General features: G+C 46.4%; 37 protein-coding genes. 20 read left to right on the top strand and 17 right to left on the bottom strand.

Annotation, left to right across the window (positions count from 1 at the left end):
- Window positions 1-116 precede the first annotated feature (116 nt).
- Window positions 117-1,217, bottom strand: a complete 1,101-nt coding sequence (locus tag HMPREF1536_RS22780; protein WP_081693369.1) for a T9SS type A sorting domain-containing protein — start codon at window positions 1,215-1,217, stop codon at window positions 117-119.
- Between the two features lie 172 nt (window positions 1,218-1,389).
- On the opposite strand from HMPREF1536_RS22780, the gene HMPREF1536_RS22785 reads away from it, so the two are divergent.
- The 6 genes from HMPREF1536_RS22785 to HMPREF1536_RS22810 all read left to right on the top strand — a co-directional run bounded on the left by HMPREF1536_RS22785 (window position 1,390) and on the right by HMPREF1536_RS22810 (window position 7,899).
- Window positions 1,390-3,387 (top strand): OPT family oligopeptide transporter, encoded by a 1,998-nt coding sequence (locus HMPREF1536_RS22785; RefSeq protein WP_028728795.1) that lies wholly within the window; start codon window positions 1,390-1,392, stop codon window positions 3,385-3,387.
- Window positions 3,388-3,395: 8 nt separating this feature from the next.
- Window positions 3,396-4,709 (top strand): SpoIID/LytB domain-containing protein, encoded by a 1,314-nt coding sequence (locus HMPREF1536_RS22790; protein ID WP_028728796.1) that lies wholly within the window; start codon window positions 3,396-3,398, stop codon window positions 4,707-4,709.
- 302 nt (window positions 4,710-5,011) lie between these two features.
- Window positions 5,012-6,472, top strand: coding sequence for a sodium:solute symporter (locus HMPREF1536_RS22795; RefSeq protein WP_028728797.1), 1,461 nt, complete (start codon window positions 5,012-5,014; stop codon window positions 6,470-6,472).
- Between the two features lie 5 nt (window positions 6,473-6,477).
- Complete coding sequence (gene yihA / locus HMPREF1536_RS22800) at window positions 6,478-7,080, top strand: ribosome biogenesis GTP-binding protein YihA/YsxC (protein ID WP_028728798.1); 603 nt, start codon at window positions 6,478-6,480, stop codon at window positions 7,078-7,080.
- 205 nt (window positions 7,081-7,285) lie between these two features.
- Window positions 7,286-7,588, top strand: coding sequence for a hypothetical protein (locus tag HMPREF1536_RS22805; RefSeq protein ID WP_225608045.1), 303 nt, complete (start codon window positions 7,286-7,288; stop codon window positions 7,586-7,588).
- A complete protein-coding gene (locus HMPREF1536_RS22810; protein ID WP_028728800.1) occupies window positions 7,573-7,899 on the top strand; it encodes a type II toxin-antitoxin system RelE/ParE family toxin in 327 nt (108 codons plus the stop codon). Before HMPREF1536_RS22805 ends, HMPREF1536_RS22810 begins: the two co-directional genes overlap by 16 nt.
- Before the next feature lie 54 nt (window positions 7,900-7,953).
- On the opposite strand, the gene HMPREF1536_RS22815 is transcribed toward HMPREF1536_RS22810, so the two are convergent.
- Window positions 7,954-10,254, bottom strand: coding sequence for a TonB-dependent receptor (locus tag HMPREF1536_RS22815; RefSeq protein ID WP_028728801.1), 2,301 nt, complete (start codon window positions 10,252-10,254; stop codon window positions 7,954-7,956).
- Window positions 10,255-10,486: 232 nt separating this feature from the next.
- Complete coding sequence (locus tag HMPREF1536_RS22820) at window positions 10,487-10,885, bottom strand: hypothetical protein (protein ID WP_081693370.1); 399 nt, start codon at window positions 10,883-10,885, stop codon at window positions 10,487-10,489.
- Between the two features lie 45 nt (window positions 10,886-10,930).
- Between HMPREF1536_RS22820 and HMPREF1536_RS22825 the strand changes: the two genes are divergently transcribed.
- The 10 genes from HMPREF1536_RS22825 (at window position 10,931) to HMPREF1536_RS22870 (ending at window position 25,869) form a co-directional block, all read left to right on the top strand.
- A complete protein-coding gene (locus HMPREF1536_RS22825; RefSeq protein ID WP_028728803.1) occupies window positions 10,931-14,167 on the top strand; it encodes a DUF4132 domain-containing protein in 3,237 nt (1,078 codons plus the stop codon).
- Window positions 14,168-14,172: 5 nt separating this feature from the next.
- The gene (locus HMPREF1536_RS22830; RefSeq protein WP_044192843.1) at window positions 14,173-16,098 is read left to right on the top strand and encodes a DUF4132 domain-containing protein; all 1,926 of its coding nucleotides are present in this window, start codon (window positions 14,173-14,175) and stop codon (window positions 16,096-16,098) included.
- Window positions 16,099-16,142: 44 nt separating this feature from the next.
- A complete protein-coding gene (locus HMPREF1536_RS22835; RefSeq protein WP_028728805.1) occupies window positions 16,143-17,255 on the top strand; it encodes an ATP-binding protein in 1,113 nt (370 codons plus the stop codon).
- Window positions 17,216-19,609, top strand: a complete 2,394-nt coding sequence (locus HMPREF1536_RS22840) for a DUF5682 family protein (RefSeq protein ID WP_028728806.1) — start codon at window positions 17,216-17,218, stop codon at window positions 19,607-19,609. Before HMPREF1536_RS22835 ends, HMPREF1536_RS22840 begins: the two co-directional genes overlap by 40 nt.
- Window positions 19,594-20,730 carry a VWA domain-containing protein gene (locus HMPREF1536_RS22845; protein WP_028728807.1) on the top strand — a complete coding sequence of 379 codons (1,137 nt, stop codon included), beginning with the start codon at window positions 19,594-19,596 and terminating at the stop codon, window positions 20,728-20,730. The genes HMPREF1536_RS22840 and HMPREF1536_RS22845 overlap by 16 nt, the downstream gene beginning before the upstream one ends.
- Window positions 20,706-22,445, top strand: coding sequence for an SWIM zinc finger family protein (locus HMPREF1536_RS22850; protein ID WP_028728808.1), 1,740 nt, complete (start codon window positions 20,706-20,708; stop codon window positions 22,443-22,445). The genes HMPREF1536_RS22845 and HMPREF1536_RS22850 overlap by 25 nt, the downstream gene beginning before the upstream one ends.
- A gap of 19 nt (window positions 22,446-22,464) precedes the next feature.
- On the top strand, window positions 22,465-22,734 hold the full coding sequence (locus HMPREF1536_RS22855) for a hypothetical protein (RefSeq protein ID WP_028728809.1): 270 nt from the start codon (window positions 22,465-22,467) through the stop codon (window positions 22,732-22,734).
- 96 nt (window positions 22,735-22,830) lie between these two features.
- A complete protein-coding gene (locus tag HMPREF1536_RS22860; protein WP_028728810.1) occupies window positions 22,831-23,079 on the top strand; it encodes a hypothetical protein in 249 nt (82 codons plus the stop codon).
- Window positions 23,080-23,081: 2 nt separating this feature from the next.
- Window positions 23,082-23,414 (top strand): type II toxin-antitoxin system RelE/ParE family toxin, encoded by a 333-nt coding sequence (locus HMPREF1536_RS22865; RefSeq protein WP_028728811.1) that lies wholly within the window; start codon window positions 23,082-23,084, stop codon window positions 23,412-23,414.
- 169 nt (window positions 23,415-23,583) lie between these two features.
- Window positions 23,584-25,869, top strand: coding sequence for an NADP-dependent malic enzyme (locus tag HMPREF1536_RS22870; RefSeq protein WP_028728812.1), 2,286 nt, complete (start codon window positions 23,584-23,586; stop codon window positions 25,867-25,869).
- 82 nt (window positions 25,870-25,951) lie between these two features.
- Here HMPREF1536_RS22870 and HMPREF1536_RS22875 read toward each other — a convergent pair whose 3' ends face one another.
- On the bottom strand, window positions 25,952-26,359 hold the full coding sequence (locus HMPREF1536_RS22875; protein ID WP_028728813.1) for a BamJ family beta-barrel-assembly machinery protein: 408 nt from the start codon (window positions 26,357-26,359) through the stop codon (window positions 25,952-25,954).
- Window positions 26,360-26,464: 105 nt separating this feature from the next.
- Between HMPREF1536_RS22875 and HMPREF1536_RS22880 the strand changes: the two genes are divergently transcribed.
- The 4 genes from HMPREF1536_RS22880 (at window position 26,465) to HMPREF1536_RS22895 (ending at window position 33,956) form a co-directional block, all read left to right on the top strand.
- Window positions 26,465-27,865: an efflux transporter outer membrane subunit gene (locus HMPREF1536_RS22880; protein ID WP_028728814.1), complete on the top strand. Its 1,401-nt coding sequence runs from the start codon at window positions 26,465-26,467 to the stop codon at window positions 27,863-27,865.
- A gap of 121 nt (window positions 27,866-27,986) precedes the next feature.
- Window positions 27,987-29,102 (top strand): efflux RND transporter periplasmic adaptor subunit, encoded by a 1,116-nt coding sequence (locus tag HMPREF1536_RS22885; RefSeq protein ID WP_028728815.1) that lies wholly within the window; start codon window positions 27,987-27,989, stop codon window positions 29,100-29,102.
- A 7-nt stretch (window positions 29,103-29,109) separates the two neighbouring features.
- Entirely contained in the window at window positions 29,110-32,244 is a 3,135-nt protein-coding gene (locus HMPREF1536_RS22890) for an efflux RND transporter permease subunit (RefSeq protein ID WP_028728816.1), read from the top strand.
- Between the two features lie 245 nt (window positions 32,245-32,489).
- A complete protein-coding gene (locus HMPREF1536_RS22895) occupies window positions 32,490-33,956 on the top strand; it encodes a catalase (RefSeq protein ID WP_028728817.1) in 1,467 nt (488 codons plus the stop codon).
- A 69-nt stretch (window positions 33,957-34,025) separates the two neighbouring features.
- Here the strand turns inward: HMPREF1536_RS22895 and HMPREF1536_RS22900 are convergent, their stop codons facing one another.
- Genes HMPREF1536_RS22900 through HMPREF1536_RS28290 form a run of 13 tightly spaced genes read right to left on the bottom strand, consistent with a single transcriptional unit; the run spans window position 34,026 to window position 48,149 of the window.
- Window positions 34,026-34,934, bottom strand: a complete 909-nt coding sequence (locus HMPREF1536_RS22900; protein WP_028728818.1) for a glycosyltransferase family 2 protein — start codon at window positions 34,932-34,934, stop codon at window positions 34,026-34,028.
- 14 nt (window positions 34,935-34,948) lie between these two features.
- Window positions 34,949-36,172 carry a glycosyltransferase family 4 protein gene (locus tag HMPREF1536_RS27740; protein WP_028728819.1) on the bottom strand — a complete coding sequence of 408 codons (1,224 nt, stop codon included), beginning with the start codon at window positions 36,170-36,172 and terminating at the stop codon, window positions 34,949-34,951.
- Window positions 36,165-37,139 (bottom strand): glycosyltransferase family 2 protein, encoded by a 975-nt coding sequence (locus tag HMPREF1536_RS26770; protein ID WP_052349871.1) that lies wholly within the window; start codon window positions 37,137-37,139, stop codon window positions 36,165-36,167. Before HMPREF1536_RS26770 ends, HMPREF1536_RS27740 begins: the two co-directional genes overlap by 8 nt.
- A 12-nt stretch (window positions 37,140-37,151) precedes the next feature.
- The gene (locus HMPREF1536_RS22915) at window positions 37,152-38,345 is read right to left on the bottom strand and encodes a glycosyltransferase (protein ID WP_028728820.1); all 1,194 of its coding nucleotides are present in this window, start codon (window positions 38,343-38,345) and stop codon (window positions 37,152-37,154) included.
- A gap of 9 nt (window positions 38,346-38,354) precedes the next feature.
- On the bottom strand, window positions 38,355-38,930 hold the full coding sequence (locus HMPREF1536_RS22920) for an LbetaH domain-containing protein (protein WP_028728821.1): 576 nt from the start codon (window positions 38,928-38,930) through the stop codon (window positions 38,355-38,357).
- Between the two features lie 17 nt (window positions 38,931-38,947).
- On the bottom strand, window positions 38,948-40,165 hold the full coding sequence (locus tag HMPREF1536_RS22925) for a glycosyltransferase family protein (protein ID WP_028728822.1): 1,218 nt from the start codon (window positions 40,163-40,165) through the stop codon (window positions 38,948-38,950).
- Window positions 40,166-40,183: 18 nt separating this feature from the next.
- The gene (locus tag HMPREF1536_RS22930; RefSeq protein WP_028728823.1) at window positions 40,184-42,817 is read right to left on the bottom strand and encodes an InlB B-repeat-containing protein; all 2,634 of its coding nucleotides are present in this window, start codon (window positions 42,815-42,817) and stop codon (window positions 40,184-40,186) included.
- A gap of 51 nt (window positions 42,818-42,868) precedes the next feature.
- The gene (locus HMPREF1536_RS22935; protein ID WP_028728824.1) at window positions 42,869-43,645 is read right to left on the bottom strand and encodes a glycosyltransferase family 25 protein; all 777 of its coding nucleotides are present in this window, start codon (window positions 43,643-43,645) and stop codon (window positions 42,869-42,871) included.
- 4 nt (window positions 43,646-43,649) lie between these two features.
- Window positions 43,650-44,318: a hypothetical protein gene (locus HMPREF1536_RS22940; protein ID WP_028728825.1), complete on the bottom strand. Its 669-nt coding sequence runs from the start codon at window positions 44,316-44,318 to the stop codon at window positions 43,650-43,652.
- A 29-nt stretch (window positions 44,319-44,347) separates the two neighbouring features.
- Window positions 44,348-46,684 (bottom strand): GumC family protein, encoded by a 2,337-nt coding sequence (locus tag HMPREF1536_RS22945; RefSeq protein WP_044192853.1) that lies wholly within the window; start codon window positions 46,682-46,684, stop codon window positions 44,348-44,350.
- Between the two features lie 6 nt (window positions 46,685-46,690).
- Entirely contained in the window at window positions 46,691-47,503 is an 813-nt protein-coding gene (locus tag HMPREF1536_RS22950) for a polysaccharide biosynthesis/export family protein (RefSeq protein WP_044192854.1), read from the bottom strand.
- Between the two features lie 15 nt (window positions 47,504-47,518).
- On the bottom strand, window positions 47,519-47,797 hold the full coding sequence (locus tag HMPREF1536_RS22955; protein WP_028728828.1) for an HU family DNA-binding protein: 279 nt from the start codon (window positions 47,795-47,797) through the stop codon (window positions 47,519-47,521).
- Between the two features lie 31 nt (window positions 47,798-47,828).
- Window positions 47,829-48,149 carry an acyltransferase gene (locus tag HMPREF1536_RS28290; protein ID WP_052349872.1) on the bottom strand — a complete coding sequence of 107 codons (321 nt, stop codon included), beginning with the start codon at window positions 48,147-48,149 and terminating at the stop codon, window positions 47,829-47,831.
- Window positions 48,150-48,494 lie beyond the last annotated feature (345 nt).

A 48,494-nucleotide genomic window follows, 5' to 3' on the forward strand; every position in this document is an offset into this window, starting at 1 on the left:
ATTTGAAACTTTCTTCATAATGACATTTCTTACGATTTTGCATTTTTTTACACTTTATGGTTACACTGGGTGTAAACCCTATTCAGTATAAGACACTCTGTAGACAGAATTCTATATTATCGAATAATTACCCGACGGGACTGTTCTCCCTGAGAGGTATAAACATGAATAATATAAAAACCGGAAGCAAGAGTATTTAGGGGAATACTATGCTGACTGTTGCGAACTGTTTCCCGACGGACAATAGCACCGGATGCATTTATAATGCTTACCTTTCCTTCCTCAATATCTCCTAAATCAAATTCCAGGGTGCGAGAAGAAGAATTCACTGCAATCTTATAATCACGATCAACTCGTATAGTTTCATTATGTGTAATCGTATTGTCGGAATAGAAATTCTGGAACCGAATATAGAGAGTAAAGCCATCGTTTTCCTTATCCGTTTCACGTATCATATTCCGATGCTCATCATATTGATACGTATATTCAAAACCAAAGATCCACTCACCATCTTCCATAAATTCAGTATATTGACTGATTACATTACCCTGATCGTCATAGGTTAGTTGTGCCTTTTGTGAAGGGATCCAATCCTTCAGTTCTTCACTCCAGTCGTAATTAGTTCCGCCTAAAACAAGACCGCCATCACTATAAACTGCATCCATTTTATAAATTTCGAGACTTCCATCCGCATGGAAAGTAGTATCCATCACAACCAGAGGATTTCCTTTATCGTCAGACTCAGCAGTCTCCCAAACCCAGTCTTTCACCCATTCGCCATTTTCATTCCGGTAACTTCTCATTGCTGTTTGGGTAGCAGAAGCATTATAAGTATTGAAAGTTTTATAAACCGGCATCCACTCCCCGTCTTTATAGGAATAAGCTCTTTCTTCCGTTTCATAAGAAGTATTTTCAATGTTTTCAGGATAAATATATTCTGTTTTCGAAGAAAGACTCAGGTCACCGTCAGAACTATAAACAGACTTCGTTTCCATCTTTATTTGTCTGCCGGATTCATCATAAGTATAATAGGCGATATCCGTCAACTTATTATCACTCCCCTGATAAGTATACGTCGAATCCAAGGTTGTATTCGCCATCCTTAACGATGAAACGGTTTGTGTTGTCCGGTTAAACACTTTCAAAAAATGCCCCGACGTTTGCTGGGCAAAACTAATAACTGGTAATAAACAAATACAAAGTACTAATTTTTTCATTATCTTTTATTTTATGATTATATCGATAAGACACGAATAAATTCAAAACCCCTATCGCAACGAAAGAAATTTATCAGAAGTAAATTTCTTTTGTGCATTAAAAGAAATAACCTAGCTTTGTAATCTTGTAAGTACTAACAACGGATTAAATCTAACTAAATAAGTAATCACCGTGAAGAAGGAAGATGAAGAAAAGGTAAGCGGACTACCCGAAAATGCCTACAGAGAACTCAAGGAAGGAGAAGTGTATAACCCTATCATGTCGCCAGGCAAGCAATACAAGGAAGTGACCCCGTGGTCTGTTTTCTGGGGGCTGGTTATGGCCGTGATATTCAGTGCGGCAGCAGCCTATCTGGGATTGAAGGTCGGACAGGTATTTGAAGCCGCCATCCCTATCGCCATTATCGCCGTCGGGCTGTCGAGCGGTTTCAAACGAAAGAACGCGCTGGGGGAAAATGTGATTATCCAGTCTATCGGAGCTTGTAGCGGCGTGATCGTGGCCGGAGCTATCTTTACGCTTCCCGCCCTTTATATCCTGCAGGATAAATATCCGGAGATCACGATCAACTTCTTTGAAGTGTTTATGAGTTCGTTGCTGGGCGGTATCCTCGGCATACTGCTGTTGATCCCGTTCCGGAAATACTTTGTTTCGGACATGCACGGTAAATATCCGTTCCCGGAAGCAACGGCTACTACACAGGTACTGGTTTCCGGAGAGAAAGGCGGCAGCCAGGCAAAACCGCTTATCCTGGCCGGTCTGATCGGAGGTCTGTACGATTTTATTATTGCTACCTTCGGATGGTGGAGCGAAACGATAAGCACCCGTATCGTAGGGGTCGGTGAAATGCTGGCCGATAAGGCGAAAGTCGTGCTGAAAGTAAACACCGGAGCTGCCGTGCTGGGACTCGGTTATATCATCGGACTGAAATACTCGATGATCATCTGTGCCGGATCATTCCTTGTCTGGTTGGTCATCATCCCGTTGATGTCCGCCTTCTTCGGGCCAGATGTACTGACTTTGGGGAATGACGCGATCACAGCCACCGTAGGCAGCATGAGCGCAGAACAGATATTTACGACTTACGCCCGTCATATCGGTATCGGTGGTATTGCTACAGCCGGTGTGATCGGTATTATCAAATCATGGGGAATAATCCGTGGCGCGGTCGGTCTGGCAGCCAAAGAACTGAAAGGTAAAAATACGGAGGTTGATACCGAAGCGGTTCGTACGCAGAAAGATTTATCGATGAAGATCATTACGATCGGCATCTTCGCAACACTGATCGTGACGTACCTGTTCTTCCATTTCGGTGTGCTCGACAACTGGTATTATGCACTGATCGGCCTACTGATCGTTGGAATCATCGCGTTTCTGTTTACGACAGTTGCGGCGAATGCCATTGCTATCGTAGGGACAAATCCGGTGTCAGGTATGACATTGATGACGCTCATCCTGTCGTCTATCATCCTGGTTGCTGCCGGGCTGAAGGGAACAGCCGGTATGGTATCGGCACTGATTATCGGAGGTGTTGTCTGTACGGCATTGTCTATGGCAGGCGGTTTCATCACCGACCTGAAGATCGGTTACTGGCTGGGAAGCACACCGGCCAGGCAACAAACATGGAAATTCCTCGGAACGCTGGTATCCGCTGCTACTGTTGGCGGTGTGATCCTGATCCTGAACCAGACGTACGGTTTTACCACCGGACAACTGGCTGCACCGCAGGCAAACGCTATGGCAGCAGTTATCGAGCCACTGATGAGTGGCTCGGGAGCACCCTGGGTGCTGTACGGTATCGGAGCCGTGCTGGCTATCGTCCTGAACTTCTGTAAGATCCCGGCACTGGCTTTCGCACTGGGTATGTTCATCCCGATGGAACTGAACACACCGCTGCTGATCGGCGGAGCTATCAGCTGGTATGTCGGAAGCCGCAGTAAAGATCAGGCACTCAACACAGCCCGTCTGGAAAAAGGAACCCTGCTTGCTTCCGGTTTTATTGCCGGAGGAGCCCTGATGGGCGTTATCAGCGCTGCCCTACGTTTCGGTGGCGTGAACCTTGTCAATGAGAAATGGCTGGAAGGGAACTTTGCCGAGCCGCTGGCTGTTGTAATGTATATAGCCTTGATGGCTTACCTGGCAATAAGTTCAATGAAAGCGAAAAAAGAATAAGATAAATAATGGATGCACCGCTAGTTAATGTTGGGATTATGACGCAGAAGGCTGTCTCTTTCGTGTTCAACGGAGAGTATATCCACACGGAGAGCAGTACCTTCCTGACCGGTGAACAACGGGCGTTGTTCGTAAACGGAAATATTGTGTACAACGGCAAGCTGTACAAAGAACTTTTCTTTGAACCGGCTTCGCCTGCCTCCTCATTCGACCTGAAGGCCGTTACGATCGGAATTGATTTCCATTGGCAACGGCAGGAAGATCAGCGTTTTAAAGGCTCACTTAACCTGGTGGCGGGAAACGAAGGCATTGTTGTTATCAACAGTATCGATGTGGAAGAATACCTGATCAGCGTGATCTCGTCAGAGATGAGTGCCAGAGCCTCGAAAGAGCTACTGAAAGCACATGCCGTGATTTCACGCAGTTGGTTGCTGGCACAGATAGAGAAGACATACCGTTTAGGCGGTGCTCCGGAGAAATACCAGAGCTGCCACCGCGAACAAGATCTGCTGATCCGCTGGTACGACCGCGAAGATCATACGATGTTCGATGTCTGTGCCGACGATCATTGCCAGCGCTATCAGGGTATCACCCGTGCTTCGACACCGATTGTACGGGAAGCGATCGAGGAAACGCGCGGTGAAGTACTGACAGACGGCGAATCGATTTGCGATGCCCGCTTCTCCAAATGTTGCGGAGGCGTAACCGAGCAGTTCGAACATTGCTGGGAGCCTGTGCCCCACACTTATCTGACTGCTGTACGCGACAGCAAAGAGACTTCTTATCCCGACCTGACCGATCCGACGGAAGCTGAAATGTGGATACGCAACTCTCCCAAAGCCTTTTGCAACACGACCGACAACAGGATATTATTGCAGGTACTGAACAACTATGATCAGGAGACAATGCATTTCTATCGCTGGACAGTATCATATACGCAACAGGAGTTGGCCGAGCTGATCCACCGTAAAAGCGGTATCGACTTCGGCGAGATACTGGATCTTATCCCGCTCGAAAGGGGAACTTCCGGCCGTATCGAAAAGTTACAGATCGTAGGGACACGGCGGGTGTACACGATCGGCAAGGAACTGGAAATACGGCGTACATTGTCGGAGACACATCTTTACAGTTCGGCCTTCGTAGTAGACAGAGAAGATATCCGTGTCAATATCCCCCAACGTTTCGTTCTTACAGGTGCCGGTTGGGGACATGGCGTAGGACTTTGCCAGATCGGAGCCGCGGTAATGGGTGCAAAAGGATATCCTTACACAAGGATACTGGCACATTATTTCCGGGGGACACAGATAGAGAAAAGATATTGAATCACTTGATAACCATCAACTAAAAAGGCTGCTAATCTCACGATAGCAGCCTTTTTCTTGTGTTTACCTATCTTATCAGCTACAAGTCGTAGCTGGTTTGTCTTGACTCTCACGAGCTCTAACGGTTACAAAGGAACAAACAAAGCCGGAAGGTGACAAACAAAATAGATTAACGGGTGTATTTTCCCCACGAAAGGGGGAATTATGCCGATTAAATTATTTTTCAGTTTTTATCCTTATCTTTGTAACCGAACATTTGACAGGGAGTCCGCTCCCTTGCTCTACTTAATAAGTATCGGTGAATGAATAGCTATATAATCCTTTCCATCATTGCAATTTATTTTGGTATCCTGCTACTCATTGCATGGATCACGGGAAGAAAAAGCAGCAGCAATGACGCTTTCTTTCTGGGTAACCGTAAGTCACCGTGGTATATCGTCTCTATCGGAATGATCGGGACATCACTTTCAGGGGTGACCTTCGTATCCGTTCCGGGAATGGTGCGCAGTATCGATATGACCTATATGCAAACGGTCTTAGGTTTCTTCTTCGGATACATACTGATCGCCAAAGTCCTTCTACCGCTCTATTATAAGCTGGAACTGACCTCTATCTATTCCTACCTGGGCGACCGTATCGGGCGGCGAAGTTATAAAACAGGAGCCTCTTTCTTCCTTCTATCCAAGATCGTGGGAGCGGCCGCACGACTTTATCTGGTGGTACTGATCCTCCAACATTATGTATTCAGTACCTGGAATATACCTTTCTGGGTAACTGTCGTTATCAGCATTTTCCTTGTCTGGCTGTATACGTATCGCAGCGGCATCAAAACGATTATCTGGACGGATACGCTTCAGGCGCTTTGCCTGGTTGCCATGCTGGTCGTTATCATCTGGAAGGTTAAAGACAGTATGGAACTGGATATGGGCGGCATGATACAGACCCTTGCAGACAGCCCGCACTTCCGTATCTTTGAGTTCGACGACTGGCATAGTACACAGCATTTCGTCAAACAGTTTTTCAGCGGTATCTTCATCACTATCGTAATGACCGGACTCGATCAGGATATGATGCAGAAGAACCTGTCCTGCAAAAGCCTGAAGGATGCGCAAAAGAATATGTACACCTACGGTTTTGCCTTTACGCCGGTCAACTTCCTGTTTCTTTCGCTGGGCGTTCTGTTACTATCGCTGGCGGCACAAAAGAATATTGCATTGCCTGCGCTGAATGACGATATCCTGCCGATGTTCTGTACTTCTGGTATACTGGGACATTCAATCCTGATCTTCTTTACGATCGGTATCATTGCGGCAGCCTTCAGCAGCGCAGACTCGGCATTGACGGCGCTTACCACTTCCTTCTGTGTTGATATTCTGGGAGTGGAGAAAGAAGAAGCCCGGAAGGCCAAACGTACCCGCCTGATGACTCATTTCCTTATTTCGATCCTGTTTGCGATAATAATCCTTATCTTTAAGGCCGTAAACAGCCGCAGCGTGATCGATGCGATCTACATGATTGCGTCTTATACGTACGGCCCTTTGCTCGGATTATTTGTCTTTGGATTGTTCACAAAGAAACATCCACGCGACAAATATGTTCCTTATATATGCATACTCTCACCATTGATCTGTTTTGCTACGGATTATCTGGTGAAACAATATACAGGCTATGCTTTCGGTTACGAAATGCTGATGGTAAACGGTGCCATCACCTTCTTCGGACTATGGGCTGCCTCGATAAAATATAAATCAATAAAAGATTAACTAAGATGGAAATTAAAAGTGCAGAATTTGTTATCAGTAACACTGACGTAAAGAAGTGCCCCGCAGGAAACTTTCCGGAGTATGCCTTTATCGGGCGAAGTAATGTCGGCAAATCCTCCCTTATCAATATGCTGACCGGAAAGAAAGGGTTGGCCATGACTTCACAAAAGCCGGGCAAAACGTTACTTATCAATCATTTCATGATCAACAACAACTGGTTCCTGGTCGACCTTCCCGGTTACGGTTTCGCCCAACGTGGAAAAGAAGGACGGGAAAACATTCAACGGATCATCGAAGATTATATTCTGGAACGCGAACAGTTGACCAACCTTTTCGTGCTGCTTGACTGTCGCCACGAAGCACAAAAGATCGACCTTGAATTTATGGAATGGTTGGGAGAGAATGGCGTACCCTTCTCAATCATCTTTACCAAGATAGACAAGATAAGCAAAGGACGTCTGAAAGAAAACCTGAAAGCCTATCAGGACAAGTTACTGGAGAGCTGGGAAGAACTGCCTCCTATCCTAATCTCCTCCTCCGAGAAAAAGGAAGGACGCGAAGAGATTCTCAGTTATATTGAAGATATAAATAAAAGTTTAAAAGGATAGAACGATCCGGGAGCGACATGGTATCAGGTTGCACGGAATCGCCACAATTATGCCGGAGCGGACATTCTGCCGCTCCGTAAGGTTGCGCTTCACCAAGTATAGTTGCCGTGCGACCTAAGCCTCCTGAATAAAAGTGCTATTTTATAGCTTCTTTCCGAAAAAATAAATACATTTGTACTTCATCAAAACCGAAAGGAGTAAAAATATGAAAGCAATGGAATTACAGGGTGAACGTTTGGAACTGTTCAACGAAATCGTCAACCTTGACACAGAGAGTCTCGAGAAGGTAAAAAAGTACATTAAACGTATCGCATCCAACAGATACAAAATATCACGTGCCAGTAAAGTGGATGACATCGACATCGTCACTGACGAAGAGATTGAAAATGCTATGCGCCCATTTACTGACGAGGAGAAAATAGAAAGATTAATGGTGGCAGAGACCGATCCGGTTTATTATACACAGGAAGAAATGCGAAAAGCCGCTGCTTCATGGAGAAACCTTTAATCATTAAATGGAAACGTACAGCAAGAAAGAAAGCTCGTGTAACTTATGCCTGGTATAAAAAAGAAATGGGTGTCAGAGCAGCCGACAAATTCATAAATGATATTTTAGAGGCTACCGACTTGCTGGCATTAAATCCCAATATGGGACAGCCTATTGAACTGAAAACCGAAACATGTAAAAGAAATTATCGTTCCTTCGTGGAACATAAGAACCATAAAATCATTTACTATGTAGAAAAAGAGACTATCCATATTGCTGACATTTGGTCCAACAGTCAGGATCCGAAAGAGTTTAGCAAACGATTAAAATAACAAGAAAGGCCGACAGAAACTTCCATCGGCCTTTTCTTTTATCTGCCAACCAACTTAGTAACTGATCTTACAGCCTATGAAATAACTGCGCGGAATACCCGGGCCGTAAATATAACCGGCATCACGCTCCGGCCCCTTATCAAAGTCCTTCTGATACGAGTTGAAGATGTTCTGCACACCGGCATTCACCTGCAAAGTAACAGACTTGTAAAGAGGGAAATCGTATGCCACCTTCACGTTCAGGTCAAAGAAGTCTTTTGTCTTTTCTTCCTTGTCTTCGGGAATATAACCGGCCAGATGCTGAACCAGCATGCTTCCGGTATAAGTACCCGTCAAAGAGGCGGTAAAGCGTTTCACCGGAGTGAAGGAAGAGGTGAAGTAACCGTATACATCCGGCGAACGGAACATCTTCTTCTGAGGAGCTATATTTTCATTCTCACTCCATGTTTCCGGTTCTTTATAACGACTGCGCTGGATCGTTGCACCCGCCTGTAGCTGCATCCACGAATAAACCGCCTTTGCTTCTAGGTTGATACCCATCACGCGGGCACCTTTTCCGTTACGGCGTTCCATCAACAGGTTGTTATCATCATCGCGCCCTATCTCTTCCAGGATGAACACATTACGCAGATCGGTATAGAAACCTTCGATCAGAAAGTTTGTCTGCACCGGGCCGAAGCGACGGTAAAAGTCAGCCGAAGCACTGATACTCTGTGAATTTTCCTCCTTCAGGTCAGGAGAAATGCTGATGATCGCCACATCGCCACCCACAGCCGTGATATGCAAATCCTCATCAAATGCCTGAGGAGCACGGAAACCACTGGAATAAGACATACGCAGATTGATATCGCTGGTCGGGTTAAAACGTACATTGGCACGCGGACTGAATATCGCATGATCGATCAGGTTATGCTTATCCATACGCGCACCGACCAGGAAACTCCATTTCTCATTCTTCCATTCGTTCTGCAGAAAGACGCTACCGATATGCACCGTCTGCTCGATCGTACGGTGATAACCCAACATCTTATCCTGCAAATCATCATAATTGTATTCGGCTCCCCCGGTGAATTCGGCAGGCATAAACAGACACTTCTCCCATTCATACGAATACTGTGCACCGCCAACGAAAGTCATATCCGTCGTACTGCCATAGGCATTCGGGTTCTTTCCGGCACCGTAATAACTGTTTCTTTTGGTATGTTGCGCTGAAGTATAGACATTCAGACGGTGTTTGTAATCTTTCGAAAACAGGTCGAACTTCAATCCGCCACCGTTGATATTATGTTCGGTCTGCTCGGCAATATTCGCTTCGTGGGGCGGCAAGTCCAGCAGGTCGCCACCACGACGGTACTCATTGATATTGTGATACTCGAAAGTCAGCTTGGAGTAAGTACTCGTTTTCAGATAAGAACGGAAACCGAGCGTGCGGGCATTCAGCTTGCCGAGCTCCGTGTACCCGTCGCCATCATGGTCGTAAGCACCGCGATAACGGTTCTGGCCGAACATATAAATACCGGCCTTATGGTCGTCCGTCACCAGTGAAGCATTGACAGTCGTATTGTTATCCGCCCGTTCGCCGCCAACCATTGTCAATGAATGGGCGATCTGTGCCGAGTTACGCAACGGTTCTTTAGTGATAATATTGATCGTCCCGGCAATTGCGGAAGAACCGAACAAGGCCGATCCTCCCCCACGCATAATTTCTACACGCTCGATCATATTGGCCGGAATCTGTTCCAGTCCGTACACACCTGTCAGGGCACTGAAGATAGGACGGCTGTCTACCAGTATCTGCGTATAAGGGCCTTCCAGACCATTGATACGCACCTGCTGAAAACCGCAATTCTGGCAATTGTTCTCCACACGTACACCGGGCTGGAAGTTCAGACCGTCGGCCAGAGAAGTAGCATGCGTCGTTTCAAACGTCTTCGAGTCGAGCACATTCACCAGTGAAGGAGCCAACCGGCGGGTTGTCTCGTTACGGTTGGCCGACACCACGACACCGTCCAGTGTCACCAGATCTTCTTCCGCATCGAAGTTCACTTCCAGGGTTTTCCCTTTCTTCAGCGTAACCGGCTTTTCTATCGTCTTAAATCCCAGCGTCTTCATCACCAGGGTAAACTTCCCTTCCGGCAGGTTCTTCAGATAATAATGGCCGGTAGCATCGGTAGACGTACCGATCGTTGTCCCTTTCAGGAATACGTTGATAAAAGAAAGATGCTCACCGGTTTTCTTATCCAGTATATGTCCTACGATATTGGCATCCGAAGGGTTCAAATTGGGGGCATCATCCGCCCATGCTGACGTAACGGCACAGCACAGGCAAAGTATAAGTGTAATAATCTTATTCATTGCGATTTGTTCTGATAAATATATAGTATACTAATCCAAAGCCAGGCACTTTCTAATTGAAAGCACCGGACGTTTTATATTTTTGACCCAGGTCAAAAAGGTTTACCACCTAGGTCGAAAACGTTTACCACCTGGGTCAAAAACGTTTGTTACCCAGGTCGAAAAATTAAAAGTACGGGACGTTTGCATTAGCAGCAAGCACCCTTACGATTAGAAATAACGGATATTTTTATCAGAAGACAGGCGGGGCACGAAGAGAAAGCTTCCCTCTGACGGGAACCAGATAATCCGGATAGACCGGGATCTCTACTATTTCTGCGATTTGTTTTGCCTGGAAATCAAGTTGGTAAGCATGAACCGCACCATCTTCCACACTGATAGAGGTCAGTATATGGAACAGTTGAATTTCGGATAAAGAAGCATGATGGTGGCAAGCGCCGCCCGACTTAGCTCCGAAAGGGTGGGAATGGACAATCGTCGTGCCGTGTTCGATGTGCACATGGATAAATAGAGTAATACTGCTATAATACGCGATGAAGATCACCGGTAGCAGCCACTTTAAATATTTAACCATCTTTTCTCTCACACCCATATTCCTTTGAGAACGCGCAAAGTTACAAATAATTTTCATACTTTTGCTTTTACGTTAAATCAAAGCAAACTTTAGAAAGACACCATGACAAAAGAACAAATGCTCGAACAGTGGACTAGGATCTATGAGCAAGGATACTATAAATGCGCCTTCACCCCAAAAGTATATGAATATCTGGATGAGAAGATCGACCAAGCTCCCGAGGTGGTCATGTCGGGCCCGAAGATATATGCCGATTATGACGGTTGGCTTCTACATGAATTAAACGGGGAAAATGCGGAACTGGCACGCCGCATGCTGGTTATTATCTCGAAGATACGTCGCGACGGCCCTATCCATAAATGGGGAATGAAAGATGAATTGGAGATCTGCCTGCGCATCGGTTACGGCCACGATTTCAGGAACCTGATCAAAGAGTCGGTAAGCCGTCACAAAGCACAAGGCCCCGAGCTGTACGAGATAGCACAGATATTACTGAAATATTGTCCGGCCGACTCGGAAGCTTTTGCCGACCTGCTTCTCTCCGACAAACTAAAAGAACTGGAAGAACAGCGGAACAACACGCACGAGTTCTATCTGGCTTTATACCTGGCTATCCTGTTGCTGGAACAGGATGCGGAGAAATATGCCCGCTATCTGCCGGTACTGACCGTTTTAACGAACAGGTATTCCGGCCCGAGCTTCGTATATATCCTGTATTTCAGCTATAAGTTCTCCCCCGAACTGAAAGAACGTCTGCTTCAATTGCTTAAAGATCCGATATCGGCCCGGGCACTGTTCTTCCATCTCAATCCGCATAAGATGCTGGCATTCCTGCAATCGATCGGGGCGCCACTGGCTGTTTATTATCAACTGATCCTGACCGAAGATAACGATCTAGACGCACCTTCCATGTTTCACGCACTGTACAAAGAGAACAAAGAGCTGTTCATGGAAGTCTACCGGATGCTGGCTGCAACGAAAACGATCCAGCAAGCGGCAAACAGCCTTTATCTGCTGGCAATCCTTTTGGAGAATGGCGAGGGAACGGAAGAGCTGGCAGCAAGCAAAGAACTACAGGCTCGTTGCATGCTGAATCTCCTGGGAAATCCACTAGGTAATACCGATAACCTAATCTCGGCAGCAATGAATGAATCCACCCCGCAAGCAACCTGGGAGAACCGCCTGAAGAATTGTGAAGACTTCGTTTGGGGATATGGAAGAAACAAACCGGTCTTACTGACCGGGGCTTTGGCGCTGTTGTACGAATGGTCGGAACTGTCCAAACGGTTTATCGATATCTTACTTATTCAGGTTCGCACAAGCAATACCATCAATAATCCGAGATATATAACCTATTTCTTCTTTGAGACACGTAAAAAATGGTTAGGTTATTCTCCCCAAAAGAGTATCCGGTTGCTATTGGATACTGCCAGCCAGTTCACCTATAGCTTGGTATTTAAAACCTATGCCTATAATCCCAACCGGATGCAAGGTATTCTGGAGAAAGAAGATATCACCAACAACCAGCCGCTCGCCCTGGCACTCCTTAGCAGCGGCGAACTCTCGATCGAAGAGACACAGAACTGGCTCGACATGATCTACGGCACCTGCAAAATGAGCGACGTCAGCCCGTTGCTCGGACTACTCTCCAATAAGTCGAAGATACTCCGCAAGACAGCCGAAGAACTGATCAGCCTCAACGAAGAAACCATCCGCCCGTTACTGGAAGCGGAACGGCCTAAGATGAAAGGCGACGCATTGTCGGCCGCCAAACGGATCATCAAACGCTGGGACAACGAACGGAAGTTCGGTGCCGACTTTACCTTCACCAAAGAAACGGTGGTAGAGTTCTGTAACGATAATTACGATAAAGACAATGAGAAGTACATTGCCTGGATACCGGAAGATATGCTTCCCGACGTCCGCTTCGCCGATATGACGGAGAAAGCGCCTGTCGTAGTCATCCGTTATATCCTTTCCGAGTACCTCTGCCTGGAAGAGCCTTACAAGGTAAAGGCCTGCGATAAGATTATAGAGCAGTTGCATGCTCCCGACTTCCAGCAAATGATGGAAAACATTTATCTCTTCTGGAAAGAGAACGGAGCAGAAGCCAAGAAGAAAATGATTATGGTACCGTATTGCATTTACGGTTCCGACACACAGATACTCCGGCTGAAAACGCAGTTGAAAGACTGGGCGGAAGCTTCTCGCGGAGCCATTGCCGCTTTCGTTGTCAACGCGATCGCGATGAACGGGGGAAGTGTAGCACTGGTGATGATAGACGGTATCTCCGTCAAATTTCCCAACAACCAGGTAAAGAACGCAGCGAAGGCCGCCTTTACCTTCGCCGCCAAAGCCCTGGAAATACCGGAAGACGAGTTATCGGATAAGATCGTCCCCACCCTGGGTTTCAACCAGGCAGGAGAGAAAGTGCTCGACTATGGCCCGCGTAACTTCACGGTTACCCTGATGCCAGACTTCTCGCTTTCCATCTTCGACAACGAGAAACAGAAAACGATCAAGTCGATGCCCTCCCCCGGAGCCAACGACGACGAGGTGAAAGCGACAGCCGCCAAGAAAGAGTTCTCCGAACTAAAGAAACAGATCAAAGCGACCGTGCAGTCGCAAACCAACCGGCTGGAAAAGGTTTTGATGAACGGACGCCGCTGGACAGTAGCATCTTGGAACAAGCTCTTTGTAGAAAACCCGATCATGCACCGTTTTGCAACCGGACTGATATGGGGCGTGTACGATGGCGACAAGCTGACCGGCACGTTCCGTTATATGGAAGACGGCACGTTCAACACCGTAGATGAGGAAGAATATACCTTGCCCGAACAGGCCAGTATCACCCTCGTCCACCCTATCGAACTGCCGGAAGATGTCCTTTCGGGATGGAAAGAACAACTCGACGATTACGAAATTGTACAACCGATCCCGCAACTAACCGCCCCTATAATTGTTTTAGAAGAAAAAGATACAAACGGCAACAAGATCACCCGTTACAACGGCTCGATCGTCAAATCGGGAAAGATCAGCGGTATGGCGAAGAAACATAACATGGTTCGCGGGGAAGTATGGGATGCCGGCAGCTACACTTGTTTCCACCTGGTGGACAAGTACCTGAACATGGCCGCCCAGCTCAACTTCGAATATATGTATATGGGACAGGAGTACAACGATGACGTAACGCTGGGTGATGTCGTTCTGTATCGTATGGGAGAAGATCAAACGACCGACGACGAACCGAAAAGTAACGTGATCCTCTCCCCTGAAAGTGTTCCCGCCCGCTTCCTTTGCAGCGTGCTGGGTATTTTTGAAGTATTGAAAGAAGAATAATATATATGATGAAGCAACAACCGGAATTAACAGCATTGTTCGACACCTATTGCGAAGCACATACCGCATCCGACTGGCAACTACTTAAATCGATAGAGGCAGTACCGATCGACGAACTGATCAGCGAAAACAAACAGGCGGCGTATGATTACCTGTACAGCGACATACCGCTTAAAAAGAAACTGTTCTGGCTGAATAAGCTGTTTTTCGATTGCGGCTTCGATGACTACAAGCAATTGCTGGGACTGCTGAAGGAAGAATCCAAGTGGATACGCAGGGTGATCGAAAAGATCATACTCGACAAGGAAAAGAAAACCCGTAAGATATTGGAGAAACTGCTTCCGGAACTGGACGAAGATACGCAGAACTGGGCACGGCAGATGTTCAGTTACTGGGACGACACACGTCCCTCGGCCAAAAGGATCAAAATTAAGGACAAGAAAGCAGCCCTCGACTATTCGAGCAAGCATATCGAACTGTACCGTACCCAGCAGATAGCCTGGGTGCCACCCAGGCCTTACACAATGATCCACTGGGCCAACGAGACGAACGCCGACGAATACGTACCACGTCATGTGATCCGGTTCATTCTCAGTGAATACATGACGGCCATTCAACCGATACGTCTCTATGCCTGCGACGCGATTGCCGCTCATTTGGAAGAGAAAGAGTGGCAGGCCGCCCTGGAAACGCTTCTCCAGTTCTGGCTGTCCGATGGTGCGGAAGCAAATAAAAGGGCGATCCTGATGCCCTATTGCATGTACGCATCGGAACATCAGATCCACCAGCTTCATACTACATTGAAATCATGGGTGAATGCCAACCGTAAACTCCTTGCAGGATATACGTTGAGCGTTCTTGGAATAAAGGCCACTCCGGCCGCCCTTCAACTGATCAACTACTGGATGGTGTTGGGGACTAATACGATGTACAGACGCGAAGCCTGGAAAGCATTCAAACAAATTGCCACGGAAAGAGGACTATCCACCGAAGAGTTAGCCGACCAGTCCATTCCGTCTTTCGGCTTTAACCGGCAGTCGGAAAAGGTAGTAGACTATGATACCCGTACTTTCCACGTAACGCTGTTGCCGGACTTCAGCCTGTCAGTTGTAGAAAGTGAAACGAAGAAAATAAGCAAATCGCTTCCCGCCCCCTCTAAGTCCAAAGGTGATAACCGGGAGAAAGCGGAAGCGGCCCGCGAGGAAATGGCCGACATGAAGAAAATAGTGAAACGGCAAACCCGTGTCCAGAGGAAACGGATGGAGATGGCTTTGAGGAACGGACGCACCTGGACGAAAGAGGCTTGGATAGCTACCTTTATCGATAATCCGTTCATGCGCTACCTGTCGCCCGGTCTTATCTGGGGAGTATATAAGGACGGGCAGTTGCAGGAGTCGTTCCGTTACCTGGAAGACGGTTCCTTCACAACGGCAAACGATGAGGTATTTACGCTTCCCGAAGAAGCCGTTATCTCGCTGGTACATCCTATGGAACTGACCGACGAAGTATTGGCTAAATGGAAACAGCAACTGGACGATTACGAGATCGTTCCTTTCATACCTCAACTGAGTACGCCCATACGCCGCATAGACAGTATTCAAATGCAGGAAGATGCCATCACCCATTATTCCGGCCGGAATGTTTCTATCAGTAATATATATGATACGACAAACCCCGATATTAATTATTGGACAGACAGCCAGACCATTTATATCATCGACAGGTCTATGAACGTTCTGGTACAGCTTTCTTATACACTGGAAGAAAGCAACTGCTTCCTGCAGGAGTTGTATTTCTCTCCGCTGGAAGAAGGGGAAGACTCCAGTACCGTACAATTGCCCAAGACGGAACGGTTGCCGATATCTTCTGTCCCGGAACGGTTCATCAGCTATATCCTGGATTTACTGGTCACGGCCTTTAACCTGGAATAACATCCGTCTAAACAGAAAACAAATACAAGCCTATACATTAATATATGGATAACAAAATACAGAAACCGTTGATGGAGATGCGGTATGCCGACGAGCTTGCCGCACTCCGCAAACAAGATACGGGAGCCAAGCCAGCCAACTGGCAGCTCTCTCCCCGTGCCGTCCGTGCCTTTATCCTCGGTCAAAACGAACCGATAGAGCTGGACGGACGGATGATCAAAATCACTCCGAAGTTCTTTGGCGACGATGCCCTGGTAGAACGTTCCATCATCACCCTGGCCGGCAACCGGGGATTAATGCTGGTAGGCGAACCGGGTACGGCAAAGACCATGTTGAGCGAACTCCTGTCAGCTGCGATCTGCGGCATCAGTACCAATACGGTACAAGGTACGGCAGGCACCAGCGAAGACAATATCAAATATTCCTGGAACTACGCCCTTCTGCTGGCTAAGGGCCCGGTGAAGGAGGCACTCGTCCCCTCTCCCGTTTATATCGGGATGAAGCGGGGCATCATCACACGTTTTGAGGAGATCACCCGTTGCCCGCTCGAGATACAGGACAGCCTGATCAGTATCATGAGCGACCGGGTACTGAATATTCCCGAACTGGGGGAAGAAGGTTTACTTTTCGCCTCCTCCGGCTTTAATGTGATAGCGACCGCCAACACCCGCGACAAAGGGATCAACGAAATGAGCAGCGCCCTGAAACGTCGTTTTAACTTTGAAACGGTCGAACCGATACGCAGTGTGGCTCTCGAAAGCCGTATCATCACCGACCAGTGCCAGGGTATGTTTGCCGCCAACGGACTGGAGATGCCTGTACAGGAAGAGGTAGTCGATATACTGGCTTCCACCTTCAACGAATTACGCAACGGGACTTCTTTCGAGAAAGCCAAGATACAGAAAGTGTCGGGTGTGATGAGCACCGCCGAAGCGGTATCCGTCTATTACCAGTCGGCGCTGGATGCTTATTATTACGGAGACGGTACGGTGAGCATGCGTTCACTGGTACAAAACCTGCTGGGTGCCGTGATGAAAGAAAACAAAGACGACTTACCCAAACTGAAAGATTACTTCAACGGCGTAGTCCGGCTGAAAGCCGAAAGACAAGGAGGAAGATGGAAGGAATATTACGACAACCGGACCTGGCTGAAATAGACCGCCTCTTCCGGTCCAGCTTCAATACCGACGGACAGGTGGTGTACTTTCCGGTACGTCACCACTCCCCTGCCTGTGCGCTGCATCTGCAACGTACGATCGGGGAATACTGTCCCGACCTGATCCTGATCGAAGGGCCGTCTGACTCGGCGCAGTTACTTCCTTACATTGCCAACGAACAGTCGGTTCCGCCTTTCTGTATCTATTACAGCTACGACGATAAAGAGGGGAAAGTGAGCGAGGAGAAAGAAAAGTACCGTGCCTATTACCCTTTCCTGTCGTATTCGCCGGAGCTGGTGGCTATCCGGGAAGGGGCACGCCGCAACACACCGGTTCGTTTTATCGACCTGCCGTATGCGCTGCGCCTGACCAACAAGGTCGAGGAAGAACCGCAGACACAGTTTTACTACAATGAGAACAAGGAATACGAGGTAAACACCTATACGGCCATGATCGCCCGTAAAGCCGGATGCCGCAGCTTCGCGGAGTTCTGGGAAAGCCGCTTCGAACTGAATGCCGGAACAATAGAGACAGACGCTTTCGTCCACAACCTGTTCCACCTCGGTTACTTCATGCGGCTGGCAACTCCCGACAATGAAACCTCCCTGAAAGAAGACCGCCAGCGGGAAACCTATATGGCGGACGAGATACGGAAAGCGCTTCCCGGGCATAAAAAGATATTGGTAGTAGCCGGAGCTTTCCACATTGCCGGATTAATGGAAGCAATGCAATCGGATAAGAAATTATCGCTTAAAACAATCAACCCCGAACATATCGCTTCCTACCTGATGCCTTATACATTTAAGGAAGCCGACAGTAAAAGCGGGTATGCCGCCGGTATGCCTTTCCCGGCTTTCTACCAGGAAGTATGGGAAAAGACGGAGAAACAAAAGAAAGACCCGTTCGGCTCGACCGTTCTCGAATATATCATAAAGACAGCCCGTTATGCCCGCAAAACGCAGATAATCTCATTGCCCGACGAGATCAATACCCTGAACATGGCCCGTTCGCTGGCGGTGTTGCGGGGAAAGCAGAGCGCCGGCGTATACGAACTGCTGGATGGCGTGCGAAGCTGCTTCGTGAAAGGCGACCTGAATGCCACCTCGACATTCGAGATCGATTTCCTTTACCGTCTCCTCTCCGGTATGGGTGCCGGAAAGATTGCGGATAACGACTGCATCCCGCCGGTGGTACGGGAGTTCCGTGCCTTATGTTCGCTTCACCGGCTGAAAACATCGACTATCGAACGGCAGGAAGTGACGCTCGACATTATCAAGAACCCGGCTCATTACCGGAAAAGCCGTTTCCTTCACCAGATGGAGTTTCTGGAAACAGGTTTCGCCACCCTTCAGTCTGGTCCCGATTATGTGAACCAGAAGAACAAAAACCTGGTACGGGAGCAATGGATATGCCGTTACAGCACAGGCGTTGAAACACGCCTTATCGACCTGTCTGTCTACGGGGCGACCTTGTCGCAGGTGTGTAATTCGCTGATCGAAAAGAACTTCAAAGACAGCATGACGGCCGAAGAACTGGGCAAGCTGCTGCTATCCGTACAAGTGATGGGGATAGAAGGTTTTTATCTCCAGTACGAAGACCATACCCGGCTGGTGGTGGAAAGCGAAGGTAATTTCACCAGCCTTTGCAAACTGATCAACAGCCTGCTGTATCTCGCCAACATGCAACAACTGATGGATGGAGAGATCCACCCGGTTATCCCCGAACTGGCACGGCTCGCTTTTAAAGGGGCTGTCGTATTGATCCCGCTCCTGAAAAGCACGACGGAGGAGGAAGAACAGGAGATTTGCGAACAGATGCGCAATCTTTACAGTTTTGCGATGGATGAGAAACAGTGGTTCGACACCGAGGCTTTCCTGTCTGCCGTAGAGAAGGTGTTGAACGACAGTTTCAGCAACAGCCGCCTGTTCGGGCTATGCCTTGCCATTCAGTATAAGGAAGGGCGGACGGAACAGACAGCGTTCTGCCAACAGATAGCCGCTTACCTGGAAAGCAGCATCACCCATCCGGAACAGGCTGCTTCTTTTATCTGCGGACTGTTCCTGATTGCCCGCGACGTATTGTTCGCCGATCCGCGTATCCTGGAAGTGATAGACCGGGTCATAGCCAATGCCGACCAAGAAACTTTCCTGACCATCCTGCCGAACCTGCGATATGCCTTTACCGGATTTCTTCCGGCGGAGATCAGCCGCCTGGGACAACAGGTGGCGGAATATCACCAGGTATCGGAAGCCCGGTTGACGGGGAGTATCACTGTCTCGCAACAGGAAATTACTGAAGCCATGCGTCTCGATACGCTGGCGGCCGAAGCACTTAAAACATGGAGGATCGTATAATGGACAACCCCGAAATAGAAAACCGCTGGCGGCTCATCCTGGGCGACTTCGCCGAAAACAGCCTTCCCCTCGATCCGGAAAGCGGAGAGTTGGACAACACGCTTTATTTCCTCTACAACCGGGAATACACCGATGAGCAGGGAATACGCAACGATTTCCCGAACCGGGCCGGACGTGGCGGTTCCATGCTGACCGTCCCGGGATGGCTGAAGAAAGTAAAGAAACTGTTCCCTAAAAAGACAGTCGAGATCATGCAGAAGCAGGCACTGGATAAATACAACCTGACCCAGCTCCTGACCGACGAGTCTGTCCTGAGCCAACTGGAACCGAATATCGGCTTACTGAAGAATATCCTGACCTTCCGCAATATGATGCCGGAGCATGTCCGGAAGCTGGCCTACTCGATCGTCGAGGAAGTAATCAAAGAGATACAGAAGAAACTGGAGATAAACGTACGGAAAGCCTTCTACGGAAAGAAACTGCCGCACACCAATTCCTCTTACAAGATATTCAGGAACTTCGACTTTAAGCAAACCATAGAAAAGAACCTGAAGAATTACAGCCCGGAACATGGTACGATCATCCTCGACCGCTTGTATTTCAATCAGAACGTACGCCGCTACAATCCCTGGCACATCGTGATCATGGTAGACGAAAGCGGTAGTATGCTCGACTCGGTGATCTATACGGCGGTTATGGCATCCATCTTTGCCAAAATGCCGTTCCTCTCGGTCAAGCTGGCGATATTCGATACATCGGTAGTCGACCTGAGCGAGCATCTCGACGACCCGGTCGGCATCCTGATGAAAGTACAGCTGGGAGGAGGAACCGATATTCACAAGGCGTTGGAATATGGCAAGAGACTGATAACCGCCCCCCAGAAAACAATTGTTGTGCTGGTCAGCGACCTGTACGACGGGAACAATTACAGTTATATGTTCCGCTCCTGCCGCGACATTATTGAAGCGGGAAGCCGACTGTTCGTATTGCCTGCCCTCGACTACTCCGGCACTCCCTGTTATGATGTCCGTGCTGCCCGCAGCATTGCCGGCATGGGTGCCGATGTAGCCGCCATAACCCCTGAAGAATTAGCCGAATGGATAGGAAAGATTATATCATAAACGGAAACGGATGCCACGCATCCGCCGGACAGTTCATCCCCTTTGCCAACGAAGCCTTTCTGGTGACGCTGGCAAACAAAGGATTATATAAACGTGCCCTGAAAGATCTGGAAACGACCGGACAGGTCGAGTTAACCGTTACTGACGGCCGGTTGCAGATCCGGTTGGACGAAATAACCGTCAGCCTCGATCCGAATGTCGCCCAAAGCACATGCAGCTGTCCTTCCAAAACGGTATGTAAGCATATCCTGATGGGCATACTCGTTGCTGCCGGTTGCGCATCGTCCGAAAGCGAGACCGCACCTGCCGGCAGTGAGGATGTCTCACCCGATACGACACCGGAACCACCGTCGTCCGAAGCCTGGAAAGAGTTGAAGAACGTCGACCTGGCACAACTCCGCAAACAAGCCGGCAAGAAGTTGTTTGAAGACACCTTGCGTCTTATCCAGGACGGCTGGACGGCCGATTTCACAGAAGGCGATATACTCGAAGCGACGATCAACACCGAAAGCATCACCGTCTACTTCCCCAAAGAGGACAGCCTGAACCGTGCCGTCTGCAAATGCGGCGAAAGCGGCCTGTGCAAACATAAACTGATCGCTATCCTGTCGTACCTGAGCTTGCAGGGAACATTATCTTCCGACACTGACGGTAGCCAACCGGAGCTGTCTTTACTGACGGAAGATACGCTGAACGTATTGAAGGGAGCTTCCCGTTTCATCCTCGGGATATTGGAGAAAGGCCTGATCAGCTGCGGGGAGAATGAAGCGGAAACAGCTATCCAGTATTCCATCCGGCTGGAGACATGCGGGATCGGTAACCTGGCACGATTGTTCCGCTCGCTGTCGTCGGACATAGAGAACATGTTGGTCAAACACGTCGGTTTCCAGCCTTTGACCACCTTTGCCACCTTATCGCGGTTGCACAACACGATCACGCAGATCTTACGGAACACGCAAAACAATGAAATGCTCAGCCGGCTGATCGAAGGAACCCGGTCGGATTACTATACGACTCCGGTCGGCCATTTCACCGGCCTGGGGGCCTACCCATGGCAAACCCGTTCGGGCTATTTCGGTATTACGGCTTATTTCTTTTATCACGAAAAACAGAGCATCTGTACGCTGACATCCAGTATGGCCGACTATTACGAACATACGCAGTCTTTAGTCACGCCCGAAAACCTGAACAGGCAACTGGAAATGCAGAGTTTCTGGAATAACAATGCTTCACTGGCGCGTTTATCCTCCTCTACGTTGGTTCTGCGCAACTTCAAACTCAACAGGCAGCAGCGTCTCTCCTCTTCTACCCAGACACAGTGCGAGATAGAAAATAAAGTAACGATCAGCGGACTGGACGCATTACTCGCGATCCCCGAATTGTCGGATCCGACCCTGCGGCCGGAAGAACGGTACGATTATTTCCGTAAGAAACAACCGGAGCAATTGGCTTTGGTTCCGTTCACCCATCTGTCGGAAGTCTATTTCGATCCGTCCGAACAGAAACTTTACTTTACCGCGATAAATGAACAGGTTGAAGCCAAAGGTTCCCTGGCATACAGCGAACTCAACCGGAACGCCATCCGCAAACTCGAACAGCTGGGCGGACGGTATGCCGAAGTAAAGCAACGGTATATGGTCTGCCTGAAACGGCCGGACACCTTGATCCCCGTCAGCCTGATTACCGCTTCCGGAGTCGATAATTTCTATTTCTAATCCATCAAAGCTGCATACGATGATACTAAAAGACCTACTTTCCGAACTGGAACTCCTGCTTTCCGACATCGCCTTTTCCGGATTGCGCAACATCCAACCGGTCACCCTCCAAAAACTGGATGACCTCAAACACTGGATGGCCGAACTGAATATGACCGAAGCGATCCACCTCACCGATCGCTTTATCGACTCGGTCTACAGCTGGCAAGCCGGACAAACCGGAATCGATACGGTAGCAAACCATCTTTGTGCATTGGAGTTTTATGAGAAGAATATGGTGAATAGTTGAATTTGCTGCTTAGCTCTTTCGCTACTCCGCATCCCCCACGTTCCAATATTTTTATTACCTTTGCTTTCGGAATTCTAAAGAAGAAAGGAGAACAGCATGACAACAATGGAACTCGAAGCCTACAAAGCCGAACTGGCACGCGAAATACTGACCACCGATAATTGGCACGTACTGGACGAAGTGAAGCGAGTATTAGGCAAAATACGAAAACAATCGCAGGCGGAAGAAGCCAAAAGTAAGTTGAAAAGCGAATTAAGAGAGGCTCTTCAGGAAGTGAAAGATGCAGAAAAAAATAAAGTTAGTATGAGCACAATGGAGGATCTTTACGCCGAATTGGAGGATTAAGCATGAATATAACCATTGTACCTAGTAAGGTTTTTATCAGAAAGGCAAAACTGCTAGCTAAAAAACATCGTACACTGATTTCAGATTTAAAGAAACTGGAAGAAGAACTAAAAGAGAATCCGGATATAGGTATCGATTTAGGTAATGGATTGCGTAAAGTACGTATGAGCATAACAGCTAAAGGTAAAGGCAAAAGCGGTGGAGCACGAGTTATCACCTATACTGCAATAGCAAGTGTGGAAGATAAACGGATTACGTTACTTACCATTTATGACAAATCAGAACAATCAACTATCTCTGATCAAGAATTAAGACGATTGATAGCAGAACTGTAAAAGTTTGATATTTACAAAGCGGAGTATTAGCAAAAAGTTTGCAGTCCAACAGCAGGAAACCCAATTTAACACCAACTATTTGTAAGCAGTCGGCATCATATATCTAATAATTTGTTACTTTTGTAGGCGATTTTAAAACACATACAAAAATCTACTAACATATAAGTCTATGGCAAAGATAACAAAAGAGGAAGCACTTCGGTATCACTCCGAAGGCAAGCCCGGAAAAATTGAAGTAATACCAACTAAACCTTATAGTACTCAAACAGATTTATCGCTGGCTTACTCTCCCGGAGTTGCTGAGCCTTGCCTTGAAATAGAAAAGAATCCGCTTGATGCCTATAAATATACATCGAAAGGCAATCTGGTCGCCGTTATCTCCAATGGTACGGCAGTGCTGGGTCTGGGTAATATCGGAGCGTTGGCCGGTAAACCGGTTATGGAAGGAAAAGGCCTGTTGTTTAAGATATTCGCAGGAATCGATGTGTTCGACATTGAAGTAGACCAGAAGAACCCGGAGAAATTTATCGAAACGGTAAAAGCGATCGCGCCTACCTTCGGCGGTATCAACCTGGAAGATATCAAAGCACCGGAATGTTTCGAGATCGAACAACGCCTGAAGGCTGAACTCGATATCCCGGTCATGCATGACGACCAGCACGGTACAGCTATCATCTCCGCAGCAGGTCTGATCAATGCGCTTGAAATAGCCGGCAAGAAAATCGAAGAGGTAAAAATCGTTGTGAACGGCGCCGGTGCCGCTTCCATCTCCTGTACCAAGTTATATGTGATGTTGGGAGCCCGCAAGGAAAACATTATCATGTGCGACAGTAAGGGAGTGATCTCCACCAGCCGTACCGACCTGAACGAGTCGAAGAAAGAATTCGCTACAACAAGAGATATAAAGACACTGGAAGAAGCTGTTGTCGGAACAGATGTATTCCTGGGATTATCCGTTGCCGACGTGCTGACACAGGAAATGGTTCGCACCATGAACGAGAACCCGATCGTTTTCGCCCTGGCAAACCCGAACCCGGAAATCTCTTTTGCTAACGCAATGGCTTCCCGCGAGGACATCATCTTTGCGACCGGACGCTCGGATTATCCGAACCAGATCAATAACGTATTAGGTTTCCCCTATATCTTCCGCGGTGCATTGGATACACATGCCAAGGCTATCAATGAAGAAATGAAGCTGGCTGCCGTACATGCCATCGCCGAACTGGCCAAAGAGCCGGTGCCCGACGTGGTCAATGCCGCATACAAGTTGAAACGTACTACTTTCGGACGCGATTATATCCTGCCGAAAGCCCTCGACCCACGTTTGCTGACACGTGTATCTGTGGCAGTGGCCAAAGCTGCGATCGAGTCGGGTGTTTCCCGCAAGACGATCACCGACTGGGACGGTTATGCCAACCATCTGCGTGAAATGATGGGCTACGACAATAAGCTGCTCCGCTCCTTCACCGACATGGCAAAGGCCAATCCGAAACGGGTGGTATTTGCCGAAGCCAACCATGTGAACATGCTGAAAGCTGCCGTTGAAGCGAAAGCCGAAGGTATCTGCTACCCGATCCTGCTGGGTAACGAAGAACGTCTGGAGAAACTCGCCGCAGAAGAAAACCTGAGCCTCGAAGGTATCGAGATCGTCAACCTGCGTCACGACCGCGAAGAAGAACGTCGCGACCGTTATGCCCGCATCCTTTCCGAAAAGAGGGCACGCGAAGGGGTCACTTTCTCTGAAGCACGCGAAAAGATGGTAGGCCGCAACGCCTTCGGTATGATGATGGTGGCAACAGGCGATGCAGATGCGTTTGTAACAGGTGTTTACAGCCGTTACTCGGAAGTAACGAAGCTGGCGGAAGAAATTATCGGTATCCGTCCGACATACAAGCATTTCGGTGCCATGAACATTATGAGTTGCAAGAAAGGTACTTTCTTCATTTCCGATACGCTGATCAACCGTCATCCGTCTACGGAAGTGCTGATCGACATCGCCCGTCTTACACACGATGCCGTGAAGTTCTTCGCACATGATCCGGTGATGGCGATGTTGTCTTACTCAAACTTCGGTTCCGATAAGCAAGGCAGTCCGCTGAAAGTACACGATGCGATCGATTATCTGCACAAGAACCATCCGGAGATCGTGATCGACGGAGAAATGCAGGTAAACTTCGCACTCGACAAGAAGCTGCGTGATGACATGTATCCGTTCAACAAACTGAAAGGAAAAGATGTCAACGTACTGGTATTCCCCAACTTAAGCTCGGCTAACAGTGCCTACAAATTACTGGATAATCTGGGTATCACCGAAACGATCGGCCCGATCCAGATGGGATTGAACAAACCGATCCACTTCACCGACGTGGAAAGCTCTACCCGCGACATTGTCAACCTGACAACCGTTGCCGTTGTAGATGCCATCGTACAGGAACAGATCGACAAGGGAGAATAATTTCCCCTTAAGCAATAATAAAGAAAGCCGGAACATGATAAGCAAAGATCATTGTTCCGGCTTTCTTTTTATTTTGCACCAACTAAGCAATCCCCAATAACTCCACCTCAAAGACCAGTGTCGAGAATGCCGGGATAGGCCCCGACGGACGGTTGCCATATCCCAGGGTATACGGAATATATACGATCCATTTATCCCCTACATGCATTTGCTGAAGCGCTTGTTGCCAGCCTTCTATCACCTGGTTCAGACGGAAAGCCTCGGGGCAGCTGCGTTTCCAGGAGTTATCGAATTCGCGTCCATTAATCAACGTACCGCGGTAATGGACAGTGACAACACTGCTCAGTTGGGGCGAAACAGTACCCGTCCCCCGCTCCAATACCTTATATAATACGCCACACGGCAGCTTTGAAACTCCTTCCTGTGAGGCCGTTTCTTCCAGGAACAGCAGGTTTTGTTCCTTATATTCCTCTTTCTTATTTTTAGCCATATTTCCTTATTATTGTTTTTCTTAATTCGCAAAGATAAATCTTTAAATGGAGAACAATTCACCTTTCCGACTGTTCTTTAATGGCTAAATCTAAACAAGTAAATTATGCACATAAGTACATGGTGTTATACTATGCTCTGCCTGCTCTTTCCACTGACGCTATTTGGACAGACGGAGCATAAGTACCTCGATCACGCATTGCCGGAAGCGTGGCAGGAAACCGACAGCAATTTCCAACAGACTCTCCCCGTTGAAGATAACTGGTGGAGAAACTTTAACGATCCGGTGCTGGACTCCCTGATCGATGTAGCCGTGAAGCAGAACTATTCTGTGCAGATGGCTGCCGATCGTATCGCGATGGCGAAAGCCAACCTGCGCAGCGAACAAGGCAGCTATGCGCCTACCTTCGGACTCTCGGCCGGATGGAACCGCCAACAGACGAGCGGCAACACCAGCAGCCTGCCACAAACAACGACGCAATACGCCGACGCCGCCCTCTCCATGAGCTGGGAAATAGACGTGTTCGGCAGTATACGCAACCGGGTGAAGGCGCAGAAGGAAAACTTCGCGGCTTCGAAAGAAGAATACAACGCCGTCATGGTTTCCCTGTGTGCACAAGTGGCTACCGCTTATATCAACCTGCGGGAGATGCAACAGGAAATGCAGGTGGTGACGCAAAACTGCCTTTCGCAACAAGCCGTTGTAGAGATCACGAAGAAACGGTATGAAACCGGACTCGTCTCCAAGCTGGATGTGGCACAGGCGCAATCGGTTTACTACAGTACCAAAGCTTCGTTACCCTCATTGGAAGCCGGCATTATCCAATACACCAACTCGCTGGCTATCTTGATGGGATTATATCCCCAGGATGTGAAATACCTGATGGATGCACCGCGCCCGCTACCGGATTATATCGAAACGGTGGGGATCGGCATTCCCGCCAACCTGCTGCTCCGTCGTCCGGACATCCGTTCCGCCGAACGTCAGGTAAACGCACAGGCAGCCAGCCTGGGTGCTTCCAAATCCGATTGGTGGCCGCAGGTATTTGTCAAAGGTTCGATCGGGTTTGCTTCCCACGATATCGACAAGATAGCCAATCACAACAGCCTGACGTACGAGATCGCCCCGGCTATCTCCTGGAACTTCTTTCAGGGCGGTAAACTGGCGCAGGCCACCCGGCTCGCCAAAGCGCAACTGGACGAAACAGTCCGCCAGTTCAACCAGACTGTCCTGACCTCGGTACAGGAAGTGGACAATGCGATGAGCGCTTACAAGAATTCGATCAAACAGATCGTCGCCCTTCGCGAAGTGGTCAACCAGGGACAGCAAACCCTCGACCTCTCGCTCGACCTTTATAAACAGGGACTGACACCGTTCCAGAACGTGTTGGATGCACAACGCTCCCTGCTATCGTACGAAAATCAACTCACGCAAGCCAAAGGAAGTTCTTTGCTTTATCTGATCAAGCTGTATCAGGCACTCGGCGGCGGCTGGAGTGAGGAGTGACAAACTGTGCACTGCCTACTGCACAAATGTGCCACTATGAGTGCACAAAAGTGCGACTACTATGGCACAGTTGTGCACCCGTAGTGGCACAGCATAACCTATTAAACTAAAAAATGACAATATGAATACAACAATTAAATTCGCCCTGATCGCCCTGGCCACCCTTCTGCTGGCCTCGTGTAAAGGGAAAAAGCAGCCGGCCGAAACGCCTGCGCCTTCCATCAGCGTAGCAACGCCGGAGGTAAAAGATATCACATTGACGAAAGATTATCCGGGCTATCTGAGTTCGGAACTGATGGTCAACCTCGTTGCCCGTGTAAACGGCTATCTTCAGACTTCGCACCTCAAAGCAGGCAGCAAAGTCAGGAAAGGCGACCTCATCTTCGTAATCGAACCGGATACTTATAAGGATAATGTAACGCAAGCCGAAGCTGCACTCAAAACAGCCCAGGCACAACTGGATTATGCCCGCAGCAATTACGAACGGATGAAAGAAGCCGCCAAAAGCGGAGCTGTCAGCCAGATACAGGTCTTACAGGCTCAATCGACCACCAGCGAAATGGAAGCTTCCGTACGAAATGCCGAGGCCGAACTGAACACGGCCCGAACCAACCTGAGCTACTGTTACATCCGCGCCCCGTTCGACGGGAAAATAACCCGTGCCAGCTACGACATCGGCAATTACATCAACGGAAGTGTGCAACCCGTCACGCTGGCTACCTTATATAAGGATGATTTAATGTATGCCAACTTCAACATCGAAGACAACCAGTTCATGAAGATGATGATCACAGCCGCTCAAAACGACTCAACCGTGAAACTGCCGGAGACCGTCTCCGTACATCTGGGAGAAAGCGGACGGCAGAACTATACAGGCCGGCTGGATTATTTTTCCCCTAACGTCGACCTCTCCACCGGGACGCTGAATGTACGCGCCAACCTGGATAACCCGCACGGGGAACTGAAAAGCGGGCTATACGTCACCATCACCCTTCCGTACAGCGAAAAGAAAGATGCTATCCTGGTGCGCGACGCTTCCATCGGAACCGACCAGCTGGGTAAGTTCCTGTATATCGTCAACGATTCCAACATCGTACGGTACCGTCATATCGAACCCGGACAGTTGGTCGGCGATACCCTTCGCCAGATCGTCAGCGGGCTCGCTCCCAACGAACGTTACGTCACCACCGCCTTATTGAAAGTGCGCGACGGAATGACTATTAAGCCTATAAAATAAGAACGTTATGGTAAAATTCTTCATTAACAGGCCGATCTTCGCTACCGTCCTTGCCCTGATCATCGTGGTGGCGGGATTGGTCACACTCAATATATTGCCCATCGCCCAATATCCGGATATCACGCCGCCTACCGTACAAGTGTCGGCTGTTTATCCGGGGGCTGATGCGCAGACGGTTTCACAAACCGTCGGTTTGCCGATCGAGCAACAGGTAAACGGTGTGGACGGGATGCTTTATATGAGCTCCAACTCGTCCAGCTCCGGCGTTTATTCGCTGACAATCACCTTTGCCGTAGGAACGGATATCGACATGGCGACTGTCATGGTACAGAACCGTGTCAGCATTGCACAAAGCAGTCTGCCCGAAGCCGTGATCGTACAGGGGATCACGACTAAAAAACAATCGTCCAACATCGTCATGATGCTTTCGTTGACGTCGAAAGACTCGCTCTACGACGGGCTTTACCTGAGTAACTATGCCAGTCTGAACCTGACCGACCAGCTGGCACGCTTGCCGGGCGTGGGCTCGGTCAGCGTCATGGGAGCCGGTAATTACAGTATGCGCGTCTGGCTCGATCCGGAAGTGATGCGTATCCGTAACCTGACGCCCGACGCGGTTCTCCAGGCCATCTCCACCCAAAACAGGCAGGTCTCCGCCGGGTATGTCGGCCAGCCGATCGCCAAAGCGGATAATCCGTATCAATATACCCTGACGGTCAAAGGTCGTCTGACTACACCGGAGGAGTTCGGAAATATCATTCTCCGTACGGAAAGCGGAGGAAAGATACTCCGCCTGAAAGATGTGGCACGCATCGAACTGGGTAGTTCTTCCTATAATGTGACTTCCCGGCTGAAAGGGCAACAAGCGGCGGCTATCGCAATCTATCAGCTGCCGGGTTCCAACTCGCTGGAAGTATCGAAAGCGGTACGTAATAAGATGGAGGAGATAGCCTCTACCCTGCCCGACGGCGTTGAATACGGCGTCACGCTCGACACCACGGAGGTGATCAATGCTTCTATTGACGAAGTGCTGGTAACCTTCCTGGAAACGACGGCTCTGGTCGTGCTGGTGATCTTCCTTTTCCTTCAGAACTTCCGGGCGGTTATTATCCCCTGTCTCAGTATTCCCGTATCCTTGATAGGGACATTGGCTGTTATGGGGGCATTGGGTTTCTCCGTCAACACATTGACTTTATTCGGACTGATCCTGGCTATTGCCATTGTGGTAGACGATGCGATCATAGTCGTCGAGAACTCGTCGCGGTACATGGATACGGGGAAATACACGGCACGCGAGGCGGTGACAAAGGCAATGGGCGAATTGGTCGGGCCGGTGATCGGTGTCGTACTGGTTCTGCTGGCCGTATTCATCCCGACTACCTTTATAGGTGGTATCTCCGGACAGCTTTACAAACAGTTCGCCCTGACAATCGCAGCGGCAACCGTATTGAGCGGTATCAACTCGCTGACGCTGACACCGGCACTCTGCGCCCTGTTTCTCCGGACGACTAATGATTCGAAGTTCGTCGTCTTCAAGGTATTCAATAAAGTATATGATAAGACGCAGAAAGTCTATGACGATATCGTCGACCGCATGTTAAAGCATCAGTGGGTCACGTTGATTGTCTTTCTGATCGTTTCCGGCGCTGCGGCCATCCTGTTCATGCGCTGGCCTTCCACCTTCATTCCGGAAGAAGACGATGGTTATTTCATTGTCTCCACCCAGTTGCCACCGGCCGCCAGCCTGCCCCGTACGGAAGCTGTCAGTGAGAAGATCAACCGGATACTGGATGGTTATCCGGAAGTGAAAACCTATATGGGTATAAACGGTTTCTCGGTGATGGGCGGCGGCGAACTGTCGAATGCAGCCACCTATTTTGTCGTGCTGAAGAACTGGAAAGAAAGGAAAGGCAAAGGACACACGGCCGAGGACGTGGTGACCCGTTTCAATCGGGAAGCCTACGGCATACAGGAAGCGCAGGTGTTCGCATTGGTTCCCCCGGCCATCCCCGGCCTGGGTGCTTCCGGCGGGTTACAACTTCAGCTGGAAGACCGGAAGAACCTCGGCCCTACCGAAATGCAACAGGCTATCCAGACCTTACTGGAACATTACCACAGCAAACCTCAACTACTTAGCCTGTCGAGTATGTACCAGGCCAACGTTCCGCAGTACAAGCTGAATATCGACCGCGACAAAGTGCAGCTACTGGGATTGCAACTGAGCGACGTCTTTTCAACCCTCAGCTATTACATGGGGGCGGCTTACGTGAACGACTTCGTGGAATTCGGCCGTATCTACCAAGTCAAGATAGAAGCGAGCGACCAGGCACAGAAGGTAATCGACGATGTGATGCGGTTGAGTCTGGAGAACACTTCCGGCAAAATGGTTCCTTTCTCCGCCTTTACCCAGGCCGAACAACAATTGGGACTCGACCAGATCAACCTTTATAATATGTATTCATCCGCCTCTATCACCTGTATCGCCAATCCGGAATACAGTTCAGGAGAAGCCATCAAGGCGATGGAAGAACTGATACAGGAACAGTTGGGGGATAATTTCGGATACGAATGGACTTCCGTTGCGTACCAGGAAACCAAAGAGGGCTCGACAACGATGCTGATATTCGGAATGGCCCTGCTGGTAGCTTTCCTGGTTCTCTCCGCACAATACGAGAGCTGGACGAGCCCACTGGCAGCCATCATGGGATTGCCGATCGCCCTGCTGGGGGCTATCTTCGGTTGCTTTGTGATGGGCGTACCGGTCAGTGTCTATACGCAGATCGGTATCATCCTGCTGATCGCCCTGTCTGCAAAGAACGGTATCCTGATCGTCGAGTTTGCCCGCGACTACCGTGCGGCCGGCAATCCGATCCGTGAAGCAGCCCTTGAAGCCGGGCATGTCCGCCTGCGTCCGATCCTGATGACTTCGTTTGCCTTCGTGCTCGGTGTTATGCCTTTGCTGTTTGCAACAGGAGCCGGAGCAGCCAGCCGCGTATCACTCGGTGCCGCCGTTGTATTCGGTATGGCTGTCAATACGATCTTTGCGACAATCTTTATCCCCAGCTTCTATGAATGGATGCAAACCATACAGGAAAAATGGCTGGATAAGGCTTCTCCCAATAAAAACGTAACAAAACCCTGACAAAAGATCAGGATATATTGTATTCAAAAAAATAACGGTTGCCTGAACTGATCAGAGCAACCGTTATTCATTTCTTCCGGATCATAAACCCCACCTATTGCCACATCAAAATTACCTATTTGACAACTGCTTAAAAACATTTTACATTTGTTGAATAAATTAAAAACAAATGCTGTATAAATCCGGTTACATAAGTATTGAAGGGTAAAATGTTGTCGACTGTATACAGATAAAAATTATTATTTATGGAAAACAAAAAGCTAACAGCTGCAAATGGCCGTCCCGTTGCAGACAATCAGAACATTCAGACGGTTGGTCCCCGCGGACAAGTATTGTTACAAGATCCCTGGTTTCTTGAGAAACTAGCCCACTTCGACCGCGAAGTGATCCCCGAAAGACGTATGCATGCCAAAGGCTCCGGTGCATTCGGTACTTTTACCGTTACACACGACATCACAAAGTACACAAAAGCAGTGATCTTCAGTGAAGTCGGTAAGAAGACAGATTGCTTTGTCCGCTTCTCTACAGTAGCAGGCGAACGTGGAGCAGCTGATGCCGAACGTGATATCCGTGGCTTTGCCATGAAGTTTTACACGGAAGAAGGTAACTGGGATTTGGTAGGAAACAATACGCCGGTATTCTTCCTGCGTGATCCGCTGAAATTCCCCGACCTTAACCATGCCGTCAAAAGAGATCCGAAAACAAACATGCGCAGTGCAAACAATAACTGGGATTTCTGGACATTACTGCCGGAAGCATTGCATCAGGTAACTATTACAATGAGCTCCCGTGGTATCCCTGCTTCTTATCGTCACATGCACGGCTTCGGTAGTCATACCTACAGCTTTATCAATGCCAACAACGAACGTATCTGGGTGAAATTCCATCTGCGTACCTTGCAGGGAATCAAGAACCTGACAGACCAGGAAGCGGAAGCGATCATAGCAAAAGACCGTGAATCGCATCAGCGCGACTTGTTTGAAAGCATCGAAAAAGGTGATTTCCCGAAATGGAAATTCCAGATCCAGCTGATGACGGAAGAACAGGCGGAGAACTACCGTATCAATCCGTTCGACCTGACCAAAGTATGGCCGCACGGCGACTTCCCGCTTCACGACGTGGGTATCCTCGAACTGAACCGTAATCCGGAAAACTATTTCGCAGATGTAGAGCAGGCAGCCTTCAACCCGATCAATACGATAGAAGGTATCGGCTTCTCTCCTGACAAAATGCTTCAGGGTCGCCTGTTCTCCTATGGGGATGCACAACGTTACCGCCTGGGCGTTAACTCCGAACAGATACCGGTAAACAAACCCCGCTGTCCTTTCCATGCTTATCACCGCGACGGCGCCATGCGTGTAGACGGCAACTACGGTGCTGCAAAAGGATACGAACCCAACAGCTACGGCGAATGGCAGGACTCTCCCGAAAAGAAAGAACCGCCTTTGAAAGCCAACGGTGATATCTACAACTATAACGAACGCGAATACGACGACGATTATTACAGCCAGCCGGGAGCTTTGTTCCGTCTGATGCCGGCCGACGAACAGCAGGTATTGTTCGAGAACACCGCCCGTCAGATCGGTGGAGCCGAATTGTTCATCCAGCAACGTCACGTACGCAACTGTTATAAGGCCGATCCGGCTTATGGTAAAGGTGTTGCCGATGCTTTAGGCATCAGCCTGGAAGAAGCATTGAAGGAGACGAGATAAGCCCTTCCGTTTCATAAAGTTATTTCAACTTCCTTCTTAGGAAATTTCGTTTCCTGAGGAGGAAGTTAATCAATATCTACAATTATAGGTCTCTTCCAGATATTTTCTAATCATCTCCCGATTTGTACCGCAAGCCTGTTTGATCTCAAAAACTTTAGCATCGACCAAGGTTCTATACCACCAGCCTTGCAGGAAATGCCACAAAAAACCTTCCTTTCCATCCAGCCATCCACCCTTTATGAAATACCGGTAACAGAAATAAAGAAAGGCACGCCAGAAAAGAGGTATACGTACATAACGATCCTTTATTTTTCTTTTATGCATAGCCTGGGCTACGAGTTGTTTCTCTTCTCCCGGCTGTAATTCATGCCACAAGTTCAGTTCCGTATCCAGCAATTCAGCTGCTTCACGGACAGCATAATTCACATGTTTATTACAGAACCAGGAAAGATTATTCAGATTGTGATCGACAAAATCATGGACAAAATTCACAATCCTTCCTTCCAGTAACTGAATATGTTCGTCCATCAACCTTTGTTCACAAACGGCTTTACCATAACGGAACATGCGAAGTAAATGCACGGGATAAATACCCCGCTTCATCCATTTCCCCAGAAAATAATGTCTCCGTTTAAAAACGATACCGGATACATCTGCCGGTAAAAAAGATACTTTTTCTAATAATTCATCGATCAATTCCGGCAGCAAATATTCATCGGCATCTAGCCGGAGAATCCAATCCGTACGAACCGGAGCATGCACCAATGCCCAATTCAGTTGCTTGGCATGATTGTTCTCCCATTTATTCTGTAATATCACGGCGCCATATTCCTGCGCTATCTCCAGCGTGCGGTCAGTTGAATAAGAATCTATTATGAAGATATCCTTTGCCAGTTCCCTTATATTTTCCAGACAACGGCGAATATGAATTTCTTCATTATAGGTAAGTATAATAACAGAAATATCTGGCTTATTCATTCTTTATCCTTTTCTTACGTATGGGTTACAGAATCCAACTGATCCAAAAAACTGGAAACCAGCACGTTTATATCATACGGATATTTTAGTTTCTGTACGTACCGATGCTGCATGTATTGCTCTATAAGAAAAGACAAGCGTTCATAATCCTCTTTTGGGAAAAGCCATTTGTCCTTTTCCACATCGGCTATATATTCAGAGGCTCCCTGATGTTCGCAAAGCATAAAAGGTACGCCACAGGCATAAGCTTCTGTAAAAACACAGCCAAATCCTTCATAAAAGGTTGGTAATACAAATAAATCCAATGAATTATAATAAGTCAGCAACTCTCTATGATGCACCTCCTTTTCAAACCGGATATAACCGGAAAGACTATGTCCGGCCACATATGCCCGGCATTCGTCGAACAATGGGCCTGTCCCGATAAAAGAGATCCGGAGTTGTCTGTAACCTTTATGAAGTAAGAGCTCTACTGCTTTCACCAATGTGATCTGACTTTTCAGATGATGAAAATTTCCGATACAGCCTATTTTAAATATTGTCTTATCCCTCCTCCCTTCTATGGGATAAAATTTTGTCAGATCCACTCCGTTATATAGTACCAATGAGTGTTTCGGAGAAATTGAAGGCAAGTGTTTGGCCTTTTCGAGTGTCTCCAGATAAGAAGGATAACTCTCATATTTACCGGGACGTGGAAATGACAATAAATTATCTTCAACCACACGACTTATAGAGACATGGCAATCCACCCGGTTGAACAATGCGATATTTGTTTTAGCCCGATAATAGAGATTCGGCTTCATCTTTGCCAGGCGTCCGTTCCGTATCGTAAAAGGATCGCGGTCATGGTGTTGTACCAATGTCCGGATGCGGGGATTCAGTCTTTTCAATGCGATCCCATAAGCGGCAAACGAAGAGGTATGTCCATGTACTACAGCTATCCGGCTTATATCCAGTTCCAACCGGGCAATACATTTCAGAAACATGCTGCAATTAAACCCGTTACTCAAGCCATTGAAGAAGAAAGAAGGCATCTGAACAGACGGAAATAAATGAACTGTTATTCCTTCATATTCATAACTGTCCCGTTTATCGTTCAATGTTGTCGGTTTGAAAACCATTACATCATATTTACCTGTCCGCCGGATCGCTTTCACCTGATCATAAATATAAGGCCCTCTGAAAGAGTCCGGTGTCGGAAAAAAAGGCGTAACACATATATATATTTGATCAGCCATTTTTAAGCCCTCTCAATATAGCTTTTACCTTAGACCCAAGCCTGGCCCCGAAGCTTATCATCCGGGGAGCATGTATATAACCTCCGCACATGAAATAAAAAGTTCTTTCATCTTTCCATAAATCGGTTCTGATTTCCTTCTTACTCCAATAATATTTTTTCAATATACTGATTACTTCCGTTCTGTTACCCTTTATTGCTTCCACTAGAGGGGAAATAAACAAATAACAAATCTGCTTTTTTATTCGTGGCTCATAAGGATAAATATCCAGAAGAGACCACACAGACTCAAGCATTTCCATCGATAAACCTAACGTCTTTTCATCTACTTTCCTTGTTACGGAATTTCCGTTCCAGACATAGTTATACAAACAGATATCAAGTACCACGAGCTCCTTCACCTTCAATATTATCTGCATATTCAAATAGAGGTCTTCCCCTATAAAAATCTTTCTGTACACTATTTCATCGAATAATGATTTCCGTATCAGTTTTCCCCAGATAGGCCATAATCCCATGCCGATCATAAATGTCAACAGCTCCTGCCCCGACAAACCGTTCATCCGTTTATCCCAATAATATTCCTGTTTGTCATCACCGAATATCCGGTTAAAACCAGCTATCACACAGTCGGAATCATTTTTTATGATCTCTCGATATAATATTTCTATGGCATCGCTCTCGATATAATCGTCACCATCCAGATGATAGACATATTCTCCCCTGGCTATATCCAGTCCGGATTTACGGGCATAGATCAATCCTTCGTTCTTTTTACTTACCACTACTATACGCTCGTCAACGGCTGCATATTTGGCTATGATCCGGGAAGAGGTATCGGTGGAACCATCATTTACTACTATAATTTCTATATCCCGGAAAGTCTGGTTGATACATGATGATAAACAGGTTTCCAGATAAGGATCGACATTATATACCGGAATAATTATGGATACTTTTATATTCATACGAAAGAGATTCTATTTATTTAATAACGACTGGAACAAACCAAGCCATTCAGGTCCTATTTTTTCAATACTATATTGTTCGACAGCCCGGACTGCGTTAGACTGCATTTTACTCAAAAGAGAGGGATTTGAAGCCAGTTCATATAATTTTTCCGCATACGTATCCAGATCAAACGGCTCTATCAGGTAACCATTTTCCCCATCTGTTATTGCATCTGTAACTGCAGCAAAACTGGAAAAAGAAATAGGGACGCAACCATTCTGCATCCCTTCCAGAATAAACATATTAAACCCTTCAAAATTTGATACCAATGATACGATCTTTGCTTTGGCATAATACGCTAACGGAGACTGATAACCATGAAAAAAGACATTATTCAGTCCAAGTTTTTCAGCCAGAATTTCCAGATCCCTCCTTTCCTTTCCATCTCCAACTAACTCCAATTTCCAGCCCGGAAGCCTGTTCTGTATTTTATGCCAGATATATAACAGGCGATCAACCCTTTTTTCCGGATAAGAAAGGCGCCCGACAAATAAAATACAGTTTTCCTTCTGATCCATCGTTCTTACCTCTATATTCGAAAAAGTAAGAGGATTCGGTATGGATACTATTTTACTTGAAGAGGATATTCCGATCAGTTCTTCAAATTCATCAATATATTGGGGAGACAAAACAACAATAGTATCCGTATACCGATACATAAAATTCATCTTCTTCTTTTTCAGCCTATAGATGCGTTTCTTAAAATAAGGCAATCGAATACGGCGCAGCAACGACCTGGTACTAAGCACCGGACTGCTCCATGAATATTCTAATTTACATAACTCGTTAAAGTTGCGGAATCCGGAGTCTATAGAAGTATGAATGGTGGAAACGATCTTTGTTTCTGTCGTTAGTACCTTATGGTTACACAAATACACATCATCGTTCCAGACATCCTGATTTATCAATATATCTATTTGCAGTTTTTCCAGTAACTGATCTAAAAAAGATATATTTTCAGGAGAATCCCCACGGGCAGAATCCGGCAAAAAGAAGGTACGGATATCTGCATTTTCCAGGGACTTTCCCATATCAACTCTCACTAAATAATAAATAGTATATCCAATCGATTTTAAATAATGAGCCACAAGGTCTGTAACACGTTCAGTTCCTCCATGCTCAGGATCTATCGGATATGTATTATAGAATAAGATATTCATCATCTTAAAAACTTAATCAGTTTCAATTATTCGTTTTTTCAATACTCTTGCCGGATTTCCTCCTACTACCGTCCACGGGGCTATAGCCTTGAATACACTGGCACGTGCACCGACTACCGCACCCTGACCGATCGTTACCCCCATACCGACAAATGAATCTGCCGCTACCCAAACCTGATCTTCTATTATGATCGGGGCAATGATCAGTGGAGAAGCGCTATGGGTTATGTCATGTGAAGAAGCACATAAATAACTCTTTTGAGAAACGGTAGAATGCCTGCCTATTTTTACCGATGCCGGATTATAGCAATCCACCTCCGGCCCCAGACAAGAATAAGCTTCCATCTCCAGATTCCACGGTGCCCAAATCTTTACAGAGGAATAGACTTTTGCCGTAGGATGTAATTTTGCCCCGAAACAACGTAGAAGGAATAACCGCCAGGGATCGAATAAAAACAAACCGAATGGCCGGAAGGCTATGATACGAACCACATTCCAGGCTGCACGGCCCAGTTTATTCTTCAGGCTCAATTTATTCCGATATTTCGACAGGTCGACTTTTATGTCGTTACTATATTCCGGTTTCATACAGCTGCAGGAGATTGTTATTTTAATACGTCCAGAAATCTTAATAAACTCTGCTTTTCCATGCCTACCAGTTCTCTGGCATACTTCCGGGCCATTTCTTTCTTCATATTTATTGTTTCCGGTGATATCTGATCCAGAAACTGCGTAACTACGACTGAGGTATTCTCCCGGTCTGAAACCAACCAGACGGCATCAGGGAACATACAGGCTCCATCCGATTCCTGATGGGCATTATATAAGACCGGGGTACCGGCACAGATGGCACTTACGACTTTCGAAGGGACACAGATATGGCTCCAGGCTGAAAGTAAAGAGGCTACATTCACATCGACATATTGCACTTCGTCCTGTGGCAGATAATCCAAGATGCGGACAACAGGATAATTACGGACACGATCTAATATAGACCTCGCTTTACAACCATACAACCGAAGCAACATAATATGTTTTTCTGGTTCTAACCGATCGATCAACTCCAGCAGAAAAGCGGCGTTATGCGCTTCCCCCATATTACCGGCATAACAAAAAATGATCTTATCTTCATTGTCGATACGCCAGGAAGGAACAACCGACGGTTCGTTTTCATAAACTCCGCAGGGAAGAATAATATGAGGTATAAAATCGCATCTATATTGCTTACATAAATAGCGATATTGCTGCTCTCCCAATGCTATCAGGAAATCGGGAACACGACTATAAACAAACGTAAACAGCAAACGGTACCCCCAATTATCCTTAGAGACTAAACCAGCGGAAACAAAAGCCTCCGGATACAGATCCATCGTCCAAAAGACTAAGCGACTACGATAAAAAGGACGTAGTAGAACCGCCCAAGCATTCAACAAAGAGGGATCAGTCATTACAATCTTCAGATCATGACGCAGTAAAAACATGGAACGCAACATCAACCGGCAACCGTCTATCAGGTTAACAGCTAAACGGATCAGATTATTTCTACCTTTATACAATCCCTTGAGCTCAATCGTACGATAAGGTAAAATATCTTCATCGGCAGGCATTTTCCCATTATAGTCGACGTGAATAGAAACAACAGTTACTTCAATTCCTTCCGCAAACAAGTAATCTGCCAGTTTCCTTATCGGATAGCCTGTTGCCGAAGGATGTCGTGCACCATATTTATTTACAATCGTCACTCGTTTGCGATTATTCAAAGGGACATCAGCCCCTTCCCCTCTCTTCTTAAAAAAGAAGAAGGGGTTCTTCATAAACTTCATAAATGATGCACTCCGGTTTTATCCGATTACTTTAAAGATCCAATCGGTTTTCAGATAAGTGACTTTTACGATATATATTTGTTTTTCCGACAAGGGCATACGGATATAGTCGTCTTTCGATTCATTCGTACTTAAAATACGTCCGGCCATATCCATTACGACAATCTTCGATCCGGCACAAATATTGTCCACATGCAACATATGATCCCTGACGGAAACAGTAGGAGATCCTGTACGGATATCCTCAACGCCCGTATCTATTTCCGCACTTTTAAAGTTAGCATAAATAAGTGCATTCGTTTCATCCAAAATAAATGAATACGGATTTTGAGTCGAGAGGGTTTCATTTAATCCATTTGTCCATTTCTCAAAAACAAATCCTTCTTGAGGGGTTGCTGTTACAGTGATCCTAGTTCGTTCTGCCCAATGTCCCGGTCCGGGATAACTACTTACAGTACCGACTGTTCCGGTAGGGGGAATAATTACAAAATCGTAATAAACAGGCCCGGGATTCTGATTCTCTTTAAATTCAGCATAGACAATCATATCGCCGGTCAAACTGAACCTATACGGATTTTGAGTTGAAAGGGTTATATTGTTTCCATTAACCCACTTATCAAAAACAAATCCACTTTTGGGAGTTGCGGTTACAGTGATTGTGGTTCGTTCTTCCAAACGTCCCGGATCTGGTTTACTACTTACCGAACCAACTATTTCAGTAGGGGGAATAAGAATAAAATCATAATGAACAGGTTGGGGAATTTCGACTTTCTTAAATCTGGCATAAATAGCCGTATCCCTTGTTAAGCTAAACGCATATGGGTTTTCCGTTGAAAGCAAATCTCCCTTTTCATTTATCCATTTTTCAAATACAAATCCATCCAGGGCTTTAGCCGTTACGGTTATCTTCGTGTTCTCTTTCTGACTTCCGGTTTCATGACTACTTTTTACTGTTCCTTCCTGTTCATTTTCGGATGCAACAGCAAACTTATAATCAACTCCCGTATTACTAACAAGCCGTTCACTGATAAACGGAGCAGGTGTTTCAGCAATTGTAATTCCGTTTAACAGACCTGTTTCACCATAATTCTTCATCTGTAAAACAACACGATCCTTATATACATATACGATCAGGGTCTGAATAAGCCGGGAATTTCTAATACTGGCATATTCATCGATAGTGCTGCCATAATAACGCATCGACCCGGCAAATGAGGAGCAAAAGCTTTTAGTTCCACGCTCTTTTCCAGCAATCGTCCATATAGCAGAATAATCATCACCAAGGTTAGAGTCAAAATAAGTAGCATCTGTTCCGCTCACCGATACAACGACCGATTTCAAACGGCGATCAGCACCACTTTTCCCGTTCTTCTCATTTGTCAGTGCATGGTACTCTTCATTATCCTTAAAGACGATCAGGTATTGTTTGCCATCCTCTACAGAAGATACTTGAGTAGCTTTCGATTCTCCTCCATCCGTTGAAACAATTTCATATAAAAACAGGTCTTTTGCCTCACGATTTACAGAAAACATCTTAGATCCTGTACTGAAATAAAGATGAGGGGTAATCCCGTCATTAATCTTTATATTGAACATCCCGTTATTTACAGAGGAAACGGTACATATATTTTCATTCTCCAACAAATTAATATTCGAATCACCATAACCTAAATATTTATTGCATAAATCTTTAATACAAAACAGGGTTCCTGATTCATTCTGGTCTGTTTCCACATACCAGTTTCCGTTCGAATCATATTGGGTAACCCGTTGAGCTGTTTCCGTCCGTATGTATGCATTGTCTCCCCCATGATCATGCCCGTAAATATAAATCAGATTCCTATATTTAGTGAGGGTCGATTTCAGTAAAACAGTCGATTCGACAGGATTCAATCCTTTATTTCCATGAACATGAATGCTTTTGGAATCGGCAAAAGGGAAATGAGCCATAAAGAATATCGTCTTATCAGGATCGTCTTTACATATCTCCTCCAGTTTATTCTTACACCAGGTTACTGATTCAATGGAATACTGATAATTTATAGCACTCTGGTACAAAAATTTCCCTGTATTTAAACATACAAAATCAAAACCATTAATGACATAATGGAAGGCTGCCAGCAAATCATATTTACCATCCAATGTCTTCTCATAAAAACAATCTTTTTCGTCGAGTTCACCTACATTCGTTTTCATCGGGAAAGTGTAGAAGTCACCCGCATTATAGTTGGCGGAGCCTTCTCCCTGCCAGACATCTTTCCCTACTTCATAATCATGGTTCCCGTTAATATAAAGTACCGGTTTATTCTTTGCATCGTCCTGAAAAGCTTCTAAAGAGGCTTCATGCATCAATTCGCGGACTCTTTCCCAATTACTTTTCGGTATCGAGACATCGCTGGTATAGTCACCGTTCATAACAAGCAGATCTATATTCTCTTCTTTCTTAATCCTTTCTATCGTATTGATAACTGTTCCCCGCAGACGGACATTCTCAATACTCCCACTGATAAGATCCTGCTGGTTATGAAGATCCGAGAGTATGGCAACAGTAAAGATCGGTTGGTCATTGCCTTTATTGTCTGTTGATTCTGCAAATAAGTTTGTAACAAAAAGAAAAGTTGCAACCAGTAAAATCAGATATAATTTATTCATTTGAATTGATATTTATTTTTGACATAAAAATGGTAATACCATAAATGCGGATCAGTTACGGTCTTTGAAGTAATTCCTGAAAGACAAGATCTTTGCAGACAGCAACAGTTCACAATAAAATCGTGTCCAACAATGTTTTAACTGATACCGAAACGGTAAATCCGATAAACGGACATAATCCGTACAATCATCCTGTATTTCAGATGGCTTATCGATGCTGGAGCCTCCGGAAATAAACGTAGGATAGATCCCTTCAGCCAGTATGCCTATCCTTTTCATATGTGTAAAATCATCGGCAACAATAGAAGGACGCGATGCTTTCAATAATCGCTCCGCAGCCTTCTTGTTGATCAGATAAGCACATGCACCATAAGCATCCCAAAGCCTGTAAAAAGAGAAGTTATCGACCAGATGGACACTTTTGGTGTAATAAATAGCATGTGTAGTAAAAGAGATGATATGAGGTTGTGCACTTTTCATTTTTCCAGCCATCTCTTTTATCAGGCTATCCACTCTTTCCGGATAAAAAAAAACTACATCATCTTCCAGTACCAAAGCGAACTCTTCATCCGACGCCAATAGTCTTTTGTAACATTCCCGATGACTGTGCACGCAACCAATCTCACCACGCTTGGGAGTTCGCCGGTACCGATAAGTGAATTTTAAAACGTCAAAGTTCTTTTTTACATCTTCTGAAGACATTCTTCTGCCGTTAACTGCTTCCACTATTTCCACATCCATACACGGATACTTGGTAACTTCAGACAACAAGGCATTTCTGCGAACGACAGACTCTTTCATATTTATCACATACGTCTTTATCTTCATTCGATCACTTTTGAGAAAAACGATAGACCAGACCAGCAGTAACCCCCATATATCCTTCCAGTTTACGGCCACCGGTATGGCTATTGAACTTATCTCTCACGATCGTACCATCCATTTCCAAAGCAACACTCCAAAAGTCTGTCAGACGAAAATTCACCTGTCCTCCCAAAATCATAGCAGGAGAAAATTTTGCAGAGAATTCATTCCGGGAAGGTGTCCAGGCACCTCCTACCCCTGTATACAAAAAAACAGACACCGGACGATTCGAGTTCTTTTCGGCTCCCCAGTTCATTACATTGGTAATAAATTCCACATAGCCATCCGCAAAATAAAACTTGCCATCGGAATCGACTTCTTTTACTTTCACTGCACCGTTTTTAAACACACCTCCGTCCAATTGCATACGAAGTCCCCACACTGATGAAAACCAACGGGCAACAGAGAGTTTGCCATAAGGAGTTATAAAATCTGCTTTCTTCATGTCACCATCCCATTCTCCCTGATACAAAGTTGCACCTCCGGACAAAGAGACTGTCCAATAACTACTGTTATCCCCGGTTTGCGAAACCTGTATATCCGGATTCGTATTTCCGGAAGATTCCTGCTCCACCTGAGCAAATACAGAAACTACGTTCAAACAAAAAAGAAGCATAAAGCAAGATAGAGCTTTCATAATCAAATTAGTTAGTTTATTATTATTATTTATTTTGAATTAGAATCAGATGCATAACCATATCCATAATAGCCATAGCCGTAGTATCCGTAACCATACCCATATCCGGCATGTTTGTTACATACACCATTCAATAAAACCGACATACCTGGTAATTTTTCACTTGTATATAAGTTCTCTATTTCAGGCAATTGTCTACGATCCATCACTCCCTCACGGATCACATAAATACACAAGTCTGCAATACGGCTGATTATCTGGGCATCAGCTACCAGCCCATAAGGAACTGTATCAACCAGAATATAATCATACTGTTCCCTCAAGCCGGCTACCAACTGATCCAGGCGCGAAGTCAGCAACAGTTCGGAAGGATTGGGCGGAATAGGTCCGGAAGTAATTACATCAAAATCGCTGTTGTTTTTATAAGGGCGGATCAACTGCTTGAATTCATTAACCCTGCCGGCCAGATAATTCGTAATACCCGGTAAAATACTTTCACCCGGTTCCCTCTTTGAACCTTTACGTATATCCATTTCCAGCAGGATCACTCGTTTTCCTGTCTGTGACAGGGAAATAGCTAGATTTAAAGAGATGAACGATTTGCCAGCACCTGGATTAGAGGAAGTTAACATGATAACCTGTGCTCCTTTGTCCTTATCCAACATAAAATCAATATTCGTACGGACGATACGGAAAGCTTCCGATGTACCGTCATGACCATGCTTAGCTGTATCTACCCCTTGTTTTTTCCTGTGACGGTAGGGAATCTCTCCCAGGAATGGAATGGTGAGGTTGTCTGTGATATCTTTACGCCCCCGTACGGTTACGTCCAGCATCGGTTGCAAATAAAAGACTAATCCCGGTATAATCAGGCCTATTAAAAACGCTCCCAGCAGAACCACTATCTTGTTCGTTCCGGCAACACCAATTCCGTAAGCCCAGTCGATAACACGGACATTACTATTAGTCGTAGCTATGCTCAACGCATTTTCTTCCCGCTTATTCAATAGATAGAGATAAAGTTCCTCTTTAATCTTTTGTTGTCTTTCCACCGTTAAGACATATTTCTCCTGTGTCGGAACGGTTGCAATCCATCCATCTACTTTGGCAAGCCGGCTGCGTACGTCCGACAATTTCCGTGACATAGCATGCTGAAGGTTATCCAGCACTTTCAGAATGGTCACGCGCAAAGCCTTCAGGTCAGCTTCTTTTTCTTTGACAACCGGACTGCGATTTCCCTTCTCTTTCAGCTTATTTCTGACCAACAGGATAGCATTATATTCAGCAATCAACTCTTCTACGCCCGTATCCATAATGCCGCTATTTACCGGAAGTAACTGCCATTCTTTTATCGGATCCCGAAGATATTCGCGGATCAGCCTTACTAACTCCTTCTGGCCTCCCAACTCTATTTCTTCCTGTTCATACCGGCTACGGTCGCTAACAAAAAGCCCAGCCTCCGAAGTGAGATCAACCAGTTGATTCCTTTTTTTAAAGTTCTCGATATCACTATCCACCCCACCCAGTTCATCATTGATAATAGCCAGACGCTCATCGATAAAAACACCCGTATTCTGAATGATCAGATTTTTATCACGGATAGCTTCATCATTGTATACATCAATCAAAGTATTCAGAATAGCATCCGCACGTTCCGGATTCGTGTCCTGGTATTTCAGAGCCATAAGTGTCGCCTCCCTCTCCGCCAGTTCCACTTCCAATCTCGACAAGCAGGATGCGATAGCCGCTTCTTCCGTAATACAGGAAATCTGTATAGGTATACCGAAATAGACTTCACCCAATAGGGGAGATAGGTTTACAACTATCTTTCCTACCGATGTTTGTACTTCCTGACCAAAATGTTCCTCTGTTATCCGATCCTCGTCATCCGGAAAATCAGTCACCTGATAGGTCGTCGACGATATGGGAATAACCGTAAAAGTAACGGGTAATGACAAAGTTGAATCCGGGAATTCCACCTGGACAGGTGAATCATTATAGAGTATTTTCTTTCTTAGACCTTGTTTTAACGAGTATTCCCGGTCAAGCGACAAACGGCGTACGACTTCCATCATCAATGAACGGGATTTAAAAACCTGCATCTCATTGTTTACATCATAATTCTGGTTAAAGAGTTGTTTTTCTATAAATGCTTCTTCCGTATTGGATTGTTTCTTCAGCATAACGATTGCCTGCCGTTTATAGACTGTAGGAACTGTTTGCAAATACACATAAGCCACTATCAGACAAAGCAACACAGAGATAACAAACCAATACCATTTTGAAAAAAGAACATCTATAATCGTGCGGATATTAAACTCTCCGTTTAAATTCAACTTCTCGGTATAAGGTATTTGTTCTTTCATGTTTTTTTATTTAAAGATCAGTACGCTCATCGAAAACAGGAAAGAGAGAATAGACATCCAAGTTCCGACATTTGTAAATTGATTTTGTTTACTGGCTTCCGCCTTGACACGGTTTGGCTCTACATAAATCATGTCATTTTGTTTCAGATAATAATTAGGTGACTGGAAGACATCGATCGATCGTAGATCATGGTACAGGATAATACGTTCTCCGTCTATTTCACGTATTACGGCCACCCGGTCGCGTTTTCCATAGATTGTCAGGTCACCCGCCATGCTCAGTGCTTCGAGCAGCGTGATCCGTTCGGATGAGATATTATAAGTACCGGGACGAGCTACTTCTCCTAAAACAGATATACGGAAATTCAGAAAACGGACTGTTACAATAGGATCTTCTATATAACCTTCCTTTTTCAATCTCCCTTCAATGAGATCGACCACTTCCCGGCGGGTCAAGCCGGCAACCTTTATCTTCCCCAGCAACGGATAATTAATCGTTCCATCCACTTCCACCAGGTATCCGCGGTTGTATCCGACATTTCCATTATAGTTTCCATCATAACCTCCACCATAATTTCCGCTACTATAATTACCTCCTCCATATTGCTGGACAAAAGGCCGGAGTAATTCAGGTTCAATACAACTTACCACAATATCCAGTAAATCATCCTTCTGTATCTTTAGGTCGAATGTATCCGCAATGGCAGTTTTCTTCAGTAATCCATCTCCCTGCAAATAGGTGATATCTTTCACCGAGCCACAGGCGGACAGTAGGTAAGCAATAAAAAACACTCCTAAAAGGATATTATATCTTTTCATACTTATATTCGATAATTATTGCGGATTCAATTTCTTTATCAATCCTTTACCCGGTTTGAACTTCACACTTATCCGCTTACTGATCATACAATCTTCTCCTGTACGCGGATTACGTCCCGGACGTGCCACTTGCTTCCAGGGCATATATTGCCCGAAGTTTTGTAACATCACAGATTCATTCTGCGAAATTGTTTCACTTACCACTTCGTTCATCGTGTTCAGAAATTGCAATGTTTCAGAAACAGTAGTAGACATACGGGATGCGATCTCCTTTGCTAATTCAGTTTTATTCATACAATATTTGAGTTTAGTTTATATTTTTCTTTCAAAATTTCCATGAAACATTCTGTTTGAGTACTTTCGCAGGAACTCCTCCGGCCAGGCAGCCAGCAGGAATATCTTTGGTGACCACAGCCCCTGCTGCTATAATGGCACCTTTTCCAATCCTGACACCTTTAAGTATGGTGCTATTGATCCCAATCCATACATGATCCTCTATTATGACCGGACTGTTTACCTCCTGTTCGTGGCCTTCATAAAATATCTGATGATTATCCGTATCCCGAATACTTACATTATCCCCTATAAGTACCTCCTCACCTATCTCGATATGGGTCGTACAATAAATACGAGCATTGTTATTCATAATAGCTTCTTTTATTTCCAGCCGTCCATTCGCTGCTACGACAATACTAATTCCGGAATTGCAGTATAAATAGTCATGTACAATACATCGGGAATGCCTGTGTAATACGAATTGAGTCAAACGGACTGTATCCTTCCCCCATGGAAAAATATTCAGTTTTCCCGTTTCCCCCAACGAAAGTGTATTGGGAGAAACTTTAAAACTGACTTTACGATGCACATATACTCTGCCTTTCCATTTATAATATCTATGTGCGCCCGTAAAGGTTGCATCGTAAACATCTCTTTGGCAAGAGATTAGGAAAGTGTTCTTTGAAAATAACCTATCATCAGCCGACTTATCTGT

The sequence above is a fragment of the Parabacteroides gordonii MS-1 = DSM 23371 genome, from assembly GCF_000969825.1.
GTDB classification, from domain to species: domain Bacteria; phylum Bacteroidota; class Bacteroidia; order Bacteroidales; family Tannerellaceae; genus Parabacteroides; species Parabacteroides gordonii.

What these genes read in the sequence shown, in the direction of transcription:
- HMPREF1536_RS22780 (WP_081693369.1), bottom strand. Translation starts at nt 1,217, where the DNA reads ATGAAAAAATTAGTACTTTGTATTTGTTTATTACCAGTTATTAGTTTT.
- HMPREF1536_RS22790 (WP_028728796.1), top strand. Translation starts at nt 3,396, where the DNA reads ATGGATGCACCGCTAGTTAATGTTGGGATTATGACGCAGAAGGCTGTC.
- HMPREF1536_RS22795 (WP_028728797.1), top strand. Translation starts at nt 5,012, where the DNA reads ATGAATAGCTATATAATCCTTTCCATCATTGCAATTTATTTTGGTATC.
- yihA (WP_028728798.1), top strand. Translation starts at nt 6,478, where the DNA reads ATGGAAATTAAAAGTGCAGAATTTGTTATCAGTAACACTGACGTAAAG.
- HMPREF1536_RS22805 (WP_225608045.1), top strand. Translation starts at nt 7,286, where the DNA reads ATGAAAGCAATGGAATTACAGGGTGAACGTTTGGAACTGTTCAACGAA.
- HMPREF1536_RS22810 (WP_028728800.1), top strand. Translation starts at nt 7,573, where the DNA reads ATGGAGAAACCTTTAATCATTAAATGGAAACGTACAGCAAGAAAGAAA.
- HMPREF1536_RS22815 (WP_028728801.1), bottom strand. Translation starts at nt 10,254, where the DNA reads ATGAATAAGATTATTACACTTATACTTTGCCTGTGCTGTGCCGTTACG.
- HMPREF1536_RS22820 (WP_081693370.1), bottom strand. Translation starts at nt 10,885, where the DNA reads ATGAAAATTATTTGTAACTTTGCGCGTTCTCAAAGGAATATGGGTGTG.
- HMPREF1536_RS22825 (WP_028728803.1), top strand. Translation starts at nt 10,931, where the DNA reads ATGACAAAAGAACAAATGCTCGAACAGTGGACTAGGATCTATGAGCAA.
- HMPREF1536_RS22830 (WP_044192843.1), top strand. Translation starts at nt 14,173, where the DNA reads ATGATGAAGCAACAACCGGAATTAACAGCATTGTTCGACACCTATTGC.
- HMPREF1536_RS22835 (WP_028728805.1), top strand. Translation starts at nt 16,143, where the DNA reads ATGGATAACAAAATACAGAAACCGTTGATGGAGATGCGGTATGCCGAC.
- HMPREF1536_RS22840 (WP_028728806.1), top strand. Translation starts at nt 17,216, where the DNA reads ATGGAAGGAATATTACGACAACCGGACCTGGCTGAAATAGACCGCCTC.
- HMPREF1536_RS22845 (WP_028728807.1), top strand. Translation starts at nt 19,594, where the DNA reads ATGGAGGATCGTATAATGGACAACCCCGAAATAGAAAACCGCTGGCGG.
- HMPREF1536_RS22850 (WP_028728808.1), top strand. Translation starts at nt 20,706, where the DNA reads ATGGATAGGAAAGATTATATCATAAACGGAAACGGATGCCACGCATCC.
- HMPREF1536_RS22855 (WP_028728809.1), top strand. Translation starts at nt 22,465, where the DNA reads ATGATACTAAAAGACCTACTTTCCGAACTGGAACTCCTGCTTTCCGAC.
- HMPREF1536_RS22860 (WP_028728810.1), top strand. Translation starts at nt 22,831, where the DNA reads ATGACAACAATGGAACTCGAAGCCTACAAAGCCGAACTGGCACGCGAA.
- HMPREF1536_RS22865 (WP_028728811.1), top strand. Translation starts at nt 23,082, where the DNA reads ATGAATATAACCATTGTACCTAGTAAGGTTTTTATCAGAAAGGCAAAA.
- HMPREF1536_RS22870 (WP_028728812.1), top strand. Translation starts at nt 23,584, where the DNA reads ATGGCAAAGATAACAAAAGAGGAAGCACTTCGGTATCACTCCGAAGGC.
- HMPREF1536_RS22875 (WP_028728813.1), bottom strand. Translation starts at nt 26,359, where the DNA reads ATGGCTAAAAATAAGAAAGAGGAATATAAGGAACAAAACCTGCTGTTC.
- HMPREF1536_RS22880 (WP_028728814.1), top strand. Translation starts at nt 26,465, where the DNA reads ATGCACATAAGTACATGGTGTTATACTATGCTCTGCCTGCTCTTTCCA.
- HMPREF1536_RS22885 (WP_028728815.1), top strand. Translation starts at nt 27,987, where the DNA reads ATGAATACAACAATTAAATTCGCCCTGATCGCCCTGGCCACCCTTCTG.
- HMPREF1536_RS22890 (WP_028728816.1), top strand. Translation starts at nt 29,110, where the DNA reads ATGGTAAAATTCTTCATTAACAGGCCGATCTTCGCTACCGTCCTTGCC.
- HMPREF1536_RS22895 (WP_028728817.1), top strand. Translation starts at nt 32,490, where the DNA reads ATGGAAAACAAAAAGCTAACAGCTGCAAATGGCCGTCCCGTTGCAGAC.
- HMPREF1536_RS22900 (WP_028728818.1), bottom strand. Translation starts at nt 34,934, where the DNA reads ATGAATAAGCCAGATATTTCTGTTATTATACTTACCTATAATGAAGAA.
- HMPREF1536_RS27740 (WP_028728819.1), bottom strand. Translation starts at nt 36,172, where the DNA reads ATGGCTGATCAAATATATATATGTGTTACGCCTTTTTTTCCGACACCG.
- HMPREF1536_RS26770 (WP_052349871.1), bottom strand. Translation starts at nt 37,139, where the DNA reads ATGAATATAAAAGTATCCATAATTATTCCGGTATATAATGTCGATCCT.
- HMPREF1536_RS22915 (WP_028728820.1), bottom strand. Translation starts at nt 38,345, where the DNA reads ATGATGAATATCTTATTCTATAATACATATCCGATAGATCCTGAGCAT.
- HMPREF1536_RS22920 (WP_028728821.1), bottom strand. Translation starts at nt 38,930, where the DNA reads ATGAAACCGGAATATAGTAACGACATAAAAGTCGACCTGTCGAAATAT.
- HMPREF1536_RS22925 (WP_028728822.1), bottom strand. Translation starts at nt 40,165, where the DNA reads ATGAAGTTTATGAAGAACCCCTTCTTCTTTTTTAAGAAGAGAGGGGAA.
- HMPREF1536_RS22930 (WP_028728823.1), bottom strand. Translation starts at nt 42,817, where the DNA reads ATGAATAAATTATATCTGATTTTACTGGTTGCAACTTTTCTTTTTGTT.
- HMPREF1536_RS22935 (WP_028728824.1), bottom strand. Translation starts at nt 43,645, where the DNA reads ATGAAGATAAAGACGTATGTGATAAATATGAAAGAGTCTGTCGTTCGC.
- HMPREF1536_RS22940 (WP_028728825.1), bottom strand. Translation starts at nt 44,318, where the DNA reads ATGAAAGCTCTATCTTGCTTTATGCTTCTTTTTTGTTTGAACGTAGTT.
- HMPREF1536_RS22945 (WP_044192853.1), bottom strand. Translation starts at nt 46,684, where the DNA reads ATGAAAGAACAAATACCTTATACCGAGAAGTTGAATTTAAACGGAGAG.
- HMPREF1536_RS22950 (WP_044192854.1), bottom strand. Translation starts at nt 47,503, where the DNA reads ATGAAAAGATATAATATCCTTTTAGGAGTGTTTTTTATTGCTTACCTA.
- HMPREF1536_RS22955 (WP_028728828.1), bottom strand. Translation starts at nt 47,797, where the DNA reads ATGAATAAAACTGAATTAGCAAAGGAGATCGCATCCCGTATGTCTACT.
- HMPREF1536_RS28290 (WP_052349872.1), bottom strand. Translation starts at nt 48,149, where the DNA reads ATGAATAACAATGCTCGTATTTATTGTACGACCCATATCGAGATAGGT.